We start from the raw sequence: 57,671 nt of genomic DNA on the forward strand, positions 1-57,671 counted from the left end.
TCCATCAGTCGACGCGTCCGTCACGGACGACGCACGATCTGTAAGGAGTCGCTCATGCGACACCCCCCGCGATTATCCGCACTGCTCATCTCGGCCGGGCTGGCCCTGGTGGGCACCGCGGTGGCACCCGTGGTCACGGCGTCCGGGGCCGAACCCGTCTGCACGGTCGAGTACGAGACCGTGGGGCAGTGGGACGGCGGCTTCCAGGGAGCCGTCACCCTCACCAACAACGGTCCGTCGGTGAGCAGTTGGGAGCTCACCTTCGACTTCGCCGACGGCCAGAAGGTCACCCAGGGCTGGAACGCCAAGTGGTCCCAGTCCGGCACGACCGCCACGGCGGCCAACGAGAGCTACAACGGCTCGCTCGGCACGGGCGCGAGCACGAGTGCCGGCTTCCTCGCCTCCTTGTCGGGGGGCAACACCGCGCCCACCACGTTCAAGCTGAACGGCACCACCTGCAATGTGGACTCCGAGCCCGATCCCACGGATCCACCGACCGATCCACCGACAGATCCACCGACAGATCCCCCGACCGATCCGCCGGACCCTGAGGACGGGCCGCCCGCCCTCAAGGTCTCCGGCAACAAGCTCGTGGACGCGAACGGGGCGACCCGCCGCATGCTCGGCGTCAACCGCTCCGGCGGCGAGTTCATGTGCGTCCAGGGATACGGCATCTGGGACGGCCCGGTCGACGACGCCTCCGTCAAGGCGATCGCCGACTGGAACGTGAACACCGTCCGCATCCCGCTCAACGAGGAGTGCTGGCTGGGCCTGGACAACATCAAGCCCGAGTACGCCGGCGCCAACTACATCAACGCCGTGAAGGAGTTGGTGGAGCGAGTCAAGGCGCACGGCATGACGCCGGTCGTGGAACTGCACTGGTCGTGGGGCCAGTACACCGGCAACTCGGCCGGCTGCTCCGACGTGCACGCCAGCTGCCAGAAGCCGATGCCCAGCATGCAGTACACCCCGTCCTTCTGGGCCTCGGTCGCGAACACCTTCAAGGACGACAAGGCCGTCGTCTTCGACCTGTTCAACGAGCCGTACGCGGACCGTGCCACCTCCACCGCCGAGCAGGCCTGGACCTGCTGGCGCGACGGCGGCACGTGCCCCGGCATCGGCTACGAGGTCGCGGGCATGCAGGACCTGGTCGACGCCGTCCGGGACACGGGCGCCACCAACCTGATCCTGGCGGGCGGCCTCGCCTACTCCAACGACCTCAGCCAGTGGCTGACGTACAAGCCGACCGACCCGGCGGGCAATCTCGCCGCCGCCTGGCACGTGTACAACTTCAACACCTGCGCCAACGAGAGCTGCTGGAACTCCACGCTCGCTCCGGTCGCCGCCGAAGTCCCGCTCGTCGCGGGCGAGATCGGCGAGAACACCTGCGCGCACTCGTTCATCGACCGCGTCATGCAGTGGTTCGACGACCGGGGCCAGTCCTACCTGGGCTGGACCTGGAACACCTGGAACTGCAACTCGGGCCCCGCCCTGATCAGCAACTACGACGGTACTCCGACGTCGTTCGGCATCGGGCTGCGCGATCACCTGCGCGCCCTCGAGGGATAAAGGAAACCCGCACATGAGTCGCAAGAGAACAGCACTACTGGCCTCGCTCGCCCTGGTCGCAGGGGCTACGGGCAGCGCCCTGACGCTGGCGGACGTCGCCACGGCCGCCGTCCCCTGCACCGTCGACTACAAGGTGCAGAACCAGTGGGACACCGGCTTCACCACCGCCGTCACGATCACCAATCACGGCGCCGCCAAGTCGTCGTGGTCCCTGGGGTGGACGTTCGCCGGCAACCAGAAGGTCACCAACGGCTGGAACGCCCAGCTCAGCCAGAGCGGTGCCGCCGTCACGGCGAAGAACGAGAGCTACAACGGGTCGCTGGCCACCGGTGGTTCGATCAGCTTCGGCTTCAACGGCACCTACACCGGCACCAACGCCCTGCCCACCACCTTCACGCTCGACGGTGTCACTTGTAACGTCGACGACGGCGGCAGTGAGCCCACGGACCCGCCCACGGATCCGCCGACGGAGCCCGGTGAGCGCGTGGACAACCCGTACTCCGGGGCCAAGGTGTACGTGAACCCCGAGTGGTCCGCGAAGGCCGCCGCCGAGCCGGGCGGCGACCGGATCGCCAACCAGCCCACCGGTGTGTGGCTCGACCGGACCGCCGCCATCAACGGCGTCAACGGTGGCATGGGCCTGCGCGACCACCTCGACGCGGCGCTGGAGCAGAAGGGCTCCGACGAGATGGTCGTCCAGCTCGTCATCTACAACCTGCCCGGCCGCGACTGCGCGGCGCTCGCCTCCAACGGCGAGCTCAAGCCCGACGAGATCGACAAGTACAAGACGCAGTACATCGACCCGATCGCCGCGATCCTCGCCGACGAGAAGTACGCGGACCTTCGCATCGTCACGACGGTGGAGATCGACTCGCTGCCGAACCTCGTCACGAACACCGGCAGCCGGGAGACGGCCACGCCGCAGTGCGACACGATGCTGGCGAACGGCAACTACATCAAGGGCGTCGGCTACGCCCTGAACAAGCTCGGTGACGTCCCCAACGTCTACAACTACGTCGACGCCGGGCACCACGGCTGGATCGGCTGGGACAGCAACTTCACCCCGTCCGCGGAGATGTTCAAGAAGGCCGCCACCGCCGAGGGTGCCACGGTCGACGACGTCCACGGCTTCATCGCCAACACCGCCAACTACAGCGCCCTGAAGGAGGAGAACTTCAAGATCACCGACACGGTGGCGGGCAAGTCGGTCCGCGAGTCCAACTGGGTCGACTGGAACCAGTACACGGACGAGCTGTCCTTCTCCCAGGCCCTGCGTGAAGAGCTCGTCTCGGTCGGCTTCAACTCCGGCATCGGCATGCTGATCGACACCTCGCGCAACGGCTGGGGCGGCGCGGACCGGCCCACCGGACCGGGCGCGACCACCGACGTCGACACCTACGTCGACGGCGGCCGCTACGACCGCCGCCTCAACCCCGGCAACTGGTGCAACCAGTCCGGCGCCGGCCTCGGCGAACGCCCGCAGGCCTCGCCCGAGCCCGGTATCGACGCCTACGTGTGGATGAAGCCCCCGGGCGAGTCCGACGGCGCGAGCAAGCAGATCGACAACGAGGAGGGCAAGGGCTTCGACCGGATGTGCGACCCGACGTACGAGGGGAACGCCCGTAACGGATACAACATGTCCGGTGCCCTCGGGGACGCGCCCCTGTCCGGGCACTGGTTCTCCGCCCAGTTCCAGGAGCTCATGAAGAACGCGTACCCGGCGCTGTGACGCCAGGTCCGCCGGTGCCGGCCCCACGGCCGGCCCCGGCGGACCACCTCCAGGGCACGGCGCGACAACACTTCCGGGGCCCGGCGGACCACCTCCCACCGCCGGGCCCCCGAGGCATGCTCCAGCCCAGGCTCCCCAGGGAAGCGTGAACCCGACAGGACCAGCGGCGCCGGATGCCGGGACCGCCGTCCGGCTGAATTCACGCGACCGAGCAGTCGATCCCCGGGCCGCGCTGTCGCACCCACCGCCCGGTGGGCCCTGATGCTCGGCCTCGCATCCGATCCGTTTCCGGTGTGAGGAGTCGAGTCTCATGAAAATCCGTACGGCTGCGGCGGTGATCGCGACGCTGGGGGCCCTGAGCGCTCCGGCGACCATCCCATCGGCCTCGGCAGCCACGGCGAAGTCTGATCTGTTCGGCGACCTGACCGTGAGCACCTGCAATGTCAGCGGGGCCGGTACCGACGACGCGGTGTCCGTCCGGCTCCACAGCTTCAACGGCATGACCACGGACTGGCAGGTGCTGGACGGCGCCTTCGAGCCGGGCAGCCGCGAGGTTTTCGACCTCGCCGAACTGCCCGCCGGCTGGGATCTGACCTCCGCTGTCGAGTTCAGCAAGGTGGGCCCGGACGACTGGTGTCTGAGGTCGGCCAGGCTCGGCCTCAACGGCGGCGGCTGGCGACCGGGACCGCTGAAGGCCCGTTCCTTCCCCTTCTGGGGGTCGCCGTACAGGTGGATCGGGGACAACCTGCCCCCCGGAGCCCACACGCAGCCCGATGGCAGGGTGTACATCTACTCCTACCCGACCCTGACCGTGAGCTGGCCCCGTCTGCGCTGATCCACCGGACCAGCGGACGTGACAAGGGTGTGGCCGCCCGGGAGCCGGGCGGCCACACCCCTGTCCGCGGGCTCAGGAGTAGTCGAACGTCGCCGGGTCCGGGCCCAGCCGGCGCTCCTCGTTCAGGGCGCTGATCGCGGCGAGGTCCTCGACGTCCAGCTCGAAGTCGTAGACCTCGATGTTCTCCTTGATCCGGGACGGCGTCACAGACTTGGGGATCACGACGTTGCCGAGCTGGATGTGCCAGCGCAGCACGATCTGCGCGGGCGTACGGCCGTGCTTCTGGGCGATCGCGATGATCGCCGGGACCTCGAGGAGGCCCTTGCCCTGACCCAGCGGCGACCAGGCCTCCGTGGCGATGCCCTGCTCCGCGTGGTACTCACGGGCCGCCCGCTGCTGCAGGTGCGGGTGCAGCTCGATCTGGTTGACGGCCGGGATCACGGACGTCGCGTCGATCAGCCGCTCCAGGTGCTCCGGCAGGAAGTTGGACGTGCCGATGGACTTGACGCGGCCGTCGGCGAGGAGCTTCTCGAAGGCCTTGTACGTGTCGATGTACTGGTCCCGGGCGGGCAGCGGCCAGTGGATCAGATACAGGTCGACATAGTCGAGACCGAGCTTCTCGAGGGAGACGTCGAAGGCGCGCAGCGTCGAGTCGTAGCCCTGGTCGCTGTTCCAGAGCTTGGTGGTGATGAAGAGGTCCTTGCGGGGGATGCCGGACGCGGCGATCGCCTTGCCCGTGCCCTCCTCGTTGCCGTAGATCGCGGCGGTGTCGATGCTGCGGTACCCGGTCTCCAGCGCCGTGGCGACGGCCTGCTCGGCCTCGTCGTCCGGCACCTGCCAGACGCCGTAACCCAGCTGCGGCATCTCGATGCCGTTGTTGAGGATGATCGGGGGGACCTTGCTGCTCACGAGCTCTCGATCCTTTGTCGTCGGGTGGTACTTCCATCGTCAACGATCACGGGTGGCGGTGCATTCCTGGATCAGGGTCCGGTCGTGCGGTTGTTCCAGTGGGCCCCGTGGCCGTTGGGGGAGCCGCGAGAATTCGGCGGAAACGGCTTCGATTCTATCGGCCCGGGCCGGGCGATTGATCGGGTCCTGACATATGGCCAGGTCACAGGGTCCCGTGCCCGGTCACCGGTGTCAGGGCAGCGCCGCAGTGCCGGCTCCCCGGTGCCCCGTCACCGTGGCAGTGCCGGCTCGCCAGTGTCCAGTCACCGCCGCAGTGCCGCCTCGCCGGTGTCGGTCACTGGGCCGACGCGCCGAGATAGGCGTCGCGTACGGCGGGATCCGCCCTGACGTCCGCGGCGGGGCCCTCCGCCAGCACGGAACCCAGGTCGAGGACGACGACGCGGGCGCACAGCTCCATCACGAAGGCGACATTGTGCTCGACGAGAAGGACCGCGCAGCCTTCGTCGTCCGCGAGACGCCTGATCACCGAGGCCAGATGACGCCGCTCGTCCGCCGCCATCCCCGACGCGGGCTCGTCGAGCAGCAGCACCCTCGGCGGATCGGCCACGGCACGGGCCAGCTCGACCATCCGCGCCTGGCCGACGGGCAGGCCGCCCGCGTACGACTCGGTCAGATCGTCGAGCCCGCAGACGGCCAGCACGTCGGCCGCACGTTGCCTCCGTGCCGCCTCCCGCGTACGCCGGGTAGGCGCCCCCGCCAGATCGGCGACGAGCCCGCCACCGCCACCCCGCCACTCCTGCGCGACCAGCAGATTGTCGGCGACCGTCAGCTGCCCGAAGAGCTGCTGCCGCTGGAATGTGCGCCGCATGCCGTGCCGCGCGCGCCACACCGGGGAGCGGCGCGTGATGTCCGTTCCGTCGAGCAGGATCCGGCCCTCGTCCGGACGGCGGATGCCGGACAGGACGTCGAAGAGGGTCGTCTTACCGGCCCCGTTCGGGCCGATGAGTCCGCACACCTCGCCGGCCCGCAGCGTTACGCCCACCCCGGCCAGGGCCCGGACACCACCGAACCGGACGCCGATACCGGAGGCCTCGAGGACGTGGTCGCTCATGGCTGCACCACTCCTCGTGTAGGCGATGCCTGGGGCCCCGGCGCCGGTCCCTGAGGTTCGGGCGCCTGTGCCGGGAAGTGCGTCCCGGGCGCCGCTATACCGAGGTACGCCTCGGTCAGCCGGTCCGTCTGTACCTGGTCGCGCGGGCCGCACCAGGACACCCGGCCCTGGGCGAGATACGCCACGGTGTCGGCGATGCCGAGGACCTCCGCCGCCTTCTCCTCGACGAGCAGCAGCGCCGTTCCCGCCTCCCGCAACTCCGCGAGCAGCCGGAACACCTCCTCGACCACACGTGGCGCCAGCCCCAGGGACGGCTCGTCCGCGATCAGCACCTTCGGCGGGCGCAGAAGCAGCGGCGCGAGGGCCAGCATCTGCTGCTCCCCGCCCGACAGCGAGCCTGCCACGAGGCGCCGCCGCGCCGCGAGACCCGCGAACCGCTCGTACACGGCGTCCCGTTCGTCCTTACCGGTCAGCCGGAGGGCGAGGTTCTCCTCGATGGTGAGATTCGGGAAGATGCCGCGCCCCTCGGGCGCCAGCACGACCCCGCCCCGCGAACGCCGTACGGCGCCCTCACGTGTGGCGTCGCGCCCGCCGACGTACACCGCACCCGCACTCGGCGCGAGCAGCCCGGCGGCGACCTTGCAGGTGGTGGACTTGCCGGCCCCGTTCGGGCCGAGCACCGCGAGGATCTCACCGGGCCGTACGGCGAGATCGACGCCGTGGAGCACCGGGGCACCGTCGTAACCGGCGCGAACGCTGCGCAGTTCGAGAGCTATTTCAGCTCGTCTGGGGGCACCTCCCGGACGAAGTCTGGGGGAGTTCGAGGACGAGCCCGAAGGGCGATCCGGGGTCTGGGGCGGAGCCCCGGTCACAGGATGGGGCGGGCTGGTGGAGGCGGCCGCCCGCCTGCGGTGCAACCGCACCGGCAGCGCCGCGCAGTACCCGTCCGGGTCGTTCGCCAGGGCCAGGCCCGCCAGGCCGAAGAGGATCACCGGGAGGTGCACGGACTCGGTGACGTAGTCCGACACCAGATGGGGGACGAGTGCGAAGACGAGGCCCGCGACCACCGCGAACTGTGGCCTGCGCACGCCCGCCGCGACCACTACGGCGAGCCAGATCAATCCGGTCATCGCCGTGAAGTCGGTCGCGGTGATCCGGGTGTTGTACGACGCGTACATCACGCCGCCGAAGCCCGCGAGCCCCGCCGACAGCGTGAAGAGCAGCAGCTTCGTACGGACCACGGAGACGCCGGACGCCATGGCGGCCGCGGGCGCCGAGCGCACCGCGAGCATCGCGCGGCCTGACGGCGAGCTGCGAAGCGCGCTCAGGCTCGCCACCACAGCCGTGACGAGCACGAGCATCGCCACGCCCATGGCCCGGTCGTCGTTGAGGTCCACCGGACCGAACACCGGCCGCGGGATCTCCCAGCCGGTGTCGCCGTTCCTCAACCAGCCCATCTGGAACAGCACCTGGTCGGCCAGGAAGGCAAGCGCCAGCGTGGCCAGGGCGAGGGAGCGGCCGCCGAGCCGGAGCGCCGGCAGCGCCACCAGCGCGCCGAGCAGCGCGGCAGCGCAGGTGCCGGCCAGTGCGGCTGCGGCGAAGGGCCATCCGTGGCTCATCAGCAGCCCCGCCACCAGCGCCGCGCCCGTCACGAACGTCGCCTGCGCCAGCGACACCATCGCGCCGAGGCCCGTCACCACCGTGAACGAGATGAAGACCAGCGAGATCGCGAGGCCTTGGGCGAGGATGCCGCTCCAGAAAGGAGTCGTGACGGTGTAGAAGGCGAGCGCGAGCAGCACGGCGGCCACCGCCCACGGCCCCCAGCGCCTCGCCCATGACCGGCCCGCGAGATAGTCGATCGGCGGCGCGTCGGAGGCCGCCGTGCCCGCCGTACGCTGCCGTCGCGTCAGGAACAGCAGCCCGGCGAAGAGGATCAGGAACGGCACCGCGGTACGAAATCCGGTGATGCCGTCGGCGAAGGACGCGTACCCCGCGACGAGGTTCTGCAGCACACCGAGACCCAGGCCGCCCGCGAAGGCGAGCGGGATCGACGCGAACCGGCCGAGCACCGCCGCCGTCGCGGAGACGAACAGGAACAGCGTGAAGTCGTGCGCCGACAGGCCAAGCAGGGGAGTGGCGAGCACTCCGGCGAGGCCCGCGAGCGCCGACGACAGCATCCACGCCACCGACGACAGCCGGTCCGCGCTCATCCCCCGCAGCTCCACGAGCGTCCGGTTGTCGACCGCGGCCCGCAGCTTCAGCCCCAGCGGTGTGTGGCGCATCAGCACCCACAGCCCGACCGCCACCACCGCCGTGCACACCCAGGTGATCAGCTGGTCGGAGTCGACCCCGACCCCGTCCACGAGCTGCCACGACGTGGCCGGGCTCGGTCCCACGCCCGGCAGCCCGAACTGGTTCTCGGCGGGTTTCACCGGCGCGCCCGCGTCCTCCAGCAGCTCCACCACCCACAGGCCAAGAGCGGGCAGCGCGACGAGTAGACCGATCGTCGCCACGATCTGCGCGGTCTCGCCGACCCGCGCCAGCTTGCGGAACATCAACCGGTCAAGCCCCCAGCCCAGCGCGGGTGCCACGACGCACACCAGCAGCAACGCCGTCGGCACGGCGGGCCAGCCGAAGCCGGAGTGCAGCTCGTAGAAGGCGAGCGCGCAGAGGTAGGCGGTGGCGCCGTGGGCGAAGTTGAACAGGCCCGACGCCGAGTACGACAGGACCAGGCCCGTGGCGAGCAGCGCGTACAGCGCGCCCGAGACCAGTCCGCTCAGTACGAACCCCAGCAGATCCGACATAGCCTATCCCTCAAGTCCCTGATGTCGACGGCTACTTGAAGGGGATCGGCTCGTAGCACTCGAACGGCGACGACACCTCGTACCTGCCGTCCTTGAGCTGCACCAGCGCCCCGCACCCGAAGGACTCCGTCCGTCCCTTGGGCTCGGCACGGTCGCCGACGAGCGTGCCGGTGTCGGAGAACCCGTTCGCCGCCTTCTGGAAGGACGCGACGGTCAGGTCCTCGCCCGCCTTCTCAGCGATAGCCAGGAAGAGGTCGGCCGACATATAGCCGGTGACCATATGCATATTCAGGGGCACATCCTTACCGGCCGCCTTCCTGATGTCCTCCTTGAACTGCCGCATCTCCGCGGTGTCCTGCTCGAACGGCTGGAAGGACAGCAGCACGTGCACTCCGTCCAGCGCCTTCCTCGTCGCGCTCTTCGCCAGCAACCCCGGGTCGTAGTCGGTCGGATCGGTGATCACGCCCTTGTACCCGGTGCGCTTGATCGCCGTGAAAAGCCCGATGTTGTACGGCGTCTGCATCACGGAGACCACGGCATCAGGCGCCTTGCCGGCGTCGCTGCGCAGGATCTCCTTCGTGTACGCGGACCAGTCGCTGGGCACCGAGGTCGCGGGCACCGCCGCCTTGGCGTACGTCACCTCGTAACCCGCCGACGTGAAGCTCTGGCTGTAGGTGCGGATGGCGAAGTTGCCCGCGTCGTTGTCGGTGGCGAGGATCGCCACGCTCTTGCCCTTGGAGCCGCCCATCACGTCCTTCAGCCCCTCCGGCCACGTCTGGGAGATCGTGCCGCCGGGCGAGGGCACCATGCAGCCGCCGAAACCGTAGATGTACGTGGGCCCGCAGAACGACGGGAGCGTGCCCCAGCCGAACGTGGGAACCTTCTGTTTCTGCAGGAAGTCCGCGCCCGAGAAGGTGACCGAGCTCATCGGGACGACGGCGAACACCTTGTCCTGCTGGACGAGTTTGCGTGCCGCCGCCAGGTTCTTGGCGGGGTCCTGTCCGTCGTCCTCAGCGCCCAGGTACTCGATCTTCCGGCCGCCCACACCGCCCTCCGCGTTGGCGCGGTCGAAGCGGGCCTTCGCGCCCAGGTCGGTGTCCTTCTTGCTGTAGCCGCTGGCGGTCGTCATGGAGACGATCCCGCCGACCTTGATGGAGTCGTCGGTCACTCCGCGTATGGAACCGGTCTTGCCGTCCCCGGATCCGGAACCGCTGGTGGCGGCCGAGTTGCAGGCGGTGGCGAGCAGCAGCGCGGCGGCCGCTGCGGCGAGGGTGCGGATGGGTCGCAACACGTCGGTCCCCTCCTCGTCAGGGTGACCGAAATTGTGTGTGCGACCTGACGAGGCGTCAATAACTGACGCATCGGTAATTGATGAACCGTCAGAACTTACGAGAGCCCGTCGGCCGGGGATCACGCGTGGTACAGCGCCTCGACCTCCGTCGCGTACGCCTGCTCGATCGCCTTCCGCTTCAGCTTCAGCGAGGGGGTGAGCAGACCGTGCTCCTCGGTGAACTGGTGGGCCAGTATCCGGAAGGTCCGGATGGACTCCGCCTGCGAGACCAGCGTGTTGGCGGCCACGACCGCACGCCGCACCTCGGTCTCCAGGTCGGTGTCGTGCACCAGATCGGCCGGCTTCGGCGTCGGCTTGCCGCGCATCTGCAGCCAGTGCTCCACGGCTTCCGCATCGAGAGTGACAAGGGCGGCGATGTACGGGCGGTCGTTGCCGACGAGGATGCACTGCGCGACCAGCGGATGGTCGCGGACCCGCTCCTCCAGGACGGCCGGGGACACGCTCTTGCCGCTGGAGGTCACCAGGATCTCCTTCTTGCGGCCGCTGATCGTGAGGTAGCCGTCCTCGTCGAGCGAGCCCAGGTCGCCGGTGGCCAGCCAACCGTCGTGCAGGGTCGCGTCGGTGGCCTTGGGGTCGTTGAGGTATCCCTGGAAGATCTGCCCGCCGTGCAGCCACACCTCGCCGTCGTCCGCGATGTGTACGGTCGTCCCCGGAATCGGCAGACCGACCGTGCCGTAGCGGGTGCGCTCGGGCGGGTTGGCGGTCGCGGCCGCGGTCGACTCCGTCAGCCCGTACCCCTCGTAGATGAGGACGCCCGCGCCCGCGAAGAACAGTCCGAGCCTCCGGTCCATCGCCGAGCCGCCGGACATGGCGTGCCGCACCCGGCCGCCCATCGCGTTGCGCACCTTGGAGTAGACGAGCTTGTCGAAGAGCTGGTGCTGCATGCGCAGGGCGGCGGACGGGCCCGGCCCTGTGCCGAAGGCCTTGGCCTCGACGGCGTCCGCGTACCGCACGGCGACGTCGACCGCCTTGTCGAACGCCCCTGCCTTGCCGTCCTTCTCGGCCTTGCGCCGGGCAGCGTTGAACACCTTCTCGAAGATGTACGGCACGGCCAGGATGAACGTCGGCCTGAAGGCGGCCAGGTCGGGCAGCAGGGCGGCCGCGTTGAGCTGCGGCTGGTGTCCGAGTTTGACCCGGCCGCGGATCGCCGCGACCTCCACCATGCGGCCGAAGACGTGCGCGAGCGGCAGGAACAGCAGAGTGACCGCCTCGTCGCCGCGCTTGGAGTGGAACACCGGCTCCCAGCGCTCGATCACCGTGTCGGCCTCGAACATGAAGTTCCCGTGGGTGATCACACACCCCTTGGGGCGGCCGGTGGTGCCCGAGGTGTAGATGACGGTCGCGACGGACTCCGGGGTGACTGCGCGGCGGTGCCGGTGCACCACGTCGTCGTCGATGTGCGCCCCGGCTTCGTACAACTCCTGCACCGCGTCCTCGTCGAGCTGCCACAGGCGGTGCAGCTGGGGCAGCCGGTCTATGACCGAGCCGATCGTCATGGCGTGGTCCTCGTGCTCGACCATGGCGGCGGTCACCTGGGCGTCGTGCATCATCCAGAAGACCTGCTCGGCGGAGGACGTGGGGTAGACGGGCACCACCTGGGCACCGATCGTCCACAGCGCGAAGTCGAAGAGCGTCCACTCGTAGCGCGTACGGGACATGATGGCGACGCGGTCCCCGAACCGTACGCCCTGTGCCAGCAGCCCCTTGGCGAGCGCGAGCACCTCGTCGCGGAACTCGCCGGAGGTCACGTCATGCCACTGTCCGTCGTCTCCCTTGCGGCCGAGAGCGATGCGCAGCGGGTCCTCGACGGCATGGTCGAACACGGCGTCGGCCAGGCCGCCCACCGGCGGCGGCAGCGCCAACGGAGGGGTGGTGAACTCGCGCAATGATGCTCCTTGTGACGCTTCGCACAGCGCGGGTGACGGTACCTCACGACGGGAGGCGGCGGGAGGGGTGACGTTTCGCCGGACCGGGCGGCATATGCACAGGTCAGGCTTATAAATGGGGCTACATGGGGGGAGGCCGGGACAGAATCATGACTGCTCGGCGATCTTCGCCGTCGTAATCTCCACGGAATCTGTACGACGCGGTCACGCGAGAGGGCGGCGGGGAATTCCCGAGACCGGCCGGTCACCGTCAGCGCCCGGAACCCTCCACGGCCGCCGCCACATCGGCGAGGTCTTTCGTGACGGCCCTGGCCACCGCCCTGGCGCCGAGTCCGCCGAAGAGCTTGGCGAGCAGGCCGGGGAAACCTCCGGGGGAGGTCGCGGTGAACGTCATCCGCACCGTCGTGGAACCCGGTCCGCTGTCGGACAAGGCGAACTCCGAGACGTAGTGGGTGCCCTGCGATTCGGCCTCGACCACGTAGCGGGACGGCGGCTCGCACGCCGTCACACGCATCTCCTCGGTCGCCTGCTTGCCGAACATCCGTCGCGTCTCGCGCCACCGGGTACCCACGGTGAACGGGCCCTCGGTGAGAACCTCGACCCGGTCCACGCCACTGAGTACCGACGGCATGCCGTCCAGATCCGTGAGCGCCTCCCACACGCGCCCGGCGGATGCGGCGATCCGCCTCTCGACCACCACTCTGGTATCAGTCACGGCAACCTCCTGCTCTCCATGAGAGCAGGAGCCCGCGCCTCCCGCGTCCTCTGGAATCGTTGATCGGCACACCTGACGAACCACTACCGGTCGCCTCCCCGGTGCAGCCGGTCGCCGCCCGCCAGGATCGCCGCCGCCAGCGCGTCCGCCGCGGCCTGTGCGGAGGCCCGCCGCCGGCCGTGGACCAGTACGAAGTCGACCTCGCCCAGCTCCGGCAGGCCCGCCCGGTCCGGGACGCGGACCAGTCCTGGCGGGATCAGGCCACGGGAGTGGGCCATCACGCCGAGCCCGGCGCGGGCCGCCGCGATCAGGCCGTTGAGGCTGCCGCTCGTGCAGACGATGCGCCAGGCGCGGCCCTGCCGCTCAAGCGCTTCGAGAGCGAGGGCGCGGGTGATGCCGGGCGGCGGATACACGATGAGCGGCAGGGGCCGGTCGGGATCGAGGCGCAGCCGCTCCGACCCGATCCACACCAGCTTGTCGTGCCGGACGGTCTCGCCCCGCGGGTCCTCCGGGCGCCGCTTGGCGAGTACGAGATCGAGCTTTCCGGCGGCGAGCTGTTCGTGCAGCGTGCCGGACAGCTCGACCGTCAGCTCCAGATCGACGTCCGGATGGTCGTGGCGGAAGGACTCCAGGATCTCCGTGAGCCGGGTGAGGACGAAGTCCTCGGAGGCGCCGAAGCGCAGCCGGCCGCGCAGCCGCGTACCGGTGAAGAACGCCGACGCCTGCTCGTGGACCTCGAGGATGCGGCGCGCGAAGCCGAGCATCGCCTCGCCGTCCTCCGTCAGCTCCACGGAGTGGGTGTCGCGGCTGAACAGCTGCCGGCCCGTGGCGTCCTCAAGGCGACGCACATGCTGGCTCACCGTGGACTGACGCAGCCCGAGCCTGCGGGCGGCCTGCGTGAAGCTCAGCGTCTGCGCCACCGCCAGGAACGTACGCAGCTGGGACGGGTCGTACACGAGGGCCAGCCTAGCGCTGCTCATCGCAGTACGTGATGACAGTCAGAGCGGTATAGCGGATTCCCGATCACGGTGATCAAGAGCAAGATGGAGAGGGCACGACCCGCCCCCACTGCCTGCACGGCGTAGGGGACCCGCACCGAGCACCGAGAGCATGGAGCACCGTGAAACGCCTGCAGTGGCCGAGCCGGCTGCCGATCGATCCGTACATCCTGGCGTTGCTCGCGACGGTGGCCGTCGCCGCTCTCCTCCCCGCCCGGGGCACCGCCGCCGATGTCGCATCGGGCGCTTCCACGGCCGCCGTGGCGCTGCTGTTCTTCCTCTACGGCGTGCGGCTGTCGACCCGCGAGGCGCTCGACGGACTGCGGCACTGGCGCCTCCACGTCACGATTCTCGCCTCTACGTTCGTCGTCTTTCCGCTGCTGGGGCTCGCGGCCGAGGGACTCGTCCCGTACGTGCTGACACCCGCCCTCTACAGCGGCTTTTTGTTCCTCACGCTCGTCCCGTCGACCGTCCAGTCGTCCATCGCCTTCACGTCGGTCGCGCGCGGCAACGTGCCCGCCGCGATCTGCGCCGGGTCCTTCTCCTCGCTCGCCGGAATCGTCCTGACGCCGCTGCTCGCGGCGGCCCTCCTCGGCGGAACCGGCGGCGGGTTCTCGGCGGACTCGCTGGTGAAGATCGCGCTGCAGCTGCTGGTGCCGTTCCTGGCAGGGCAGTTCCTGCGCCGCTGGATCGGGGCGTTCGTCGCGCGGCACAGGAAGGTCCTCGGGCAGGTGGACCGTGTGTCGATCCTGCTCGTCGTCTACACGGCCTTCAGCGAGGGCATGGTGCAGGGCATCTGGCACCAGGTGACCCCGCTGCGGCTCGCCGCGCTGCTCGGTGTGGAAGCGGTGCTGCTCGCGGTGATGCTCGCGCTCACCTGGTACGGCAGCAAGCGGCTGGGCTTCGATCGGGCCGACCGGATCGCGATCCAGTTCGCCGGCTCCAAGAAGTCCCTGGCCTCCGGGCTTCCCATGGCGAGTGTGCTGTTCGGTGCGCAGGCCTCGCTGGCCGTGCTGCCGCTGATGCTCTTCCATCAGATGCAGCTCATGGTCTGCGCGGTGATCGCGGGGCGCCGGGCTCGCGACGCGGAGGCGGCCGACCCCGTCACGGTTCGGCCGGCGCCCACGGCTGAACGAACCGCGGCCGGTACGGCGACACGTTCCGGCTGATGTGCGGAGGCCGGATACCGCGTCGGCTGATGTGTCGTCGCGGACTGGCCCGGTGTCTGTGTGCGGGATGTGCCGTCTCCGATTTGCCTGTGATTAACCCGGAATTCTCTTCGACCCAATGAGGTGTCCCCGACGGGGGAACGGCTGAGGCGAGAGTGGGCCAGGGGCCGAAAAATCACGATCAGGGAAGGTGGCACCACCGTGCAGGACCCCCGTTGGGATGCCGTACGCAAGGGGTTGCGGCGCAGAGGAAGACTTCTGGGCGAGGCGCTCAAGCCGCCGGCTCCCAAGCCCTCGGCAGCGGCTCAGGCGCGGCCTCTCGACGGGGTTCCCGCCCAACGTGCGCCCCGACCCGAGGGACCGGCGGTGGAACCCGCCCGCCGCCTCGTCGAGTCCCCGGTGTTCCTGCTCTCCCCCGTACGGTCCGGCTCCACGCTGCTTCGGGTGCTGCTCAACAGCCACTCGCGGATCCGCGCCCCGCACGAGATGCACCTGCGCACCCTCCATGTCCGCGAGGACCGCGACTTCACCGTCACCGCCATGCGCGCACTGGGTCTGAACCGCGAGGAGCTCGAGCACATGCTCTGGGACCGCGTGCTGAGCCACGAGCTCGAGCGCAGCGGCAAGGACCTCATCGTCGACAAGACCCCGGCCAACACCCTGATGTGGCCCCGCCTCCGCCGTGCCTGGCCGGAGGCCCGCTACATCTTCCTGATCCGCCACCCGGCAGCCGTCGTGGAGTCGCTCACCGCCCGCCGCCAGGACCCCGACCTGCACGAGATCCACGCCGAGGTCCAGCGGTACGCCGAGCGCCTGGAGCAGGCGCAGGAGGCGCTGGACGGCGTCACGGTCGCGTACGAGGACCTCACCGCCGACCCCGAGCGTGAGACCCGCCGCATATGTACCTACCTGGGGATCGAGTGGGAAGAGGCGATGCTCGACTACGGCTCCCAGGACCACGGCAAGTTCCGGCCTCACATCGGCGACTGGAGCGAGAAGATCCGCTCCGGCCGCATCCAGCCCGCCCGTACCGCCACGGACTGCTCCGGGCTGCCGGAGCGCCTCGTGGAGATCGCCGAAGGGTGGGGGTACGGAGTGTCCGGGGCACAGGGCGTCGAACCCGGGATGCCGCCTGCGTAAGGGGTGTGCTTCGCCCACCGGGCCGCGGCAGCACACGCCGCGAACCAAGTGCCGAGCGGGCCGGATCGGAGGCAGGAGCCAGCCCGCCGCGCACTCCGAGCGACGGGGCGACGGTGGGTCGGAGCGACGGTGCGCTGGTGCGGAGGGCGGCCCTCGGGGCGGCGGTCATGGACCAACCGCCCCGTTCACGCCTGCTGCGCGGGTGCAGTCGTCGCCTGATGCCCGCTGACCGGCCGCCTCAGGCGAACTGGGCGCCTCAGCTGACGGGAGCGTCCGCCGGGCAGGCGGCCCGGAACCCCGTCACCGGGCGTCGTCGTCCGCGGCGCGCAGCCTTCCCGAGCGGGCCACGTCGGCGTACCACCTGGCGCTCGCCTTGGGAATGCGCCTGCCGGTCGGGTAGTCGACGTAGACGGCGCCGAACCGCTTGCTGTAGCCGTAGCCCCACTCGAAATTGTCCAGCAGGGACCACAGGAAGTAGCCGCGGACGTCGACACCCGCCTCGATCGCCCGGTGCACGGCCGTGAGGTGGCCCCGCAGATACGCGATACGGTCCGGGTCGACGACCCGGCCCGCCGGGTCGACGTAGTCGTCGAAGGCCGCGCCGTTCTCGGTGACCATCAGCGGGAGCGCGGGGAAGTCGGCCTTCAGCCGCAGCAACAGGTCGTACAGGCCGCTGGGGTCCACCGCCCAGCCCATAGCCGTCGTGTCGCCCGGCGGGAGGTGGAAGGCCACGTCGTCGGCGCCGGGCCAGGGGCTGTGGTCGCTGCGGCCGTGGCCGTCGGCACCGTGGCTGCCCTCGCCGGTGGCGGCCGACACGAGGGTGGGTGTGTAGTAGTTGACTCCCAGGAAGTCCAGCGGCTGGCGGATCTGGGCGGTGTCTCCGTCGTGCACGAAGGACCAGTCGGTGAGGCGGGCGGTGTCCTTCAGGAGGTCCTCCGGGTAACGGCCTTCCAACTGCGGGCCGGTGAAGATCCGGTTGCCCAGCGCGTCGATGCGGCGGGCCGCCTCCTTGTCCTCCGCGCCGTCGGTGAGGGAGCGGACGTGGTGGAGGTTGAGGGTGATCGACGTCTGTGCGGTGGCGGGGAGTTCCGCACGCAGCGCCTGAACCGCCTTGCCGTGCGCGAGGTTGAGATGGTGCGCCGCACGCAGAGCCGCCACCGGATCGGTGCGTCCGGGCGCGTGCACCCCCGACGCGTATCCGAGAAAGGCGCTGCACCAGGGCTCGTTGAGGGTCGTCCAGGTCCTGACCCGGTCCCCGAGCGCCCGCGCGGCCAGGGTGGCGTACTCGGCGAACCGGTCGGCGGTGACCCGCTCCGGCCAGCCGCCTGCGTCCTCCAGGTCCTGCGGAAGGTCCCAGTGGTAGAGGGTGACGACCGGTTGGATGCCCTTCTCGAGCAGGGCGTCGGTCAGCCGACGGTAGAAGTCGAGCCCCTTTTGGACCGCGGGGCCGCGGCCGGTCGGCTGCACGCGCGACCAGGACAGCGAGAAGCGGTAGGCGCTCACACCGAGGTCGGCCATGATCCGGACGTCCTCGCGCCAGCGGTGGTAGTGGTTGCAGGCCACGTCGCCGGTGTCTCCGTTGCGCACTTTGCCGGGGGTGTGGGAGTAGGTGTCCCAGATGGACGGAGTGCGGCCGTCCTCGGTGGCGGCGCCCTCGATCTGGTATGCGGCAGTCGCGGTGCCCCAGGTGAATCCCAGGGGAAACGTACGGGCGGTGGCGGTCCCCGGGGCGGGCGCGGAACGTCGGGCTGCGGTGGTCACGGAGGTCCTTCCGGATGAGGTGGGGTGGAGCAGGGGAGTCGACGCCCGGGCTGGAGGGCGTCCGTCACGGGGGATCCGGGCGCGCTCAGCCCTTGACCGCGCCCTGCATGATCCCGCCGACGATCTGGCGTCCGAAGACGACGAACATGGCGAGGAGGGGCAAGGTGCCGAGCAGGGCACCGGCCATGATCAGCGACTGGTCGCGTACGTAGCCCGCGCTGAGCTGCGTGAGGGCGACGGGGACCGTCGGGTTGCTCATGTCCAGCACGATGAACGGCCAGAAGAAGTCGTTCCACGCATGCACGAACGTGATCATGAACAGCACGGCCATGGCCGGCCGCGCGACGGGCAGCACGATGCTCCAGAAGATGCGCAGCGAGTGCGCGCCGTCCACGCGCCCCGCCTCGACCAGTTCGTCGGGCAGGGCTTCGGAGAGGTACTGCCGCATGAAGAACACGCCGACTGCGCTGACGAGCGTGGGGAAGATGACGGCGGGCAGCTTCTGCCCCCACCCCAGCTCCGCCATCATCATGAACAGCGGAACGACACCGAGCTGTGGCGGAATCATCATCGTCCCGATCACCAGCATCAGCAGGATGTTGCGGCCCCTGAAGCGCAGCTTGGCGAAGGCGAACCCGGCCAGCGTGGCGAACAGCACGGTGGACAGGGCGATGACCCCGGCCACGATGAGGCTGTTGACCATGGCCTTGCCGAGCGCGGCGTCCTGCCACGCCTTGCCCAGGTTCTCGAACAGATGGGGGCCGGGCAGGAAGGGCGGGGGCGTCTGCGTCACGCGCGTGTTGTCGCTCGACGCCGCCACCATCGTGAAGTAGAGCGGGAAGAGGGAGAACAGTGCGGCCAGGCCGAGCAGCACATAGGCGACGGGCCCCGCGTGGTGCTGGCGGCCGGCCCGCTGGCGCAGCGACAGACGTGGGCGGCGGCCGGACGGCGTGCCGTCGGACGCGGTACGGGTGCGTGCGTCCGCCGTCCGGACCGGGAGGCTGTCAGTAGTCATGGAGGTCTCCTGGTCAGGACCTGCGCGACAGGGCGCGCTTGAGGACTCGCTGGACGACGAAGACGAGGATGAGCAGCAGGAACATGGCCCAGGCGACGGTGGCGGCCCGTCCCATCTGGTAGTTCTTCCAGCCCTCCTCGTACAGCAGCAGGCCAAGCGTCTGGTACTGGTTGTCCGCACCGCCGGTGATGCCGTTGGGGCCCTGGCCGAAGATCAGCGGCTCACCGAAGAGCTGGGTTGCGCCGATCGTGGACAGCACGATGGTGAAGACGATGGTGGAACGGATGCCCGGCACGGTGACCTTGAGGAACTGCTGCCAGCGGGATGCACCGTCGATGGCGGCCGCCTCGTAGCGGTCCTGCGGGATGGCCTGCATGGCCGCGAGGTATAGCAGGGCGTTGTAGCCGGTCCAGCGCCAGATCACGATGGTGGAGATCGCCGTCTGCGCCGCCCACTTGTTGTTCTCCCAGTCGATGTTGTCCACACCGAACGGGCTCAGCATCCAGTTGATCATGCCGAAGTCGCGCTCGAAGAGCATCGTGAACACGAGGGCCGCGGCCCCGACGGAGGTTGCGTACGGAGTCAGGGCCGCGACGCGGAAGAACGTCGAACCGCGCAGCTTGTAGTTGAGTAGATGGGCCAGGCCCAGGGCCATCATCAGCTGCGGCACGGTGGAGATCACACCGATGGTGAAGGTGTTGGCCAGCGCGTTCCAGAAGCGGTCGTCGTGCCACAGCGCCGTGTAGTTGTCGAACGCGACCCACTCCATCAGGTTCAGCGACGACATTTCGACGCGATGGAGTGAGATCCAGGACGTGTAGAGCAGCGGGTAGAAGCTGAAGGCCGCGAAGACCACGAAGAACGGGGCGACGAACGCGTACGGCGCGCCACGCAGGTCGAGGCGGTGCAGCAGGTTCCGCCGACCCTGGCGGTCCCCGCTCGCGCGGTTCCCGGCCGGGGGAGCGGTGCCGGGGGCGCCGCCCTGGGGCGTCGAGGTGGAGATGGCCACCGGAAGGCATCCTTCCTTGGAAGCGGAGGTGGGGCCGAGGCACCCGGCGGCCACGCGGGGTGCGCGGGGGCGCCGGGCGCCTGCGGGAAGGGCGGGACCGCTCAGCCGGCGGCCTTCTCGATGCGTTCGTCAGTGGTCTTCCAGGCCTCTTCCGGGCTCTTGTTCTGCGCCTCGATCAGCGTCAGGCCCTGCGAGAAGATGTCCTTGATGGTGCCGTCCTTGCGGCCGAGCACCTGCTCGTCGGGGATCTCCTGGGCCGCCTCGCCGAAGATCTTGCCGATGGGCGCGCCGCTGAAGTAGTCGGACTTCCCGTCGGCCACTTCGGGCATCTTCAACGCGGCCTCGGACGACGGGAAGTTGCCGAGCTTCTCGAAGATGTAGGCCTGCTGCTCGGGAGCCGTGAGCCAGGCGACGAGTTCCTTCGCCTCCTTCTTGACCGGGCTCTGCTCCATGACGCCGAGGAACGCTCCGCCCCAGTTGGCGCCCTGTGGTGCCTTGGCCACGTCCCACTTGCCCTTGTTCTTCGGCCCGGCCTTCTCGCTGATGTGGGCGAGCATCCAGGCGGGGCACACCGTGCTGGCGAACGTGCTGTTGGCGAGGCCGGGGTCCCAACCGGGCTGGAACTGCCGGAGCTTGGCAGTCAGCCCGGACGTGGCCGCATCGGACGCCAGGCCCCAGGCGTCCTTCACCACCGGGTTCTTCGCGTAGATGAGCTCGCCGCTCTTGTCGTAGAACTGCTGTGAACTGCCGTAGATCATGGCGTTGAAGAGGCCGCTGGAGCTGTCCATGAAGGCGACCTTGCTCTTCGTGTTCTTCTTGAAGCGCTTGCCTGCCTCGACGTACTGCGACCAGCTGCTTTCCCAGAGCTTCGAGACCTCGTCGCGGTCGGTGGGCAGACCGGCCTCCTCGAAGAAGTCCTTGCGGTAGCAGACCGCCATCGGTCCGATGTCCGTGCCGAGCCCGATCACCTTCTTGTCCGGTGCGGTGACCTGGCTGAGCTTCCAGGGCAGGAAGTGGTCGGTTCCGGAGACGTCCGAGAGGTCGACGAACTTGTCCTTCTGCGTGTCGACCAGTTCCTTGGCGCGGCCGATCTCTATGCCCTGGATGTCCTTCAGACCGCTGCCGGCGGCCAGGTGCGTCTGCAGGGCGGTGTAGTAGGTCTGCTCGTCACCGGCGACATCCGCCTTGATGACGACGTCCGGGTGCAGCTTCATGTACTTCTCGAGGAGACCGGTCTCCTTGAAGCCCATGACGCCGAAGAGCCCCATGGTGATGGTGACCTTGCCGTCCTTCCGGCCCCCGCCGGTCCCCGTGTCGCTGCCTCCACTGCAGCCCACGACCATGCCCAGGGCCGTCACAGCCGAGACTGCCCCCACGACTTTTGTACGCAACTGCCTGCGGACCCTGCTCATTCCGTCCTCCTAGCGGCGGCGTCGACGCGCCGGAAATGCAGCCGTACGGCCCGCTCAGCGGCCCGATTTGTCTACTGGGTACGTTCCCAAACGCGGGTGGGAACGTGCCCACCAAGTGGTTCGAAGCGTCGCCGCCACTCAACGCCCCTGTCAAGAAGTTGAACTGACCTGTTTTCAGGAAATGGAGCGGGAGGCCCGCAGCAAGGTGACGGATCGCGGCCACCCGTCTGGCACAATGCCCAGGTGAACGCCGTCCCCACGGCACGGCGGCGAGGGAGGAGCCATGGGGGGAAGGCAGCGGCCGACCATCAAGACGGTGGCCGCGCGAGCGGGGGTCGGGCGGACCACGGTTTCACGGGTCATCAACGGCTCCGAACTCGTCAGCGAGAAGGCCAGGGCCGCCGTACTGGCCGCCATCGCCGAGCTCCAGTACGTTCCGAACTCCGTGGCCCGAGGCCTCGTGACGAGTAAGACCAACTCGGTGGCCCTCGTCATACCCGAGTCGGAGAGCCGCCTCGGTTCGGAGCCGTACTTCTCGGCGGTCATCCGCGGTGTCAGCGCCGCGCTGGCCGAGACCAGGACGCAGCTGCAGCTCGTGCTCGTCCGTGACCAGGGGGAACGCGACCAGCTCACCGAGTCGGTCGCGGAGCGCCGGGTGGACGGTGTGCTCCTGGTATCCGTGCACGAGCACGATCCCCTGCCGGGGCTCCTTGAGGACCTGGGTCTGCCGACCGTGCTGGCCGGCCGCCGCGGCCCCGGCGAGTCGCTGGCCCACGTCCACTCGGACAACACGGGCGGGGCCGCGGCGGCCGTGCGGCACCTGCTGTCACGCGGGCGCTCGAAAGTGGCCACGATCACCGGACCCCTGGACATGGACGTGGCTCGCAGCAGGCTTCAGGGCTGGCGGGAGGCCCTCACGGAGGCAGCCCGTCCGGCCGGGGAGGAACTCGTGGCCGCGGGCGACTTCACCGAGGAGGGAGGCGGGATCGCCATGCGTTCACTTCTCGAACAGGTCCCGGACCTGGACGCCGTGTTCGTGGCATCCGACGTCATGGCCGCCGGCGCCATGGTGGAGCTGCGCCGGGCCGGGCGCCGCATCCCGGACGACGTGGCCGTGGTCGGCTTCGACGACTCCATCATCGCCCGCCACAGCAGTCCGCCCCTCACCAGCGTGCGCCAGCCCGTCGAAGAGATCGGCAGCACCATCGCCCACCTCCTCCTGGAGGAGATCAGCGATTCCGAAGCGCCGCGTCGGCACGTTGTTCTGCCCACGCAGCTTGTGGTGCGCGAGTCGTCGTGAGCCGGGTGGCCCGTCCGGGTGGGGGTACCCCCAGAGTGAGCTCGGGCAGCTGACTGGGGGGAGGAACATCTGCCCGCACCAGGGCGGCGGCGCGTGTTGCTCGCAACGGCCACCGGTTGCGGCGGAGCCCAGCCGGCGCAGGGGGCGCTCCCCGTCGGCCCGGGCCCCGCCGCCGTGCAGCGGGGAGCCGGTCAGCCCTGGGCGGCCGCGGCCCGCAGGGCGATGCGGTGCTCACCCGCGTACACGTTCATGGAGGCGCCCCGCAGGAAGCCGACCAGCGTCAGGCCGGTCTCGGCGGCGAGGTCCACGGCGAGCGAGGAGGGGGCGGAGACCGCGGCCAGGACCGGGATGCCCGCCATCACGGCCTTCTGCGCGAGCTCGAAGGACGCCCTGCCGGAGACCAGGAGGATCGTGCGGGACAGGGGCAGACCGCCGTTCTGCAGGGCGCGCCCCACCAGCTTGTCGACCGCGTTGTGGCGGCCCACGTCCTCGCGTATGTCAAGGAGGTCCCCATCCTCCGTGAACAGTGCCGCCGCGTGCAGGCCCCCGGTCCGGTCGAACACCCGCTGAGCGGCGCGCAGCCGGTCGGGGAGGCTCGCGAGCAGCTCGGGTTCGAGCCGGACCGGGGGAGCGCTGCCGTCGCCTGTGTCGTCGATGGGCCACCGGGCGGTGGTCCGCACCGCGTCCAGGCTCGCCTTGCCGCACAGGCCGCAGGAGGAGGTCGTGTAGACGTTGCGTTCGAGGGTGATGTCGGGGACGGGAACACCGGGAGCCAGCTTCACGTCGACCACGTTGTACGTGTTCGAGCCGTCCTCGGTGGCCCCGGCGCAGTACACGATGTTCTGCAGCTCGGCCGCCGAGCCCAGCACCCCCTCGCTCACGAGGAAGCCCGCCGCGAGCGCGAAGTCGTCGCCCGGGGTGCGCATCGTGATGGCCAGGGGCTTGCCGTTCAGCCGGATCTCGAGGGGTTCCTCGGCGACGAGTGTGTCCGGGCGGGTGCTGACGGCCCCGTCCCGGATCCGGATCACCCGCCGTCGTTCGGTGACGCGTCCCATGTGTCAATCAGTCCCGAATCAGTCGCGGTTCTGCACGTGCTGGTAGCCGAAGCGGCCCTTGATGCAGAGGTTGCCGTGGGTCACCGGGTTGTCGTGCGGCGAGGTGACCTTCACGATCTCATTGTCCTGTACGTGCAGCGTGAGGTTGCAGCCCACTCCGCAGTACGCGCACACGGTGGTCGTCTCGGTCTGGGCGGACTCGTCCCAGGTGCCCGCGGCCCGCATGTCGAACTCCGTCTTGAAGGACAGGGCTCCCGTCGGGCACACCTCGATGCAGTTGCCGCAGTACACGCACGCCGAGTCGGTCAGCGGCGCGTCGTGCTCCACGGCGATACGGGCGTCGAAGCCGCGGCCCGCGACTGAGATCGCGAACGTGTTCTGCCACTGGTCGCCGCAGGCGTCCACGCATTTGTAGCAGAGGATGCACTTGTCGTAGTCGCGCACGTACAGGTCGTTGTCGACCTTGGGTTCCTCGTTGAGGCGTGCCGCGTCCGGGCCGAAGCGGTCCGGTTTCGCCTCGTACTCCTTGATCCACCCGGCGACCTTGGGTGTCGTCGACAAGTCGACTGAGGAGGCGAGGAGTTCGAGGACGATCTTGCGGCTGTGGCGGGCGCGTTCGGTGTCGGTGCGGACCTCCATGCCCGGCTCGGTCTTGCGGGAGCAGGCCGGGGCGAGCGTGCGGGCGCCCTCGACCTCGACCACGCACACGCGGCAGGCGTTCTTCGGGGTGAGCGTGTCGCCCTGGCACAGGGTCGGGATGTCCTTGCCCGCCGCCCGGCATGCGTCGAGGATCGTGGAGCCCTCGGGGACCCTGGCCTCCTGCCCGTCCAGGGTGAACTCGACGAGGCGGCGGGGTGGCCCCAGCGGTATGGCGGTCATGAGCAGGCCCCCAGGTGATCGATGACGGATTCCACGGCGGTCGTGCGCACCTCAAGCCGGTCGAGTGCGGTCATTCGTATGCCCCCAGGCGGTCGATGGCCGACTCCACGGCGTTCCAGGCGGTCTGGCCCAGTCCGCAGATCGAGGCGTCCCGCATGGCGCGGCCCACCTCGCGCAGCAGCGCGATGTCGCCGGCCGCGGCGGCACCCGTGCGCTCCGCGATCCGGTGCAGCGCCTCCTCCTGGCGGACGGTGCCGACGCGGCACGGCACGCACTGGCCGCACGACTCGTCGCGGAAGAATTCGGCGATGCGGAGCAGGATGCGCGGGAGCGGGACGGTGTCGTCCAGTGCCAGGACGACACCGGATCCGAGTGTCGTACCGGCCTCGCGGGTGCCCTCGAAGGTGAGCGGGATGTCCAGCTCGTCGGGGCGTACGAAGCCGCCCGCGGCGCCGCCCAGCAGTACCGCCCTGAGGTTGTCGGGCTTGCCGGCGAGGTCGAGGAGGTCGCCGAGCGTGGCGCCGAACGGCAGCTCGTAGATGCCGGGGCGCTCGACGGTGCCCGACACGCAGAACAGCTTGGGGCCCGTGGACTTCTCCGTGCCGATCGCTGCGTACGCCTGCGCGCCCATCGTGAGGATCGGCAGGACGTTCACGAGCGTCTCGACGTTGTTGGCGGCTGTCGGCTTGCCGAACAGGCCCTTCTCCACCGGGAACGGGGGCTTGGAGCGGGGTTCGCCCCTGTACCCCTCGATGGAGTTGAAGAGGGCCGTTTCCTCACCGCAGATGTACGCGCCCGCGCCGCGGCGGATCTCGATGTCGAAGGCGTAACCCTGGCCGAGGACGTCGTCGCCGAGCAGGCCACGCGCGCGTGCCTGCTCGATGGCGTGGGTCAGCCTGTGCAGGGCGCGCGGGTACTCGCCGCGGAGGTACAGGTATCCCTTGTGCGCGCCCACCGCGTACCCCGCGATCGTCATCGACTCGATGAGCGCGTACGGGTCGCCCTCCATGATCACCCGGTCCTTGAAGGTGCCGGGTTCGGATTCGTCGGCGTTGCAGACGAGGTAGTGGGGGTGGTCGGGCTGGGAGGCCGTCGCCTGCCACTTGCGGCCGGTGGGGAAGGCGGCGCCGCCGCGGCCGACGAGGCCTGCGTCGGTCACTTCGCGGATCACGCCTGCGGGGCCGATTGCGAAGGCCCGGCGTAGGGCCTCGTATCCGCCGTGGGCGCGGTAGTCGTCCAGGGAGGTGGGGTCCATAACGCCTATGCGGCGGAGCAGCACCAGGCTGTCTTGGCCGGCCTGAGGGACCGCCACGGCGGCGGGGGGCTCGGCGGGCGCGGCGTCCGGGGCGGTGGCGGCGGCCACGGTGGTGTCTACGGTGGCGGGGGCGACGACGGCGGTTGCGTAGGAGGATTCCCCCACCCCGCCCCTTCCCGCTGCATCCGATGTGCGGCTACCGCCGCGTGGCAGGGGGTCAGCCCCCTGGACCCCCGCTGGGGGCTCCGCCCCCAGGCTCGCGGATCGCCCTTCGGGCCCGTCCTCAAACGCCGGACGGGCTGGAACATCAGCCACCCCCGCCCGCACCACCAACGCCGCCGGCGCCCGCTCGCACAACCCCAGGCATGGGCTCCGCTCCACCGAAACCCCGCTCCCCGGCCCCAGCCGCGCCTCCACCCCGGCGCACACCTCCGCCGCCCCGGCGGCCGCGCACGCGATATCCGTGCACACGTGCAGCACAGTCGCAGGCCGCGGCCGCACCGAGAACATCGAATAGAACGTGGCGACCCCGTACGCCTCCGCCGGCGGCACCGTGAGCCGGCGGCACAGGTAGTCGAGGGCGCCCTCGCTGATCCACCCCACGCGGTCGTTGACCGCGTGCAGCCCCGGCAACAGCAGGTCGCGCCGCTCCCGTGCCTCGCGGCCCCCGCGCGCCCACCTCAGGTCGGCGTCGGTGCGGTCGTCGGCGCCCTCCCACGCCGACTCGGGCGGGCCGAGCAGCGCGTCGACCGCGGCCCGCTCCTCGTCCGTCGGCTTGCTGTCACCGAAGTGCAGATCCATGCCTGTCTCAGCTCCTCACGGCCGTGACGGGTGACGTCTCAAGTGACTTCTCGGCCAGCTTCTCGACGCGGATCGCCGAGGCCTTGAACTCCGCTGTGCCCGCGATCGGGCAGTTGGCCTCGATCGTCAGCTGGTTGGTGTCCACCTCGTCGGGAAAGTGCATGGTCATGAAGGCGAGGCCGGGACGCAGACCCGGGTCGACCCACACCGGCGCCACCACCGAACCCCGCCGCGACGACACCCGGACCTCCTCGCCCACCACGACCCCGTAGCGCTCCGCGTCCTCAGGGCACAGCTCGACGTACTCGCCGCGCCGCAGCGGAGAGGCGAAACCGCCGCTCTGCACACCGGTGTTGTACGAGTCGAGGCGCCGCCCGGTCGTCAGCCGGATCGGGAACTCCTCGTCGGTGAGGTCCACCGGCGGGTCGTGCTGGACCAGCCCGAAGGGCGCGAGCCGGCCGCGCCGCGCCGGGTCCGGGTCCCACAACCGGCCGTGTAGGTAGGTCGGTTCGAGCTTCTCCGTGTCGGGGCACGGCCACTGGATGCCCTGGTGCTCCTCCAGCCGCTCGTACGTCATGCCGTAGTGGTCCGGCGAAACCGACCGCAGCTCGTTCCAGACCGACTCGGCGTCCGCGTACTTCCATTCGTGGCCCAGCCGGGCGGCCAGGTCGCAGATGATGTCGATGTCCTCGCGCGCCTCGCCGGGCGGGCTGACCGCCTTGCGTACGCGCTGCACGCGCCGCTCGCTGTTCGTCGTCGTGCCGTCGGTCTCGGCCCAGCCCGCGGTGGCAGGCAGCACGACGTCCGCCAACTCGGCTGTCTTCGTGAGGAAGATGTCCTGCACCACCAGGAAGTCCAGGGCTTTCAGCCGGCGGATCGCCTGCTCGCTGTCCGCCTCCGACTGCGCCGGGTTCTCACCGATGCAGTAGACGGCCTTGAGCGAGCCCTCCTCCATGGCCTCGAACATCTCCGTCAGGTTCAGCCCGTAGTGGGGCTGGATCACGGTGTCCCACGCCGACTCGAACTTCAGCCGGGTGTCCGGGTCGAGGATGTCCTGGAAGCCGGGCAGGCGATTGGGGATCGCGCCCATGTCGCCGCCGCCCTGCACGTTGTTCTGCCCGCGCAGCGGCTGCAATCCCGAGCCGTATCGCCCCACGTGCCCGGTCAGCAGCGACAGGTTGATGAGCGCCCGTACGTTGTCCGTGCCGTTGTGGTGCTCGGTGATGCCCAGCGTCCAGCAGAGCTGGGCCCGCTCAGCCCGGGCGTACGCGTGCGCCAGCTCCCGTATCGCGGCGGCCGGTACGCCCGTCACCTTCTCGGCGAGCGACAGCGTCCACGGCTCCACCAGCTGCGCGTACTCCTCGAAACCGGTCGTCGCCCGCTCGATGAAGGCGTGGTTGGCGAGGCCCGCGTGGATGATCTCCCTCCCGATCGCGTGCGCCATCGGGATGTCCGTGCCGACGTTCAGCCCGAGCCAGCTCTCCGCCCACTCGGCGGTGCTCGTACGCCGCGGATCGACCGCGTACATCCGGGCGCCGTTCCTGATGCCCTTCAACACGTGCTGGAAGAAGATCGGGTGTGCGAAGCGGGCGTTGGAGCCCCACATCACGATCAGGTCGGTGTGCTCGATCTCCTCGTACGAGGAGGTGCCGCCGCCCGACCCGAACGCCGCCGAGAGGCCGGCGACGCTCGGCGCGTGACAGGTGCGGTTGCAGGAGTCCACGTTGTTCGTGCCCATCACGACCCGCGTGAACTTCTGTGCCACATAGTTCATCTCGTTGGTCGCCCGGGCGCACGAGAACATCCCGAAGGCCCCCCGCGCCGCACGGAGTCCGTCGGCGGCGCGGGTCAGCGCCTCGTCCCAGGTGGCGCGGCGGAACGGCTCGTCCCGGGAGTCGCGGACGAGGGGGTGGGTCAGCCGGTTGTACGTCTTGGGCGTGCGGTCCCTCTTGCGTGCCCTGTTGCTCATGCCGCGCTCCTCATGCGGTCGGCCAGCAGGTCCGAGATGGCGTGGACGGTACGGAGCGTCGGCACCGGCACATCGGTGATCCCCGCCAGCTCCACGACGGCCGCGAGCAGCACGTCGAGTTCGAGCGGTTTGCCGCGCTCCAGGTCCTGGAGAGTGGAGGTGCGGTGGTCGCCGACGCGTTCGGCGCCCGCAAGGCGTCGCTCGATGGAGACGCCCGGCTTGCAGCCCAGGGCCTCGGCGACCGCCAGCGTCTCGGCCATCATGATCTCGATGACCCGGCGCGTGCCGCCGTGCAGGCACATCTGACGCATCGTGGCGCGGGCGAGCGCGCTGATCGGGTTGAAGGAGATGTTGCCGAGCAGCTTGACCCAGATGTCGCCCCGCAGGTCCGGCTCGACCGGGCACTTCAGGCCGCCGGCCTGCATCGCCTCGCTGAAGGCCAGGCAGCGCTCGGACACCGAGCGGTCGGGCTCGCCGATGGAGAACCTGGTGCCCTCCAAGTGGCGTACCACTCCTGGGCCTTCGAGCTCCGTCGCCGCGTAGACGACGCATCCGATCGCCCGCTCGGGCGCGAGCACCGCACTGACCGCGCCGTCGGGGTCCACGCTCTCGATGCGCTGCCCGTCGTGCGGGCCGCCGTGCCGGTGGAAGTACCACCAGGGGATGCCGTTCTGGGCCGCGATGACGGCCGTGTCCTGGTGCAGCAGCGGCTCGATGAGCGGCCCGCACGCCGCGTACGAGTTGGCCTTGAGCCCCAGGAAGACGAAGTCGACCGGGCCGATGTCGGCCGGGTCGTCGGTGGCGTGGGCGCGCGCGGTGAAGTCGCCGCGCGGGCTGAGAACCTGCACTCCATGCTGCCTCATGGCCGCGAGATGCGGTCCACGGGCGACGAGATGCACGTCGGCGCCTGCGCGGTGCAGCGCGGCCCCGACGTAGGCGCCGATCGCACCGGCGCCGAGAACTGCGACTTTCACTGTGGGGCGCTCCGTTCGGTCGAGGGAAACCGGAGGGAAAGCAAGGGAACAGCAACTGTCGTCGGAATATTGTCTACAGTATGGAAGTTGGCCCAGCAAGGGTTCGCGCAGTAGCTGCCACGGCTCTGTGACGTCGACCGTCAGTCGGCCATCCCGTTCGATAGTTGGCCGGCGCCCCGTTCACTCGGGCTGACTCAGGGCTCGAGTCAGCCAGTGCGCGCTCAACTGGGCCGGTCTGTGCCCTGTTCCGGGAGAGCGGGGCCTCCCGTGCGTGTACATCCGAGGCCTTCGGGACCCGATGCAACGTCGAGCCGCCGCTGTCCGAGTCATCCAGGGCGTCGATCACATATCGGCTGGGTAGCACTGTGCCGGGGAAGGGTGTATTGCCCACGCGTCGGCCGGCCCGGCCGTCCCCGGAATCCGTCCACAGCTCCCAACCGACAGGAGTAAGGGATGCCAAATTCCCAGCCCGATTTAGCCATTGTGACCGGCGCCGCCAGCGGTATCGGCAGAGCAGCGGCCCTGCGGCTGGCCGACAGCGGTTGGACTGTCGCAGCTGTCGACATCAGCGACACTGGGCTCGATTCGCTGGCCGAACGCAGCCCAAACATCCGGCCGTTCGTCTGCGACATCACCGACCCGCCGGCAGTAGCCGAAGTGGTCAAGCGGATCAGCGACGAGATCGGTTCACCGCGGCGGCTCGTTCACAGCGCTGGGATCGCCAAAGTGGGACAGCTGCTCGACCAGGACCCCGCCGACACACTCCGCTTGATGAACGTCATCTACGGCGGCACGCTCCATTTGATCCACGCCGTCGTCCCCGCCATGGTGTCCCGCAGCGGCGGGCAGATCATCCTGCTCGGATCCATCGCCGGCTGGGTCCCCGTACCCCAGGGAGGGGGGTATGGCGCGGCAAAAGCCGCAGTCCACATCCTCGCCGAGACCCTGTCGGTTGAGTGCCGCGAACAAGGCATCCAGGTCCTGTGTGTCTGCCCGCCTGCCGTGGAGACCCCCATGCTGGATCGCATGCGCCGTGACGCGCCTGCCATGTTCGGGCCACGCCCCGGCCTGACCACCGATGCGGTGCTGGACTCGATGGACCGCGCCTTGGCGCGAGGCCGGTTATGGGCCTTCCCGGGGCGGGGCACCCACGCCATGTGGACGGCACGGCGCATGGCGCCACGCCTCGTGAGCCGGATCATCGCCCGGACCATCGTTCGGCAGTGACCTTCGCTCATCGGCCCCGCCGTGCCTAGACCGAACTGCTTTGCCTTCAATGGCCGACGCACCTGAGTTCGCCCGCTGCCGGCCGTACCACGAGCGGGAATGGGTGGCGGGGAGACGGGGCGGGACACGGCGGGGCTGTGCGCTGCTCAAGCACGTCGACGGGTTCGTGTCCCCGAACGTCTTCCCAAGTCCCGTACAGGTTCCTATCGTTCGGGATCATGAGCCCACCCGTCGCCCCAACCGGCTGGAGCCGCTGGCTCGTTCCGCCGGCAGCCCTCTCGGTCCACCTCTCCATCGGCCAGGCCTACGCCTGGAGCGTCTTCAAACCCCCACTGGAGTCCGCGCTCGGCCTCAGCGGCACCCAGAGCGCCCTGCCCTTCCAGCTCGGCATCGTCATGCTGGGCCTGTCCGCCGCGTTCGGCGGCACGCTCGTGGAACGCAACGGGCCGCGCTGGGCGATGACAGTCGCGCTGTGCTGCTTCTCCTCCGGCTTCCTGCTCGCCGCGCTCGGCGCCGCCACCGAGCAGTACTGGCTGATCGTGCTCGGCTACGGCTTCGTCGGCGGGATCGGACTCGGCATCGGATACATCTCGCCCGTATCAACGCTGATCAAGTGGTTCCCGGACAGGCCCGGCATGGCCACCGGCATCGCCATCATGGGCTTCGGGGGTGGCGCCCTCATCGCCTCGCCGTGGTCGGCTCAGATGCTCGAGTCCTTCGGCGCGGATCCGTCCGGCATCGCACTCGCGTTCCTCGTGCACGGCCTGACGTACGCCGTCTTCATGTCGCTGGGCGTCCTGCTCGTACGCGTGCCGCGCCCGGACTCGCGTCCCACCCCCTCCGGACCGTCCCCGATCGAGGGCGTACAGGTCTCGGCGCGCAGTGCCGTACGCACCCCGCAGTTCTGGTGCCTGTGGGTCGTGCTGTGCATGAACGTGACGGCGGGCATCGGCATCCTGGAGAAGGCCGCGCCCATGATCACCGACTTCTTCGCGGACACGGAAACGCCGGTGTCGGTCTCCGCGGCCGCAGGATTCGTCGCGCTGCTCTCCGCGGCCAACATGGCCGGACGCATCGGCTGGTCCTCGACCTCGGACCTCATCGGCCGCAAGAACATCTACCGGCTGTACCTGGGCGTGGGTGCCCTGATGTACCTGCTGATCACGCAGTTCGGTGACTCCTCGAAGCCCCTGTTCATCGTCTGCGCGCTGGTCATCCTCTCCTTCTACGGCGGCGGCTTCGCCACGATCCCCGCCTATCTGAAGGACCTCTTCGGCACCTACCAGGTCGGCGCCATCCACGGCCGGCTGCTCACCGCCTGGTCCACCGCCGGCGTCCTCGGCCCGCTGATCGTCAACTGGGTCGCCGACAGTCAGGAGGAGGCCGGCAAGCACGGCTCCGGCCTCTACGGTCTGTCGCTCACCATCATGATCGGCCTGCTTGTCGTCGGCTTCGTCGCCAACGAGCTCGTACGCCCCGTCCACCCCCGCCACCACATCCCCGCCCCGAGGGAGGCCGCCGATGACGACACCGTCCGGCACGAGCAGTCCGCCTAGCCCAAGGCGCCGCGGACTGATCCTCTTCGCCTGGCTGTGGGTGGGCGTGCCGCTCGCCTACGGGGTCTACGAACTGGTGCAGAAGGCGACGCAGCTCTTCACCGGCTGAGGTTCCGGCTGCCGGGCGGGCGCCCCGCGCTGTACGGCAAGGCCGCGCGGCACGGCTGTACGGCATGAGGGAAACCGACAAGCGGGGCGCCCCAATCCTGTCGCTTTACGTCACCTCGTACCCGTGAGTCGCTTACCAGACTGGTGAGTCCCGTATCTCCGCCACGAGGGGGCTCGCCCATGAACGGCTCACGCATCGCCGCAGTCGGCCATTACCAGCCCGCCCAGGTCCTCACCAACGAGGACCTGGCGGGCATGGTCGACACGAGCGACGAGTGGATCAGGTCCCGGGTGGGCATCCGCACCCGCCATATCGCCGGCCCCGACGAGCCCGTCGACGAACTGGCCGCGAACGCCGGCGCCAAGGCCCTGGCCGCCGCGGGCCTGACGCCCGGCGACATCGATCTGGTGCTCGTCGCCACATCCACGGCCGAGGACCGCTCCCCGAACATGGCCGCCCGGGTCGCCGCCCGCCTCGGCATCCCGTCCCCTGCCGCCATGGACGTCAACGTCGTCTGCGCGGGCTTCACACACGCACTGGCCACGGCCGACCACGCTGTACGGGCCGGGGCCTCGGCTCGGGCGCTCGTCGTCGGCGCCGACAAGATGTCCGCCGTGACGGACTGGAGCGACCGCACCACCTGCGTCCTCGTCGGCGACGGGGCGGGGGCCGCCGTCGTCGAGGCGAGCGCTCCGGACGCCGAGCCCGGCATCGGGCCGGTGCTGTGGGGCTCCGTGCCTGACATGGGTCACGCGGTACGCATCGAGGGAACACCGCCGCGCTTCGCGCAGGAGGGGCAGAGCGTCTACCGGTGGGCCACCACCCGGCTCCCGTCCATCGCCCGGCAGGCATGCGAGCGTGCGGGCCTCGTGCCGGAGGACCTGGCCGGGGTCGTGCTGCACCAGGCGAACCTGAGGATCATCGAGCCGCTCGCCGAGAAGATCGGCGCCGTGAACGCGGTCGTCGCCCGCGATGTCGTCGACTCCGGCAACACGTCGGCGGCGAGCATTCCGCTCGCCCTGTCCAAGCTGGTCGAGCGCGGCGAGATCGGCACCGGGGATCCCGTGCTGCTCTTCGGGTTCGGCGGCAACCTGTCGTATGCGGGGCAGGTCGTTCGCTGTCCGTGAGGGGGAAGCGCTGTCGGTGAGGCGGAGGCGTTGTCCCTGAGGTGGAGACGCTGTTCCTTGTGCCGGGAGGCGCTGTCTGTGAGGCGGTGAGTGGCCGGCCGGTGGGGCGGCCATGGCGCGGTGTGACGTGCCCGACTCTCTCTGGTGCTGGCCATTGTGCTCAGTAGACTGTAGACGAAAGCCAATTGACGTCATGCTGGCTTGTCCGCTGCCCAGGAGGGGGACCGCGATGTTGTCCACAGGACTGCCGCAGGGAGCGGTGCCCAGGCTTGAACGACCCGGTCCCCTGCGTGACCGGGTCTACGAGGCGCTGCTCGAACTCATCACGACCCGCGCCCTCCAGCCGGGCCAGCACCTCGTCGAGAGCGAACTGGCCGGGCATCTCGGTGTCTCGCGGCAGCCCGTGCGCGAGGCCCTGCAGCGCCTCAACACCGAGGGCTGGGTCGACCTGCGCCCGGCCCAGGGCGCGTTCGTGCACGAGCCGACCGAGGACGAGGCGGACCAGCTTCTGACGGTGCGTACGCTGCTGGAGGCCGAGGCCGCACGGCTGGCCGCCGCCAACGCGGGCACCGCGGGGATCACCGCGCTGGAAGAGCTCTGCGCGACGGGCGAGCAGGCGGTCGAGGACGGTGACGTGGACCTGGTGGTGGCGACCAACGCCGCGTTCCACGCCAAGGTCATGGAGCTGGCGGGCAACATCGTCCTGGCCGAGCTCGCCGGGCAGGTCGACCGGCGCGTCCGCTGGTACTACACGCCGGTCGCCCGGCAGCGCGGCAAGCAGTCCTGGATCGAGCACCGGTCCCTGATCGCGGCGATCTCGGCCCGCGACGAGCAGCGCGCCACGGAGATCATGCGCGCTCACACGGAGCACACACGCAAGACGTATCACGCGCGCGACAAGTCCTGAGGGCGGCACCACGGCCTGTGAGACCAGTGGGGCAATCGCTGGGCCGCCTGCCCTTTGTCCTGTCGCAGGAAAAAGTCATGGTCGATTCATGCGCAACTTCTTCCCACTCCCGGCGGGCACTGCTACGTTCCCCTCGAAAGCCCGATGGAGACAGGCCGATCAGGCGGGGAGGGGCACGTGAGACGTATGACGGCTCGGCCCGCGAACGCACATCAGGCGCGACTGCTGCGGCTGTTGCGTGACGGTGGCCCCAACTCGCGGGCACAGCTGGGCGACCAGATCGATCTGTCCCGCTCCAAGCTCGCCGTCGAGGTGGACCGGCTGCTGGAGACCGGGCTCGTCGTCGCAGACGGTCTCGCCGCCTCGCGAGGCGGCCGCCGCTCCCACAACATCCGCCTCGCCCCCGCCCTGCGCTTCCTCGGCGTCGACATCGGGGCCACGTCGATCGACGTCGCCGTGACCAACGCGGAGCTGGAGGTGCTCGGGCACATCAACCAGCCCATGGACGTACGCGAGGGCCCGGTCGCCGTCTTCGAGCAAGTGCTCTCCATGGCGGCGAAGTTGAAGGCCTCCGGGCTCGCCGAAGGCTTCGACGGGGCGGGCATCGGCGTCCCCGGACCGGTCCGCTTCCCCGAGGGCGTCCCGGTCGCGCCGCCGATCATGCCCGGCTGGGACGGCTTCCCCGTACGAGAAGCCCTCAGCCAGGAACTCGGCTGCCCCGTCCTCGTCGACAACGACGTGAACCTCATGGCGATGGGGGAGCAGCACGCGGGCGTCGCCCGCTCCGTCGGCGACTTCCTCTGCGTCAAGATCGGTACGGGCATCGGCTGCGGCATCGTCGTCGGCGGCGAGGTCTACCGCGGTACGACGGGCAGCGCCGGGGACATCGGCCACATCCAGGTAGAACCGGACGGACGGCCCTGCGCCTGCGGCAACCGGGGCTGCCTGGAAGCCCACTTCAGCGGCGCGGCCCTCGCCCGTGATGCCGAGGACGCCGCCCAGCAGGGACGCTCAGCCGAGCTCGCGACCCGCTTCGAGGCGGCCGGGCGGCTCACCGCCGCGGATGTCGCCGCCGCGGCCGCCGCCGGCGACGCCACGGCGCTCGACCTCATCCGCGAAGGCGGCAACCGCACCGGCCAGGTCATCGCCTCACTCGTCAGCTTCTTCAACCCCGGCCTGGTGGTGATCGGCGGCGGTGTGACAGGCCTCGGCCACACGCTGCTCGCCGCAATCCGTACCCAGGTCTACCGCCAGTCGTTGCCCCTCGCGACCGGCAACCTCCCCATCGTCCTCGGCGAGTTGGGACCCGCGGCCGGAGTCACCGGCGCGGCCCGGCTCATCAGCGACCACTTGTTCTCACCGGCCTGATCGCCGGTACGTACCCGCGCCACTGCACCATCTGTACGGCTGCACCACCTTCACGAGCCGCACGAGCTGCACCACCGCACGAGCCGCACGACCTGCACCACCTTCACGAGCCGCAACACCCAGTACGCCATCCACGTACAGCTGCATGCCCTGCACCACCCGACATATCAGTACACGCCCTGAATCGCACCCGCTCACCGGCCGCACCGCCGAGGGGAACCGTCATGGCACCAGAACCACCCCTGCTCACCATGTCCGGCATCACAAAGTCGTTCCCGGGCGTCCGCGCCCTCGACGGCGTGGACCTCGAAGTCCAGGCCGGTGAGGTCCACTGTCTGCTCGGCCAGAACGGCGCCGGGAAGTCGACCCTCATCAAGGTGCTCGCCGGCGCCCACCAACCCGACGACGGCGCGATCACCTGGCGCTCCGAACGCGTCGTCCTCCGCTCGCCCATCGCCGCCATGCGCCTCGGCATCGCCACGATCTACCAGGAACTCGACCTGGTGGAGGGCCTGTCGGTGGCCGAGAACGTCTTCCTCGGCCATGAGCCGACCGCGGCCGGCTTTGTCGTACGAGGACGGGAGGCACGCGACCGGGCTGCGGCCCTGCTCAAGCGGCTCGGTCATCCGGAGATCGACCCGGCCCGGCTCGTCGGCGATCTCTCCGCCGCCCAGCAACAGATCGTGTCGATGGCGCGGGCGCTCTCCCACGACGTACGGCTCATCGTGATGGACGAGCCGTCCGCCGCCCTCGACCCGGACGAGGTCGACAACCTCTTCCGTATCGTGCGCGATCTGACCGCAGATGGTGTCGCCGTCGTCTACATCTCCCACCGCCTCGAGGAGATCCGCACGATCGGCGACCGCGTCACCGTCCTCAAGGACGGCCGGGCCGTCGCGGTCGGGCTCCCCGCCAAGACCACCCCGACGCGGGAGGTCGTCGCCCTGATGACCGGCCGCAACGTCGAGTACGTCTTCCCGGACCGGCCCTCCGGCGCGGGGGCGGCTCGTCCCGCACCCGTACTGACCACCGAAGGCCTCGCCCGCGACGGCGAGTTCGCGCCCCTCGACCTCGAACTGCACCCCGGCGAGATCGTCGGCCTCGCGGGGCTCGTCGGCTCCGGGCGCTCGGAGATCCTGGAGACGGTCTACGGGGCGCGCAAGCCGAGTGCGGGCCGGGTGCTGGTCGACGGGAAGCCACTGAAGCCCGGCAGCGTCCGTGCCGCCGTCCGCGCGGGGCTCGGGCTCGCCCCCGAGGAGCGCAAGGCGCAGGCGCTGCTGATGCTCGAGTCCGTCACCCGCAATGTGTCGGTCTCCTCCATGTCCCGCTTCTCGCGGGGCGGTTGGCTGGACCGGTCCGCCGAACGTGACGCGGCTCGGAACGCCACGCGGGAGCTGTCGCTGCGCCCCGACAACCCGTCAGTTCCCGTACGCACCCTCTCCGGCGGCAACCAGCAGAAGGCCGTACTCGCCCGCTGGCTGCTGCGCGGCTGCCGGGTCCTCCTGCTCGACGAGCCCACCCGGGGTGTCGACGTGGGCGCCCGCGCCGAGTTGTACGCCGTCATCCGGCGGCTCGCCGACGACGGCCTCGCCGTCCTCCTCGTCTCCAGCGAAGTACCCGAGGTCCTCGGGCTCGCCGACCGTGTGCTGGTGCTCCGCGAGGGCCACGTCGTGCACACGGCGCCCGCCCGGGAGCTCGACGAACACCGCGTACTCGACCTCGTGATGGAAGGAAGCTCCGTGACCAGCAGGACCACCGGGGCCCCCGTGACCACGGAAGGGAGTCCGACGTCATGACGCAGCCCGCCTCTCCGGCGCAGCAGGGCCAGACGGACGCCGGGACTCGGCCCGCATCCACCGGCCCCCGCAAGTCAGACCCCGCGGACGTTGGGAGTCCGCTCCGTACCCTGTGGGCACGGGCCGACATCCGGACCCTGTCACTGCTCGGCGTGCTCGCCGCGCTGATCGTCGTCGGCGGCATCACCAAGCCCGACGAGTTCCTGGACACCAGGAACCTCCAGCTCGTCCTCACCCAGTCGTCCGTCATCGGTGTCGTCACGGTCGGCATGACCTTCGTCATCACCTCCGGCGGCATCGACCTGTCCGTGGGCGCCATCGTCGCGCTCGCCTCGGTGTGGGCCACGACCGTCGCCACCCAGGAGTACGGCTTCGGGGGCATCCTCTTCACCTCGGTGCTCGTCGGCGTCGGCTGCGGACTGGTCAACGGGCTGCTCATCGCGTACGGCGGCATGGTGCCGTTCATCGCGACGCTCGCCATGCTCGCCTCCGCACGCGGCCTCGCCCTGCAGATCACCGACGGCAGGACGCAGGTCGTCACCGTCGACGGGATTCTCGACCTGGGGGAGCGCGACGCGTACATCCTCGGTGTTCCGCCGCTGGTCCTCGTCTTCGCGGCCGTCACGATCGTCGGCTGGCTGGTGCTCAACCGCACCACCTTCGGGCGGCGCACCGTCGCCGTCGGCGGAAACGCGGAGGCGGCACGGCTGGCCGGCATCGACGTACGCCGCCAGCGCCTCTACCTCTATCTGCTGTCCGGGATGTGCTGCGGCATCGCCGCGTTCCTGCTGATCATCCTGTCCGGCTCGGGCCAGAACACCAACGGCAACCTCTACGAACTCGACGCCATCGCCGCCGCGATCATCGGCGGGACCCTGCTCAGCGGCGGCCGGGGCACCATCACCGGCTCGGTCCTCGGCGTCCTGATCTTCACCACGATCACCAACATCTTCGCCCTCAACAACCTGCAGAGCGACGTCCAGCAGATCGCCAAGGGCGCGATCATCGTCGCCGCCGTGCTGGTCCAGCGCCGTACCGCAAGCACGACTTGAGGAAAGGGTTTAACCACCATGCCAGAGCTCACCAGTCGCAGAGGACTGCTGTTCGGCACCGCCGCCGTATCCGCCGGTGCCCTCCTCACCGCCTGCACCAGCAACGAACCCAAGAAGGAGGAGGCCGCCGCGAACGACCAGCCGGTCGCGGACGACAAGCCCGGCAAGGAGGTCACCATCGGCTTCGCGGGGCCGCAGGCCGACCACGGCTGGCTGAACGCGATCAACGACAACGCCAAGAAGCGGGCCGAGAAGTACCAGGACGTGACGCTCGAGATCACCGAGGGCTCCAACGACACCGCGGCCCAGATCGGCCAGATCGAGACGCTGATCAACAAGAAGGTCGACGTCCTGGTGGTCCTCCCGGCTGACGGCAAGGCGCTCACGCAGGTCGGCCTGAAGGCCATGCGCGCGGGCATCCCCGTCGTCAATCTCGACCGGATCTTCAACACACCGCAGGCGTACCGCTGCTGGATCGGTGGCGACAACTACGGCATGGGCCTCAACGCCGGTCACTACATCGGCGAGAAGCTCAAGGACAAGAAGGACGCGCGCGTCGTGGAGCTCGCCGGGCTCGACAACCTGGAGCTGACGAAGCAGCGCACCCAGGGCTTCGACGATGCGCTGAAGAACTACCCGAACATCAGGAAGGTGGCGCGCCAGGCCGCCGAGTTCACCGTCGAGTCGGGCCAGGCCAAGATGGCCCAGCTGCTGCAGGCCCAGTCGAAGTTCGACGCCCTGTGGAACCACGACGACGACCAGGGCGTCGGTGCCCTGCGCGCCATCGAGCAGGCGGGCCGCGACGACTTCCTGATGGTGGGCGGCGCGGGCGCGCTCTCCGCCTTCCAGGCGATCAAGGCCGACAACGGCGTGCTCAAGGCCACCGTGCTGTATCCGCCGACCATGGCCGCCTCGGCGATCGATCTGGCGCGTGCGCTCGGGCAGTCCAAGGGCGTGTCCGGTCTCGCGGAGTTCGAGATCCCGGCATCGCTCACCCTCTACTCGGCCGTCGTCGACAAGGACAACGTCGACCAGTACATGTCCACCGGCTTCAAGTGATGCGTACGCCCGCCCCCACAGAGCGTCGACCACGAGGAGGAATTCCGTATGGGACAGCCGGAGCAGCCCGAGAGCGGGGCGGTCGCCGGATCCGGGCCGGGAGGAAGCGCGGCCGGGGCAGGGCAAGTTGACACCGGTGGCGGTTCTGGTGCCGAGGCCGGTACTGGCTCGAGCAAGCGCCGGCTCGGCGTGGGCATGGTCGGATACGCGTTCATGGGCGCCGCCCACTCCCAGGGCTGGCGCACCGTCGGACGCGTCTTCGACCTGCCGTGCCGGCCGAAGCTGGCGGCCATCTGCGGGCGTGACGCGGACGCCGTACGGGCCGCGGCCGACCGGCTCGGCTGGGCGGCCGCGGAGACCGACTGGCGGGAACTGATCGCCCGTGACGACGTCGACCTGGTCGACATCTGCACACCAGGCGACAGCCATGCGGAGATCGCCCTCGCCGCGCTCGCGGCGGGCAAGCACGTGCTGTGCGAGAAACCGCTGGCCAACACCGTCGAGGAGGCCGAGGCCATGGCCGAGGCCGCCGAACAGGCCCGGGCCCGCGGGCAGGTCGCCATGGTCGGCTTCAACTACCGTCGCCTGCCGGCCACCGCGCTGGCCCGCAAGATGGTCGCCGACGGCCGGCTGGGCACCCTGCGGCACGTTCGCGTCACGTATCTGCAGGACTGGCTGGTCGATCCCGGTTTCCCGCTCACCTGGCGGCTGCAGCGGGACCGCGCGGGATCGGGGGCGCTCGGCGATCTGGGCGCGCACATCGTCGACCTCGCGCAGTATCTGGCGGACGAGCCGCTCGTCGGTGTGTCCGCGCTCACCGAGACCTTCGTACGGGAGCGGCCGCTGCTCGCCGGTGCTTCGGCAGGGCTCAGCGCTACGGGAGGCGGCGGGGGAATCGGCACCGTGACGGTCGACGACGCGGCGCTGTTCACGGGCCGCTTCGCCTCGGGCGCGCTCGCCTCCTTCGAGGCGACCCGGTTCGCCACCGGCCGCAAGAACGCGCTGCGTCTGGAGCTCAACGGCGAACGCGGTTCGCTCGCCTTCGATCTGGAGCGGCTCAACGAACTGTCGTTCCACGACCACACCGAGCCGGGTGTGAGCGCGGGCTTCCGCCGCATCCTCGTCACCGAGCCCGACCATCCGTATCTCGAGGCCTGGTGGCCGCCGGGCCACGGCCTCGGGTACGAGCACTCCTTCGTCCACCAGGCCCGCGACTTCGTGACCGCCATCGCGACGGGCGTCGTACCGGAACCTTCCTTCGCCGACGGGCTCGGTGTGCAGCGCGTACTGGCGGCGGTGGAGGAGAGCGCGGCGAAGAACTCGGTGTACACGCCCGTGCCGCCGGCCCCGGCCGCCGCAACGGCCACGGATTCCGGTTCCCATGCTTCATCGGCGTCATCTGCTTCATCGGTCTAGGAGGCCCCGTCCATGCCCCGTGACTTCACCCTCTTCACCGGCCAGTGGGCCGACCTGCCCCTCGAAGAGGTCTGCCGGCTCGCCCGCGACTTCGGTTACGACGGCCTCGAACTCGCCTGCTGGGGCGACCACTTCGAGGTGGACAAGGCGCTCGCCGACGACTCGTATCTGCCATCCCGGCGGCAGCTGCTCGACAAGTACGGCCTGAAATGCCGGGCGATCTCCAACCACCTCGTCGGCCAGGCCGTGTGCGACGCGATCATCGACGAGCGACATCAGGCGATCCTGCCCGCACGTATCTGGGGCCACGGCGAGCCCGAGGGCGTACGGCGGCGGGCGGCGGCCGAGATGGCCGACACGGCACGGGCCGCGGCCGCCTTCGGCGTCGACACCGTCATCGGCTTCACCGGCTCGTCCATCTGGCACCTCGTCGCCATGTTCCCGCCCGCCCCCGAGCGGATGATCGAGCGCGGGTACGAGGACTTCGCCGAGCGCTGGAACCCGATCCTGGACGTCTTCGACGCGGAGGGCGTGCGGTTCGCCCACGAGGTGCATCCCAGCGAGATCGCGTACGACTACTGGACCACGCAGCGCGCCCTCGAAGCCGTCGACCGGCGGCCGGCGTTCGGCCTCAACTTCGACCCGAGCCATTTCGTCTGGCAGGACCTGGACCCCGTCGGCTTCCTGTGGGACTTCCGCGACCGCATCTACCACGTCGACTGCAAGGAGGCCCGCAAGCGGCTGGACGGCCGCAACGGCCGCCTCGGCTCGCATCTGCCGTGGGGCGACCCGCGGCGCGGCTGGGACTTCGTGTCGGCCGGCCACGGCGACGTCCCCTGGGAGGACGTCTTCAGGATGCTGCGCTCCATCGGGTACGACGGGCCCATCTCCGTCGAGTGGGAGGACGCGGGCATGGACCGTCTGCAGGGTGCGCCTGAGGCCCTGCAGCGCCTGAAGGCGTACGACTTCGAGCCTCCGACGGCGTCCTTCGACGCGGCGTTCGGGAGTGCCGAGTAGCCCGGTAGGGCGATCCACCGGCAGTTCTGTCAGGTGCTTGCTTCCCGGCGCGGGTCCGCCCGCGCCGGGGCGGTCCGGCCTGCCCGGAACCCGGTTTGTCCTCATGCAGGAAAAAGTCCAACTTCCTTGCTGTCCAAGGGCTTTCGGTCACGGACAAACGTGGCTACCGTCCATTAGGCATACGCCTGAGATGTACGCGACACACGCATCGCTGCGCACGCGCACGGCGTACACGTTCGCGACACAGCTCGCTCCGGGGTGACGGCGCACCCCGGCATCCCGCACTCGCCACGTACGACTGGCACCCTCCCTGGAGGCACTTCGTGCTCAGGAAATCCGGAAACAGCACTGGAAACAGAGAGCGTCTGAGATTCCGCAAGGCACTCGCACTCCTCACCGGCACGCTCCTCGCCGGCGCCTCGCTCGCCCTCGCCGTACCGCCGGCGGGCGCCGCCGACCCGGAGACGAACGCGTCGAAGACGGCTTCGGCGGCCGCCGCAGAGGACTTCCAGCAGGTCACCCTCGCCAAGGGCGAGCCCGAGGTCGGCGAGCCCATGTCCCTCGCGGTGCTCCCGGACCGCTCGGTCCTGCACACCTCACGCGACGGCGAGCTCCGTATCACCGACGCCGCGGGCAACACCCGGCTCGCCGGCAAGCTCGACGTCTACTCGCACGACGAGGAAGGCTTGCAGGGCGTCGGCGTCGACCCCGGCTTCGCCGACAACCGCTTCATCTACCTCTACTACGCCCCGCCGCTGGACACCCCGGCGGGCGACGCCCCCGAGACCGGCACCGCGGCCGACTTCGCGAAGTTCGACGGCGTCAACCGGCTCTCCCGCTTCGTGCTGAAGACCGACGGGACGCTCGACACCGCCAGCGAGACGAAGATCCTCGACGTCCCTGCCTCACGCGGCATCTGCTGCCACGTCGGCGGCGACATCGACTTCGACGCGGCCGGCAACCTGTACCTGTCGACCGGCGACGACTCGAACCCCTTCCAGTCGGACGGCTACACGCCCATCGACGAGCGTGCCGACCGCAACCCGGCCTTCGACGCCCAGCGCACGTCCGGCAACACCAACGACCTGCGGGGCAAGATCCTCCGGATCAAGGTGAACGCCGACGGCTCGTACTCCGTCCCCGAGGGCAACCTCTTCGCGCCCGGCACGGACAAGACGCGTCCCGAGATCTACGCGATGGGCTTCCGCAACCCGTTCCGCTTCAGCGTCGACAAGGCCACCGGCATCCTGTACGTCGGCGAGTACGGCCCTGACGCGGGTGCCGCCGACCCGGAGCGCGGCCCCGCCGGCCAGGTCGAGTTCGCCCGCGTCACCAAGCCCGGCAACTTCGGCTGGCCCTACTGCACGGGCAACAACGACGCGTACGTGGATTACGACTTCGCCACCGGCACCTCCGGCGCGAGCTTCGACTGCAACGCCCCCAAGAACACCTCCCCGAACAACACAGGCCTCACCGACCTGCCCCCGGCCCAGCCCGCCTGGATCCCCTACAACGGCCCGTCCGTGCCCGAGTTCGGCGACGGCTCCGAGTCCCCGATGGGCGGACCGGTCTATCACTACGACGCAACGCTCGACTCGCCGGTCAAGTTCCCCGAGGCGTACGACGGTGACTTCTTCGCCGGGGAGTTCGGCCGCCGCTGGATCAAGCGCATATCGTCGGACGCCGACGGCACGGTGCAGTCCATCAACGACATCCCCTGGACCGGCACCCAGGTGATGGACATGGCCTTCGGGCCGGACGGTGCGCTCTACGTCCTGGACTACGGCGTCTCCTGGTTCGGCGGTGACGAGAACTCGGCCCTGTACCGCATCGAGAACGCCACCGACGGGCACTCGCCGACCCCGCAGGCCTCCGCCGACCGTACCTCGGGGCAGGCCCCGCTGAAGGTCCGCTTCTCGTCCAGCGGCACCACCGACGCGGACGGCGACACGCTCACGTACAGCTGGGACTTCGGCGACGGCTCCGCCGCCTCCACTGCCGCGAACCCCTCCCACACGTACAAGAAGAACGGGACGTACACGGCGACCCTGACCGCCAAGGACCCGAGCGGACGCACCGGCAGTGCGAGCGTGCAGATCGTGGTCGGCAACACCGCACCCAAGGTGACGCTTGAACTGCCCCGCGACGGACAGCTGTTCAGCTTCGGCGACGCCGTGCCGTTCAAGGTGAAGGTCACCGACCCGGAGGACGGCACCATCGACTGCGCCAAGGTCAAGGTCAACTTCATTCTCGGTCACGACAGCCACGGTCATCTGCTGACCTCGGCAAACGGCTGCACCGGCACCATCCAGACCGGCGCGGACGGCGGCCACGACGACGACGCCAACGTCTTCGGGGTCTTCGACGCCGAGTACACCGACGGCGGTGGCGGCGGTCAGGCCGCGCTGACCACCCACGACCGACACGTCGTCCAGCCCAGGCACCGCCAGGCCGAGCACTTCGGCACCTCCGAGGGCATCACCGTCCAGAGCCGGACGACGGCCCACGGCGCCAAGACCGTCGGCGACATCGGCAACGGCGACTGGATCGCCTTCCAGCCGTACGTCCTGTCCAACGCGACCAAGATCAGCGCACGGATCGCCTCCGCCGGCGCGGGCGGCACCCTGGAGATCCGCGCGGGCTCGGCGGGCGGCAGGCTCCTCGGCACGGCAACCGTCCCCGACACGGGCGGCTGGGAGAACTACCAGGACGTCACGGCCACCCTGAAGGGCGCGCCCTCCGGCACCACCACGCTCTACCTCGTCTTCAAGGGCGGCAGTGGCGATGCCCTGTACGAGGTGGACGACTTCACCTTCACGACGGAATGAGGGGAGGCCCGAGATGCGTGCAAGAACCCGACTGGTGACCGCCGCGGCGGGAGCCGCCCTGGTCATCGGGTGTGTGTCGGGGCCGGCCGCTTCGGAGGACGCCTCGAACGCCTCGAAGACCAACGCCCCGGAGAGGCGGGTGCTGGTGTTCTCCAAGACCGCCGGTTTCCGCCACGACTCCATCCCCGAAGGCATCGCAGCGGTCCGGGAACTGGGGGCGGCGCACGGCTTCGCGGTCGACGCCACCGAGGACGCCGGCGCGTTCACCCCGTCCAACCTCCGGCAGTACGACGCCGTTGTCTTCCTCTCGACCACGGGGGACGTACTGGACGAGGCCCAGCAGACCGCCTTCGAGGGCTACATCGGGCGCGGTGGCGGCTACGTCGGTATCCACGCCGCCGCCGACACCGAGTACGACTGGCCCTTCTACGCCGGCCTCGCGGGCGCGTACTTCCAGTCGCACCCCGCGATCCAGCCCGCGACGGTGGACGTCGAGGACCGGGCGCACCCCGCGACATCCCATCTGGCGGCGGCCTGGGACCGTACGGACGAGTGGTACAACTACCGCTCCAATCCCCGGGACCGGGCCCACGTCCTGGCATCGCTGGACGAGTCGTCGTACACCGGCGGCACCATGCACGGCGACCATCCGATCGCCTGGTGCCAGGACTACCAGGGTGGACGCGCCTTCTACACCGGAGGCGGCCACACCAAGGAGTCGTACGCCGAACCCGCCTTCCGGCAGCACCTGCTGGGCGGCATCCGCTGGGCCGTCGGCGACGCCCAGGCCGACTGCCGCCCGGAGAACGGCTACACGCCGATCTTCGACGGCACGCAGGCCTCACTCGACGGCTGGAAGCAGGCGGGACCCGGCTCCTTCGAGCTGAACGACTCCACGCTCACCTCCGCCGGAGGCATGGGCATGCTCTGGTACGCGGCCGAGGAACTCGGCTCGTACTCGCTCAAGCTCGACTGGAGGACGGCCGGGGACGACAACTCCGGGATCTTCGTGGGCTTCCCGGCCTCCGACGACCCGTGGTCGGCCGTGAACAACGGCTACGAGATCCAGATCGACGCCACCGACGTGCCCGAGAGGACCACGGGCTCGGTCTACGGCTTCCAGTCCGCCGACATCAGAAAACGTGACCGCGCCCTGAACCCGCCGGGGGAGTGGAACACGTACGAGATCCGTGTCGAGGGCGAGCGGCTGCGCGTCTGGCTCAACGGGGTGAAGATCAACGACTTCACCAACACCGATCCGGCGCGGAGCCTGGAGGACGGTCACATCGGCATCCAGAACCACGGCGCCGAGGACCAGGTGTCGTTCCGCAACATCCGGATCAAGGAGCTCGGCGCAGGCGAGGAGCTCCAGGGTGAGCAGGTCCGGAGTGAGCAGGTCCAAGGTGAGAAGCTCCGGGATGAGCAGCTTCGGGGTGAACAGCTCCGGGAACTGCCCGTGAAGGGCGACTAGACGGCGGCGGGCGGGGGACGCCGGACCTCCGCCCGCCGTCACCTTCCTCTCATCGTCTGTGCTCGGCCCTCTCTCCTCGCCTTTCGTCTTCTCTCTCCTTCCGTCCTTGTCGTCAAGGAGGTTGTTCATGTCCGCCGAACCCGCTCCCCCTCCGCGTACCGGCGTGTGGCTCGTCGGAGCGCGCGGTTCCGTGGCCACCACCGTGGTGGTGGGATGTGCCGCCGTGGCCGCGGGGCTGCACCCGCCCACCGGCATGGTGACCGAGACGGCACCGTTTGCCGACTGCGGTCTGCCGACGTTGTCGTCCCTCGTCTTCGGCGGTCACGACACGGTGGACTGCCCCTTGCCCAAGCGCGCGGAGGCACTGGTCGCAGGGGGAGTCCTGCCGCACGGTCTGCCGTCGGCGGTGCAGGGAGAACTGGCCGCCGCCGACCGGGAGATCCGCACCGGCGGACCCCTGCCCGGCGACACCCGCTCCGACGAGGAGCTCATCGAGTCCATGGCCGCCGACATACGGGACTTCGTACGCCGGGGCGGGCTGACCCGCACCGTCGTGGTGAACGTCGCGTCGACGGAGCCTGTGGCGACGGGGCCGGCGGAGTCGGGGGCGGCTGGGGCGTCGGCCACGGGGGCGGCGGAGTCGGGGGCCGCTGCGACGCGTTCCGAGGCCGCTCTCCCGGCACGACTCCCTGCCAGCTCTCTGTACGCGGCGGCTGCGCTGCGGGCCGGTTGCCCGTACGTCAACTTCACCCCGTCGACGGGCCTGCACCACCCCTCACTGCGCGCGGTGGCCTCGGGCTCCGGCCTGCCGTACGCGGGACGCGACGGCAAGACCGGGCAGACGCTGCTGCGGTCGGTGCTGGGACCGATGTTCGCGCAGCGTGCCCTGGCCGTGCGCGCCTGGTCGGGGACCAACCTGCTGGGCGGAGGCGACGGCGCGGCGCTGGCCGACCCTGGTGCGGCCGCCGCGAAGAACGCAGGCAAGGAACGCGTCCTCACCGACACCCTCGGCTCGGCCCCCGAAGGCGAGGTGCACATCGACGACGTACCGGCCCTCGGCGACTGGAAGACCGCCTGGGACCACATCGCCTTCGACGGCTTCCTCGGCTCCCGGATGGTGCTCCAGACCACCTGGCAGGGCTGCGACTCCGCCCTCGCGGCGCCCCTCGTACTCGACCTGGCCCGCCTGACCGCCCGCGCCCACGAGGCCGGCCTCTCGGGACCCCTGCCGGAACTCGGCTTCTACTTCAAGGACCCGGACCCCGGCTCGCCCTCGGCACTCGCAGAGCAGTACGGGGAGTTGGTGGGATTCGCCGGGCGGCTGCGGGCGGCACGATGAGCAGCGAGATCCGGCCGAGTGCACATGCCTGGGCGGAACTGCTCCGGCTGCCGGCACTGTTCACGGTGCCGGGTGACGCCCTCGCGGGCGCCGCCGCGGCGGGCACCCGGCCCAACCGCCGCACCTTTCTGGCCATCGGTTCCTCCCTGTGCCTGTACGAAGCGGGCATGGCGCTCAACGACTGGGCCGACCGCGCCGAGGACGCAGTGGAACGCCCGCACCGCCCACTGCCCTCCCGCCGCGTCAGCCCCGGCGCGGCGCTGGCTGCGGCCGGTGGCCTCACCTGCGCCGGCCTTGCGCTGGCCGCGCGCGCCGGGCGGCCGGCGCTGGCGGTCGCCGGGACGCTCGCCACCACGGTCTGGGCCTACGATCTGGGCCTGAAGCGAACGGCCGCCGGTCCCGCGGCCATGGCGGCGGCCCGGGGACTGGACCTGGTGCTGGGCGCGGCGGCAACGGTCCCGGGCGGCCGGTGGCGCACGGCCCTGCCCTCGGCCACGGTCCTCGGCGCGCACACACTGGCGGTGACGGCCGTGTCTCGCCGGGAGACCCAGGGCGGCTCCTCCCTGGCACCACTCGCGGCGCTGTCGGCGACGGTCCTGCTGGCGTGGACAGCTGGTCGCACCACTGGTCGGGCCACAGGTCGCACCACCCCCGAACTCCCGGCGGGCCGACGGACGGCTTCCGCCCTCCGCCTGCCGGGCTCCAGCTCCTCCGCGCCGATGGGCGCTGCGGCGCCGAGCCGCAGAGCTGCGACGGCGAGGACTGCGACGGCGAGGACTGCGATCGCAGGAACCGCGATCGCAGGAACTGCGACCGCCGGAACTGCGGCGAACAGAACTGCCACCGTCCTCCAGGGCGTTCTCGGCGCCGCCTACGCCGCAACTGCCGCCCGCCCCCTGTTCCACGCCGTCCTCAACCCTTCTCCGCCGCTCACACAACGGGCCGTCGGGGGCGGTATTCGATCCATGATCCCGCTCCAGGCAGCACTCGCCGCCCGCGGTGGCGGACTCCGCAGCGCACTGCTGACTGCCGCCCTGGCCCCGGCCGCCCGGGCGTTCGCACGGAAGGTGAGCGTGACATGAGCCCAGACACCCTCCGCTTCGGATACGGCACCAACGGCCTCACCGACCTGCGCCTCACCGACGCCCTGGGTCTGCTCGCCGACCTCGGGTACGACGGGGTCGGGCTGACCCTCGACCACATGCACCTGGACCCGCTCGCCCCGGACCTGGCCGCGCGCACGCGCGAGGTGGCCCGCCGACTCGGCCGGCACGGACTGGGCGTGACGATCGAAACCGGCGCCCGGTATGTGCTCGACCCGCGCCGCAAGCACGGTCCCTCTCTCCTCGACCCGGACCCGGCCGGCCGTGCCGCACGCACGAGACTGCTGATCCTCGCCGTGCGGATCGCCGTCGACCTGGGTGCGCACGCGGTGCACTGTTTCAGCGGCGTCACACCCGAGGGCACGTCGGACGACGTGGCGTGGCAACGGCTCACAGAGGCCTTGGCACCCGTACTGGATGCCGCCACCGCCGCAGGAATCCCGCTCGCCGTCGAACCCGAACCGGGCCACCTCGTCGCCACGCTCGCCGACTTCCACCACCTGCGAGATGCACTCGGCAGCCCCGAAGCCCTCGGTCTCACCCTCGACATCGGCCACTGCCAGTGCCTGGAACCGGAGCCGCCTGCCGACTGCGTCCGGGCCGCGGCACCCTGGCTGCGGCATGTCCAGATCGAGGACATGCGCCGCGGTGTTCATGAACACCTCCCGTTCGGGGACGGGGAGATCGACTTCCCGCCCGTACTCGAAGCCCTTGTCGCCACCGGCTACCAGGGACTGACCGTCGTCGAACTGCCCCGCCACTCCCACGCCGGCCCACGCCTCGCCGAGGAGTCGCTGGACTTCCTGCGCCGCGCCTGCCCCGGCGCAGGGCGGGCTGCCCGGAGCCGGGCAACCGAGGCCGCACTGGAAGGGAGCACGCCATGACGCACCACCCCACGGTGCAACCCTCCACCGCCTCTCTCTACGCCCACCTCGACGCCGCACTCGACGGCGCCGCCCGCGCCTGGCTGGACCAGGCACTCGCCGAGGCCGCCAGCCACCGGCACCGGCACCACGAGCGGGACCGCAGGCTGGCCCAGGCCCAGGACCGGGACCAGGGCCAGGGCCAGGGGCAGGACCAAGACCAAGGGCAGGGCCAAGGCCAAGGCCAGGGCCAAGGCCAGGGGCAGGACCAAGACCAAGGGCAGGGCCAAGGCCGGGGCCAGGGGCAGGACACCCAAAGCCCCCTGCATTCCTGGGAGGTACGCTTCGCCGAAGCCGGGCGCCGCTGCGGCCCCGAGTACGCCGACGCCGCCCGCCTGCTCCTCCTGCACGCCGCAGGCGCCGACCCGGCGACCCTCACCCGTATCTACGCCCAGGGCAACGCCGCCGAACGCCGCGCTGTCCTGCACGCACTGCCCCACCTCGTCCCCGGCCCCCAAGCCCTGCAGCTGGTCGAGGACGCCCTGCGCACCAACGACACACGCCTGGTCGCCGCCGCCGTCGGCCCGTATGCCGCCGAGCATCTGGACCCCCACAACTGGCGGCACGCCGTCCTCAAGTGCCTCTTCACCGGTGTCTCCGTGGACGCGGTAGCCGGCCTGGCGGAGCGCGCACGAGCCGACGCCGAACTGGCCCGCATGCTCGTCGACTACGCGAACGAACGCACCGCCGCAGGCCGCCACATCCCCGAGGACCTGCACCGCGTCCTTGCCCTGACCACCCCCTGCGCCTTGCCAACCGGTCCCTCGGCGTCCTCGGCCATCCCTTCGCCCCCCTCCGCTCCTTCGACCGGCGAGGAGTCCTGATGCGCATCTTCGACCCCCACATCCATATGACGTCACGGACCACCGACGACTACGAGGCCATGTACGCGGCGGGCGTACGCGCCGTCGTCGAGCCCGCCTTCTGGCTGGGTCAGCCCCGTACCTCGCCGGCCTCCTTCGTCGACTACTTCGACTCCCTCCTCGGCTGGGAACCCTTCCGCGCCGCCCAGTACGGCATCGCCCACCACTGCACGCTCGCCCTCAACCCCAAAGAGGCGAACGACCCCCGTTGCACCCCCGTCCTGGACGTGCTGCCCCGGTATCTCGTCAAGGACAACGTCGTCGCCGTGGGCGAGGTCGGCTATGACTCCATGACGCCCGCCGAGGACACCGCACTCGCCGCCCAGCTCCAGCTCGCCGCCGACCATGAGCTGCCGGCTCTGGTGCACACCCCGCATCGCGACAAGCTCGCCGGGCTGCGCCGCACTCTCGATGTCGTCCGCGAGTCCGCTCTGCCGCCCGAGCGGGTACTCATCGACCACCTCAACGAGACCACCGTCAAGGAAGCCAAGGACGCCGGCTGCTGGCTCGGCTTCTCCGTCTATCCCGACACCAAGATGGACGAGGAGCGGATGGTCGCCGTGCTGGAGCAGTACGGGCCGGAGAAGGTCCTGGTCAACTCCGCCGCGGACTGGGGCAGGAGCGACCCGCTGAAGACCCGCAAGGTGGGCGACGCCCTCCTCAAGGCCGGGTTCAGCGAGGACGACGTCGACCGGGTGCTGTGGCGCAATCCCGTCGCCTTCTACGGGCTGAGCGGCCGGCTCACCCTCGACGCCCCACGGCCCGACGCCACCCACGAGGGCAACTCCATCCTGCGCGGCACCCCGAAGACGGAGGCGTGAACCATGCGCTTCCGGCACCCCGACGGCTCCACCGTCCACCTTGCGTACTGCACCAACGTCCACCCCGCCGAAACACTCGAGGGCGTCCTCGCCCAACTGCGCGACCACTGCGAACCGGTCCGCAAACGGCTCGGCCGAGACCGCCTGGGCATCGGCCTGTGGCTCGCCAAGGACGCCGCCCGGGCTCTGATCAGGGACCCGTCGGCGGTGCGCGGCCTGCGCACCGAACTCGACCGGCGCGGCCTGGAAGTGGTCACCCTCAACGGTTTCCCGTATGAAGGATTCGGTGCCACAGAGGTCAAGTACCGCGTCTACAAGCCGGACTGGGCCGACCCCGAACGCCTCACCCACACCACCGACCTGGCCCGCCTGCTCGCCCAGCTGCTCCCCGACGACGTCACCGAAGGCAGCATTTCCACCCTGCCGATCGCCTGGCGCACCTCGTATGACGCGGACCGTGCCGCGACCGCGCACGCCGCACTGCGCACCCTCGCCGAACGCCTCGACGCCCTGGAGGAGCTGACCGGGCGCTCCATCCACATCGGCCTCGAGCCCGAGCCCGGCTGCATCGTCGAGACCACGCGCGACGCCATCGCGCCTCTCACCGCGGTCGGACACGACCGCATCGGCATCTGCGTCGACACCTGCCACCTCGCCACCTCCTTCGAAGACCCGCACACCGCACTGGACGAGCTCACCGCCGCCCGCATCCCCATCGTCAAGAGCCAGCTCTCCGCGGCACTCCACGCCGAACACCCCTATCTCCCCGACGTACGCGAAGCCCTCGCCGCTTTCGACGAACCCCGCTTCCTTCACCAGACGCGCGCCCGCACTCCCGCCGCACTACACGGCACCGACGACCTCGGCGAGGCCCTCGCCGACGACACGCTGCCTCAGGCCACCCCGTGGCGCGCCCACTTCCACGTCCCCCTGCACACGGCCCCCGCCGCGCCACTCACCTCCACTCTTTCCGTGCTTCAGGAAACGCTGGCCCGGCTGGTCGGCGGCCCGCACCCGCTGACCAGCCATCTCGAGGTCGAGACGTACACCTGGCAGGCCCTTCCGCCCGAGCTGCGCCCACACACCCGAGCCCAGCTCGCCGACGGCATCACCGCCGAACTCACCCTGGCCCGCGGCCTCCTGACGGACCTCGGCCTGAAGGAGCTCCCATGACGACTGGCGTGACAACTCCCGTGACGCAACGACCGGATCGCCCCGGCCCGACTCCTCTCCTCGTCCTCGACGTCGTGGGCCTCACCCCGCGACTCGTCGACCACATGCCCCGCCTCAAGGCGCTCGGCCAGGCAGGTTCCCAGGCCGCGCTCGACACCGTCCTGCCCGCCGTCACCTGCACTGCCCAGTCGACGTTCCTCACCGGCACCACACCCGCCGAGCACGGCATCGTCGGCAACGGCTGGTACTTCCGCGAACTCGGCGACGTACTGCTGTGGCGCCAGCACAACGGTCTCGTCGCCGGAGACAAACTGTGGGACGCCGCCCGCCGCGCCGACCCCGGCTACACGGTCGCCAATATCTGCTGGTGGTACGCCATGGGCGCAGACACCGACATCACCGTCACCCCCCGTCCTGTCTATTACGCCGACGGCCGCAAGGAACCCGACTGCTACACCCGGCCACCGGCACTGCACGACGAACTCACCGAGAAATTCGGCACCTTCCCGCTCTTCCACTTCTGGGGCCCGGGCGCCGACCTCGTCTCCAGCCAGTGGATCATCGACGCCACCCGGCACATCATGGCCGGCCGCAATCCCGACCTGACCCTGTGCTACCTCCCCCACCTCGACTACGACCTGCAGCGTTACGGCCCCGACGATCCCCGCTCACACCAGGCCGCGACCGATCTCGACCAGGCCCTCGCTCCCCTCCTCGACGACGCGCGCACCCAGGGCCGCACCGTCGTCGCTCTCTCCGAGTACGGCATCACCCGCGTCAGCCGCCCCGTCGACATCAACCGCGCCCTGCGCCGGGCCGGCCTGCTGGAAGTGCACACCCAGGACGGCATGGAATACCTCGACCCCATGGCCTCGCGGGCCTTCGCCGTCGCCGACCACCAGCTCGCCCACATCTACGTCCGCCGGCCAGAGGACCTCGACGCCACCCGAGCAGCACTCCAGGACCTGCCCGGCATCGAACAACTCCTCGACGACGAGGGCAAGAAGGCACACCATCTCGACCATCCCCGCGCCGGCGAGCTGGTCGCCGTAGCGGAGCCGGACGCCTGGTTCACGTACTACTACTGGCTCGACGACGACCGCGCCCCCGACTTCGCGCAGCTCGTCGAGATCCACCGCAAACCCGGCTACGACCCCGCCGAGCTCTTCATGGACCCCCTCGACCCCTACGTCAGGGTGAAGGCCGCCGGAGCGCTGGCCCGCAAGAAACTCGGCATGCGCTACCGCATGGCGGTCGTGCCCCTGGACCCCTCACCTATTCGAGGCAGCCACGGCCGCCTCCCGGCGAGCGACGACGATGGTCCGCTCATCATGTGCTCCACCCCCCATGCTGTCGGCGACCGAGTTGCGGCCACCGATGTGAAATCCCTGTTGCTCGACCTGGCCGGCCTCGCATGACAAGCAACTGAGCAACTGCAGAAAGTGAAACACGCACCACTGACAACGCGTCCGGCACGCGGAGGAGCAGCAGACCGTTCGGTACCCGTTCGACCCGAGCACCGCCCCGAACACCGACTCGAAAGAGAGACACCGTGACCGCATTCAACGACGAATCCGGAACCGGCGACGCCCTGCGTCGCGCTCTCGGCGTCAGCCGCCGCCGCTTCCTGAGCACGTGCACCGCCGCCGCGACCGCGGCCATCGCCGCACCCGTCTTCGGCGCCTCACCAGCCCTGGCTCAGGACGCTCAGGACCAGGGAAGAGGTGACGGCCGGGGCGGAGACGTCCTCGTCCCCGCCGCCAGGCGCGGAATCATCCTCTACACCGTCCGCGATGCGGTGGGCCGTGATCCCCTCTCCACCGACCTGCCCTCCGGCTTCCGCGAGGTCTTCAAGGAACTCGCGCGGTACGGCTACCGGCAGGTGGAGTTCGCCGGATACGGCCAGCACGCCAACGCACCGGGCGGCGCGAGCCTGGAGTCCGTCGAGGGCGCCAAGCTGCTGCGCTCCTGGCTCGACGAGTACGGCCTCAGGGCGCAGGGCAACCACGGCTTCATCCCGCCCTCCTGGCCGCTCACCACACCCGATCTGGACACCTTCAAGAAGCACCTGGAGATCGCCAACATCCTCGGCTTGGGGCACATGGGCACCGGCGGCGACCCCACCGGCAGCGCCTACCGGGCCGACTGGGACGTGGCGGCTGACAAGTGGAACGCGCTCGGGGAGATCGCCCGTCGCGAGGGCATCAAGCTGTACACCCACAACCACGACGCGGCCTACGGCTTCCTGATCGACGGAGGCCCGCTGGATGCGGAGGGCCGCCCGACCCGTAGCTCTGGAATCCGCAAGCTGGAGTACTTCCTCGAGATCACCGATCCGAAGGTCGTCTGGCTGGAGATGGACATCTTCTGGGCGCACGTCGCCCAGTACAAGTTCCACACCTACACGGCCCACGACGGCTCGACGCAGGAGAACATCTTCGATCCGGCGGGGCTCGTGGCCCGCAACAACGAGCGCTACCCGCTCTTCCACGCCAAGGACGGCACCGTCAACACCACGAACGGGATGGGCTACGACATGGTCCCGTTCGGCACCGGCGTCATCGACTACACCACGTTCTTCTCGCGCGTCGGCGACCGGAACTACCACAACCCGATGGTCGAGCAGGACAACGCCCCGAGCTCCACCGACCTCGGGCAGTCGCTGAAGCACGCGAAGATCGGTTACGACAACCTCGCGGCCCTGCGCGAAAGGCGCTGACGCTGTACGAGAAGAGCTGATCGGGCGTCACGCCTGAACGAAACGGCCCCAGCGCACACAGCGGCCTCCCCGCGGCACGAAGCCACGGGGAGGCCGCTGCGGTTCCGGGACCGCTACGGAAGGTGCGCCGCTATCGGCCGTACCGGTCCCGTATGAGCCGGGCAGCCCCACCCACCTTGTGGCTGCCCGGCTGTCCGGTGTTCGGTTGTCCGGATGCCCGTCAGGTCGTCTCCTCGCCGAGAGGACGCGGGTTCGGAACGATGCGCTTGGACTTGGGCCTGCCCGGCGGGTTCAGGAACAGTGCGACAACCGCGGCGAACAGCGAGATCGAGCCGGCCAGTGTGAATGCCCCGCTGTGGCCCCAGTTGGCCACCACGACGGCTCCCATGCCGGATCCAAGCAGGCCGGACACCAGCTTGGAGCTGTAGACCAGACCGTAGTTGGATGCGTTGTTGTTCTCGCCGAAGTAGTCCGCGGTCATTGCCGCGAACATCGGGAAGATGGCGCCTCCGCCGAACCCGGAGATGCTGGAGAAGAGCAGGAACAGCGGGAGGTTCTTGATGTCGGCGGACCACAGGATGCCGTACTGCGAAAGGCCGAGGACGATGCAGACGAAGATCAGGCACTGCTTGCGTCCGTAGCGGTCCGACAGCCAGCCGATCACACCACGCCCGGTGCCGTTGACGATGGCCTTCAGTGACATGGCCGTTGCGACGATTCCGCCGGCGAAGCCGGCCTCCTTGCCTATTTCAACCTGGAATGCGATGCCGAAGATGTTCACGCCCGAGGTGCACAGCAGACAGAACCACATGAGGGCCACACGGCCGGTCTGCCATGCCTCCTTGGGGGTGTACTGGTGCACGGCCGGGGGGTTCTTCTCCAGCGCGCGCCGGGCACGTGGGTCGTCCGGCTTCTTCAGCGGGTCGACATCGGCCGGCCACCAGTTCTTCGGCGGGTCGCGGAAGAAGTAACCCGCCACCGCCACGACGGCTGCCAGGAACAAGCCCACCGAGACCAGCACCCAGCGGAAGTTGGTGAGGTCCATGTAGCCGGTGAAGAGGAAGACGAACGGCACCGAGCCGTAGGCGAAACCGCCGTTCACGAAGCCCGTCTTGCCGCCCTTGCGCTCCGGATACCACTTGGCGACCATGTTCACGCAGGTCGCGTAGACCATGCCCGCGCCCATGCCGCTGAACATGCCGAAGCCGATGTACGCGACGATCACATGCGGCGCGTACGCGAGGGACAGATAGCCCAGTAGCGTGCCGATCGCGCCGAGCATCATCGCCCAACGGGCCGGCAGCTTGCCGCTCTCCCGCAGCTTTCCCGCGGGGAAGGCCACCGCGGCCTGGAAGAAGACCCAGACGCCCAGCATCCAGAAGATGTGTGCGCTGCTCCAGCTGTGCGCCGTGTGCAGCGTGTCCTCGGCGGACGCGAAGGCGTACTCGGCCGAGCTGATGCCCATCATGCCGACCCAGGGCAGGATGACCATCCACTTGCGCTTGCGGCCCATGATGTCGATGTCGGTCTCACCGATGCGGTAGACGCGTCCGTTCGCGTCGGCCACTTCCCGGTATGGAACCGACGTGGGCAGATCGGTGGTTGTCATGTCGCGAAAGCACCCCTTGCGTCGAAAGATCTGGCCAGCGCCCCCTGTCCAATTCCTTTCGTGTGCGCACGGGTCCCGGGTCCGGCCGGCGCGCACCGCCGGCCGGACCCTCCCTCGGTCACCTCATCGACCGCCCCCCAACAGCCCCGCCGTCCGCGCCCACCGGGCTGTGATACGCCCAAGGGACGCTGTGCCCCATTGCCGCTCCGCGGCGGACCGGACCCCCGGCCGGTTCGTCGCTCCCCCGCGCATCACAGACGCCCCGCCGCCCGCGCCCACCGGTATTTCGCACCGAGTACGGCCACCGGCTTCTCCGTCGTGTACGGGTAGGCCACGACGCCTCGTTCGAAGAGATATGCGCAGGCCTCCTCGACCTCGACGTCGCCCGCGAGCGACGCCACGACCGGCTTCTCGATGCCGCGCTCTCGGAACTCGGCCACCACGCGCGCGGTGAGCTCCGCGAAGACCATCGGCGGGGTGACGATGGTGTGCCAGTAACCCAGGATCAGCGAGTGGATCCGCGGATCCTCCAGGCCCAGCCT

45 protein-coding genes (1 of these 45 cut by a window edge) are annotated in these 57,671 nt (G+C 69.9%); 27 read left to right on the forward strand and 18 right to left on the reverse strand.

What is annotated here, in order from left to right; all coding sequences use genetic code 11:
* Positions 1 to 54 precede the first annotated feature (54 nt).
* From ACSMXV_RS34405 to ACSMXV_RS34415, 3 genes are all read left to right on the forward strand, one after another.
* The gene (locus ACSMXV_RS34405; RefSeq protein ID WP_473175013.1) at positions 55 to 1,569 is read left to right on the forward strand and encodes a cellulase family glycosylhydrolase; all 1,515 of its coding nucleotides are present in this window, start codon (positions 55 to 57) and stop codon (positions 1,567 to 1,569) included.
* Between the two features lie 13 nt (positions 1,570 to 1,582).
* Entirely contained in the window at positions 1,583 to 3,298 is a 1,716-nt protein-coding gene (locus ACSMXV_RS34410; RefSeq protein ID WP_473175014.1) for a glycoside hydrolase family 6 protein, read from the forward strand.
* Between the two features lie 310 nt (positions 3,299 to 3,608).
* A complete protein-coding gene (locus tag ACSMXV_RS34415) occupies positions 3,609 to 4,133 on the forward strand; it encodes a hypothetical protein (protein WP_473175015.1) in 525 nt (174 codons plus the stop codon).
* 72 nt (positions 4,134 to 4,205) lie between these two features.
* On the opposite strand, the gene ACSMXV_RS34420 is transcribed toward ACSMXV_RS34415, so the two are convergent.
* The 7 genes from ACSMXV_RS34420 to ACSMXV_RS34450 form a co-directional block, all read right to left on the reverse strand.
* On the reverse strand, positions 4,206 to 5,042 hold the full coding sequence (locus ACSMXV_RS34420; RefSeq protein WP_473175016.1) for an aldo/keto reductase: 837 nt from the start codon (positions 5,040 to 5,042) through the stop codon (positions 4,206 to 4,208).
* Between the two features lie 334 nt (positions 5,043 to 5,376).
* Positions 5,377 to 6,153, reverse strand: coding sequence for an ABC transporter ATP-binding protein (locus ACSMXV_RS34425; protein ID WP_473175017.1), 777 nt, complete (start codon positions 6,151 to 6,153; stop codon positions 5,377 to 5,379).
* Complete coding sequence (locus ACSMXV_RS34430) at positions 6,150 to 8,957, reverse strand: ABC transporter permease subunit (RefSeq protein ID WP_473175018.1); 2,808 nt, start codon at positions 8,955 to 8,957, stop codon at positions 6,150 to 6,152. The genes ACSMXV_RS34425 and ACSMXV_RS34430 overlap by 4 nt, the downstream gene beginning before the upstream one ends.
* Before the next feature lie 31 nt (positions 8,958 to 8,988).
* Positions 8,989 to 10,248: an ABC transporter substrate-binding protein gene (locus ACSMXV_RS34435; RefSeq protein ID WP_473175019.1), complete on the reverse strand. Its 1,260-nt coding sequence runs from the start codon at positions 10,246 to 10,248 to the stop codon at positions 8,989 to 8,991.
* Positions 10,249 to 10,367: 119 nt separating this feature from the next.
* Entirely contained in the window at positions 10,368 to 12,194 is a 1,827-nt protein-coding gene (locus ACSMXV_RS34440) for an AMP-dependent synthetase/ligase (RefSeq protein WP_473175020.1), read from the reverse strand.
* A gap of 250 nt (positions 12,195 to 12,444) precedes the next feature.
* A complete protein-coding gene (locus ACSMXV_RS34445; RefSeq protein ID WP_473175021.1) occupies positions 12,445 to 12,909 on the reverse strand; it encodes an SRPBCC family protein in 465 nt (154 codons plus the stop codon).
* Positions 12,910 to 12,992: 83 nt separating this feature from the next.
* The gene (locus tag ACSMXV_RS34450) at positions 12,993 to 13,865 is read right to left on the reverse strand and encodes a LysR substrate-binding domain-containing protein (protein ID WP_473179158.1); all 873 of its coding nucleotides are present in this window, start codon (positions 13,863 to 13,865) and stop codon (positions 12,993 to 12,995) included.
* A 164-nt stretch (positions 13,866 to 14,029) separates the two neighbouring features.
* On the opposite strand from ACSMXV_RS34450, the gene ACSMXV_RS34455 reads away from it, so the two are divergent.
* Positions 14,030 to 15,076, forward strand: coding sequence for a bile acid:sodium symporter family protein (locus ACSMXV_RS34455; RefSeq protein ID WP_473175022.1), 1,047 nt, complete (start codon positions 14,030 to 14,032; stop codon positions 15,074 to 15,076).
* Positions 15,077 to 15,277: 201 nt separating this feature from the next.
* Positions 15,278 to 16,216 (forward strand): sulfotransferase family protein, encoded by a 939-nt coding sequence (locus ACSMXV_RS34460; RefSeq protein WP_473175023.1) that lies wholly within the window; start codon positions 15,278 to 15,280, stop codon positions 16,214 to 16,216.
* A 300-nt stretch (positions 16,217 to 16,516) separates the two neighbouring features.
* Here the strand turns inward: ACSMXV_RS34460 and ACSMXV_RS34465 are convergent, their stop codons facing one another.
* The 4 genes from ACSMXV_RS34465 to ACSMXV_RS34480 all read right to left on the reverse strand — a co-directional run bounded on the left by ACSMXV_RS34465 (position 16,517) and on the right by ACSMXV_RS34480 (position 21,413).
* A complete protein-coding gene (locus ACSMXV_RS34465; protein ID WP_473175024.1) occupies positions 16,517 to 17,977 on the reverse strand; it encodes a GH1 family beta-glucosidase in 1,461 nt (486 codons plus the stop codon).
* 85 nt (positions 17,978 to 18,062) lie between these two features.
* A complete protein-coding gene (locus tag ACSMXV_RS34470) occupies positions 18,063 to 18,992 on the reverse strand; it encodes a carbohydrate ABC transporter permease (protein WP_473175025.1) in 930 nt (309 codons plus the stop codon).
* 13 nt (positions 18,993 to 19,005) lie between these two features.
* Positions 19,006 to 20,001, reverse strand: coding sequence for a carbohydrate ABC transporter permease (locus ACSMXV_RS34475; protein ID WP_473175026.1), 996 nt, complete (start codon positions 19,999 to 20,001; stop codon positions 19,006 to 19,008).
* A gap of 101 nt (positions 20,002 to 20,102) precedes the next feature.
* A complete protein-coding gene (locus ACSMXV_RS34480) occupies positions 20,103 to 21,413 on the reverse strand; it encodes an ABC transporter substrate-binding protein (protein WP_473175027.1) in 1,311 nt (436 codons plus the stop codon).
* Between the two features lie 283 nt (positions 21,414 to 21,696).
* Between ACSMXV_RS34480 and ACSMXV_RS34485 the strand changes: the two genes are divergently transcribed.
* Positions 21,697 to 22,713 carry a LacI family DNA-binding transcriptional regulator gene (locus ACSMXV_RS34485; protein WP_473175028.1) on the forward strand — a complete coding sequence of 339 codons (1,017 nt, stop codon included), beginning with the start codon at positions 21,697 to 21,699 and terminating at the stop codon, positions 22,711 to 22,713.
* Between the two features lie 191 nt (positions 22,714 to 22,904).
* Here ACSMXV_RS34485 and fdhD read toward each other — a convergent pair whose 3' ends face one another.
* The 5 genes from fdhD to ACSMXV_RS34510 form a co-directional block, all read right to left on the reverse strand.
* Positions 22,905 to 23,768, reverse strand: coding sequence for a formate dehydrogenase accessory sulfurtransferase FdhD (gene fdhD, locus ACSMXV_RS34490; protein WP_473175029.1), 864 nt, complete (start codon positions 23,766 to 23,768; stop codon positions 22,905 to 22,907).
* Positions 23,769 to 23,786: 18 nt separating this feature from the next.
* Complete coding sequence (locus tag ACSMXV_RS34495) at positions 23,787 to 24,647, reverse strand: 2Fe-2S iron-sulfur cluster-binding protein (RefSeq protein WP_473175030.1); 861 nt, start codon at positions 24,645 to 24,647, stop codon at positions 23,787 to 23,789.
* A gap of 70 nt (positions 24,648 to 24,717) precedes the next feature.
* On the reverse strand, positions 24,718 to 26,703 hold the full coding sequence (locus tag ACSMXV_RS34500; protein WP_473175031.1) for an NAD(P)H-dependent oxidoreductase subunit E: 1,986 nt from the start codon (positions 26,701 to 26,703) through the stop codon (positions 24,718 to 24,720).
* Positions 26,704 to 26,710: 7 nt separating this feature from the next.
* A complete protein-coding gene (locus ACSMXV_RS34505; protein ID WP_473175032.1) occupies positions 26,711 to 28,672 on the reverse strand; it encodes a molybdopterin oxidoreductase family protein in 1,962 nt (653 codons plus the stop codon).
* On the reverse strand, positions 28,669 to 29,646 hold the full coding sequence (locus ACSMXV_RS34510; RefSeq protein WP_181657503.1) for a 2-dehydropantoate 2-reductase: 978 nt from the start codon (positions 29,644 to 29,646) through the stop codon (positions 28,669 to 28,671). Before ACSMXV_RS34510 ends, ACSMXV_RS34505 begins: the two co-directional genes overlap by 4 nt.
* 453 nt (positions 29,647 to 30,099) lie before the next feature.
* Between ACSMXV_RS34510 and ACSMXV_RS34515 the strand changes: the two genes are divergently transcribed.
* The 21 genes from ACSMXV_RS34515 to ACSMXV_RS34615 all read left to right on the forward strand — a co-directional run bounded on the left by ACSMXV_RS34515 (position 30,100) and on the right by ACSMXV_RS34615 (position 55,520).
* On the forward strand, positions 30,100 to 30,873 hold the full coding sequence (locus ACSMXV_RS34515; protein ID WP_473175033.1) for an SDR family NAD(P)-dependent oxidoreductase: 774 nt from the start codon (positions 30,100 to 30,102) through the stop codon (positions 30,871 to 30,873).
* 218 nt (positions 30,874 to 31,091) lie between these two features.
* A complete protein-coding gene (locus ACSMXV_RS34520; RefSeq protein ID WP_473175034.1) occupies positions 31,092 to 32,429 on the forward strand; it encodes an OFA family MFS transporter in 1,338 nt (445 codons plus the stop codon).
* Entirely contained in the window at positions 32,395 to 32,538 is a 144-nt protein-coding gene (locus ACSMXV_RS34525) for an MFS transporter small subunit (RefSeq protein WP_181657500.1), read from the forward strand. Before ACSMXV_RS34520 ends, ACSMXV_RS34525 begins: the two co-directional genes overlap by 35 nt.
* Before the next feature lie 179 nt (positions 32,539 to 32,717).
* On the forward strand, positions 32,718 to 33,665 hold the full coding sequence (locus ACSMXV_RS34530; RefSeq protein WP_473175035.1) for a beta-ketoacyl-ACP synthase III: 948 nt from the start codon (positions 32,718 to 32,720) through the stop codon (positions 33,663 to 33,665).
* A gap of 229 nt (positions 33,666 to 33,894) precedes the next feature.
* On the forward strand, positions 33,895 to 34,572 hold the full coding sequence (locus ACSMXV_RS34535; RefSeq protein WP_473175036.1) for a GntR family transcriptional regulator: 678 nt from the start codon (positions 33,895 to 33,897) through the stop codon (positions 34,570 to 34,572).
* Positions 34,573 to 34,758: 186 nt separating this feature from the next.
* Positions 34,759 to 35,940: an ROK family transcriptional regulator gene (locus tag ACSMXV_RS34540; protein ID WP_473179159.1), complete on the forward strand. Its 1,182-nt coding sequence runs from the start codon at positions 34,759 to 34,761 to the stop codon at positions 35,938 to 35,940.
* A 224-nt stretch (positions 35,941 to 36,164) separates the two neighbouring features.
* Entirely contained in the window at positions 36,165 to 37,736 is a 1,572-nt protein-coding gene (locus ACSMXV_RS34545; RefSeq protein WP_473175037.1) for a sugar ABC transporter ATP-binding protein, read from the forward strand.
* Entirely contained in the window at positions 37,733 to 38,788 is a 1,056-nt protein-coding gene (locus ACSMXV_RS34550; RefSeq protein ID WP_473175038.1) for an ABC transporter permease, read from the forward strand. Before ACSMXV_RS34545 ends, ACSMXV_RS34550 begins: the two co-directional genes overlap by 4 nt.
* Positions 38,789 to 38,806: 18 nt before the next feature.
* Positions 38,807 to 39,847, forward strand: a complete 1,041-nt coding sequence (locus ACSMXV_RS34555; RefSeq protein WP_473175039.1) for a substrate-binding domain-containing protein — start codon at positions 38,807 to 38,809, stop codon at positions 39,845 to 39,847.
* Positions 39,848 to 39,895: 48 nt separating this feature from the next.
* The gene (locus ACSMXV_RS34560; protein ID WP_473175040.1) at positions 39,896 to 41,263 is read left to right on the forward strand and encodes a Gfo/Idh/MocA family protein; all 1,368 of its coding nucleotides are present in this window, start codon (positions 39,896 to 39,898) and stop codon (positions 41,261 to 41,263) included.
* A gap of 12 nt (positions 41,264 to 41,275) precedes the next feature.
* The gene (locus tag ACSMXV_RS34565; RefSeq protein ID WP_473175041.1) at positions 41,276 to 42,280 is read left to right on the forward strand and encodes a sugar phosphate isomerase/epimerase family protein; all 1,005 of its coding nucleotides are present in this window, start codon (positions 41,276 to 41,278) and stop codon (positions 42,278 to 42,280) included.
* 323 nt (positions 42,281 to 42,603) lie between these two features.
* A complete protein-coding gene (locus ACSMXV_RS34570; RefSeq protein WP_473175042.1) occupies positions 42,604 to 45,108 on the forward strand; it encodes a PQQ-dependent sugar dehydrogenase in 2,505 nt (834 codons plus the stop codon).
* Positions 45,109 to 45,121: 13 nt separating this feature from the next.
* The gene (locus tag ACSMXV_RS34575) at positions 45,122 to 46,579 is read left to right on the forward strand and encodes a ThuA domain-containing protein (protein ID WP_473175043.1); all 1,458 of its coding nucleotides are present in this window, start codon (positions 45,122 to 45,124) and stop codon (positions 46,577 to 46,579) included.
* Positions 46,580 to 46,706: 127 nt separating this feature from the next.
* On the forward strand, positions 46,707 to 47,918 hold the full coding sequence (locus ACSMXV_RS34580; protein WP_473175044.1) for an inositol-3-phosphate synthase: 1,212 nt from the start codon (positions 46,707 to 46,709) through the stop codon (positions 47,916 to 47,918).
* Positions 47,915 to 49,000, forward strand: a complete 1,086-nt coding sequence (locus tag ACSMXV_RS34585; protein ID WP_473175045.1) for an SCO3242 family prenyltransferase — start codon at positions 47,915 to 47,917, stop codon at positions 48,998 to 49,000. The genes ACSMXV_RS34580 and ACSMXV_RS34585 overlap by 4 nt, the downstream gene beginning before the upstream one ends.
* Positions 48,997 to 49,905 (forward strand): sugar phosphate isomerase/epimerase family protein, encoded by a 909-nt coding sequence (locus ACSMXV_RS34590; protein ID WP_473175046.1) that lies wholly within the window; start codon positions 48,997 to 48,999, stop codon positions 49,903 to 49,905. Before ACSMXV_RS34585 ends, ACSMXV_RS34590 begins: the two co-directional genes overlap by 4 nt.
* Complete coding sequence (locus tag ACSMXV_RS34595; protein ID WP_473175047.1) at positions 49,902 to 50,768, forward strand: EboA domain-containing protein; 867 nt, start codon at positions 49,902 to 49,904, stop codon at positions 50,766 to 50,768. The genes ACSMXV_RS34590 and ACSMXV_RS34595 overlap by 4 nt, the downstream gene beginning before the upstream one ends.
* Complete coding sequence (locus tag ACSMXV_RS34600; RefSeq protein WP_473175048.1) at positions 50,768 to 51,628, forward strand: TatD family hydrolase; 861 nt, start codon at positions 50,768 to 50,770, stop codon at positions 51,626 to 51,628. Before ACSMXV_RS34595 ends, ACSMXV_RS34600 begins: the two co-directional genes overlap by 1 nt.
* A 3-nt stretch (positions 51,629 to 51,631) precedes the next feature.
* Positions 51,632 to 52,801 (forward strand): metabolite traffic protein EboE, encoded by a 1,170-nt coding sequence (gene eboE / locus ACSMXV_RS34605; protein ID WP_473175049.1) that lies wholly within the window; start codon positions 51,632 to 51,634, stop codon positions 52,799 to 52,801.
* Positions 52,798 to 54,219, forward strand: a complete 1,422-nt coding sequence (locus ACSMXV_RS34610; protein WP_473175050.1) for an alkaline phosphatase family protein — start codon at positions 52,798 to 52,800, stop codon at positions 54,217 to 54,219. Before eboE ends, ACSMXV_RS34610 begins: the two co-directional genes overlap by 4 nt.
* Positions 54,220 to 54,353: 134 nt before the next feature.
* Entirely contained in the window at positions 54,354 to 55,520 is a 1,167-nt protein-coding gene (locus ACSMXV_RS34615) for a sugar phosphate isomerase/epimerase family protein (protein ID WP_473175051.1), read from the forward strand.
* 220 nt (positions 55,521 to 55,740) lie between these two features.
* On the opposite strand, the gene ACSMXV_RS34620 is transcribed toward ACSMXV_RS34615, so the two are convergent.
* Together ACSMXV_RS34620 and ACSMXV_RS34625 are read right to left on the reverse strand one after the other, a co-directional pair.
* Positions 55,741 to 57,129, reverse strand: coding sequence for an OFA family MFS transporter (locus ACSMXV_RS34620; RefSeq protein WP_181657483.1), 1,389 nt, complete (start codon positions 57,127 to 57,129; stop codon positions 55,741 to 55,743).
* Positions 57,130 to 57,380: 251 nt separating this feature from the next.
* On the reverse strand, positions 57,381 to 57,671 hold the end of the coding sequence (locus tag ACSMXV_RS34625; RefSeq protein WP_473175052.1) for an acetate--CoA ligase family protein. It continues 1,842 nt past the right edge of the window; the window shows 291 of its 2,133 coding nt (coding positions 1,843-2,133); the start codon falls outside the window, past its right edge — the gene reads right to left on this strand; the stop codon is at positions 57,381 to 57,383.

This window comes from Streptomyces sp. DSM 42067 (genome assembly GCF_055792885.1).

Excerpts from the sequence above, each read along its gene's own strand:
- ACSMXV_RS34610 (WP_473175050.1), top strand. The coding sequence starts at position 52,798 with ATGACGACTGGCGTGACAACTCCCGTGACGCAACGACCGGATCGCCCC.
- ACSMXV_RS34600 (WP_473175048.1), top strand. The coding sequence starts at position 50,768 with ATGCGCATCTTCGACCCCCACATCCATATGACGTCACGGACCACCGAC.
- ACSMXV_RS34575 (WP_473175043.1), top strand. The coding sequence starts at position 45,122 with ATGCGTGCAAGAACCCGACTGGTGACCGCCGCGGCGGGAGCCGCCCTG.
- ACSMXV_RS34520 (WP_473175034.1), top strand. The coding sequence starts at position 31,092 with ATGAGCCCACCCGTCGCCCCAACCGGCTGGAGCCGCTGGCTCGTTCCG.
- ACSMXV_RS34415 (WP_473175015.1), top strand. The coding sequence starts at position 3,609 with ATGAAAATCCGTACGGCTGCGGCGGTGATCGCGACGCTGGGGGCCCTG.
- ACSMXV_RS34425 (WP_473175017.1), bottom strand. The coding sequence starts at position 6,153 with ATGAGCGACCACGTCCTCGAGGCCTCCGGTATCGGCGTCCGGTTCGGT.
- ACSMXV_RS34410 (WP_473175014.1), top strand. The coding sequence starts at position 1,583 with ATGAGTCGCAAGAGAACAGCACTACTGGCCTCGCTCGCCCTGGTCGCA.
- ACSMXV_RS34555 (WP_473175039.1), top strand. The coding sequence starts at position 38,807 with ATGCCAGAGCTCACCAGTCGCAGAGGACTGCTGTTCGGCACCGCCGCC.
- ACSMXV_RS34530 (WP_473175035.1), top strand. The coding sequence starts at position 32,718 with ATGAACGGCTCACGCATCGCCGCAGTCGGCCATTACCAGCCCGCCCAG.
- ACSMXV_RS34515 (WP_473175033.1), top strand. The coding sequence starts at position 30,100 with ATGCCAAATTCCCAGCCCGATTTAGCCATTGTGACCGGCGCCGCCAGC.
- ACSMXV_RS34565 (WP_473175041.1), top strand. The coding sequence starts at position 41,276 with ATGCCCCGTGACTTCACCCTCTTCACCGGCCAGTGGGCCGACCTGCCC.
- ACSMXV_RS34535 (WP_473175036.1), top strand. The coding sequence starts at position 33,895 with ATGTTGTCCACAGGACTGCCGCAGGGAGCGGTGCCCAGGCTTGAACGA.
- ACSMXV_RS34495 (WP_473175030.1), bottom strand. The coding sequence starts at position 24,647 with ATGACCGCCATACCGCTGGGGCCACCCCGCCGCCTCGTCGAGTTCACC.
- ACSMXV_RS34595 (WP_473175047.1), top strand. The coding sequence starts at position 49,902 with ATGACGCACCACCCCACGGTGCAACCCTCCACCGCCTCTCTCTACGCC.
- eboE (WP_473175049.1), top strand. The coding sequence starts at position 51,632 with ATGCGCTTCCGGCACCCCGACGGCTCCACCGTCCACCTTGCGTACTGC.
- ACSMXV_RS34485 (WP_473175028.1), top strand. The coding sequence starts at position 21,697 with ATGGGGGGAAGGCAGCGGCCGACCATCAAGACGGTGGCCGCGCGAGCG.
- fdhD (WP_473175029.1), bottom strand. The coding sequence starts at position 23,768 with ATGGGACGCGTCACCGAACGACGGCGGGTGATCCGGATCCGGGACGGG.
- ACSMXV_RS34540 (WP_473179159.1), top strand. The coding sequence starts at position 34,759 with ATGACGGCTCGGCCCGCGAACGCACATCAGGCGCGACTGCTGCGGCTG.
- ACSMXV_RS34430 (WP_473175018.1), bottom strand. The coding sequence starts at position 8,957 with ATGTCGGATCTGCTGGGGTTCGTACTGAGCGGACTGGTCTCGGGCGCG.
- ACSMXV_RS34545 (WP_473175037.1), top strand. The coding sequence starts at position 36,165 with ATGGCACCAGAACCACCCCTGCTCACCATGTCCGGCATCACAAAGTCG.
- ACSMXV_RS34525 (WP_181657500.1), top strand. The coding sequence starts at position 32,395 with ATGACGACACCGTCCGGCACGAGCAGTCCGCCTAGCCCAAGGCGCCGC.
- ACSMXV_RS34580 (WP_473175044.1), top strand. The coding sequence starts at position 46,707 with ATGTCCGCCGAACCCGCTCCCCCTCCGCGTACCGGCGTGTGGCTCGTC.
- ACSMXV_RS34585 (WP_473175045.1), top strand. The coding sequence starts at position 47,915 with ATGAGCAGCGAGATCCGGCCGAGTGCACATGCCTGGGCGGAACTGCTC.
- ACSMXV_RS34590 (WP_473175046.1), top strand. The coding sequence starts at position 48,997 with ATGAGCCCAGACACCCTCCGCTTCGGATACGGCACCAACGGCCTCACC.
- ACSMXV_RS34470 (WP_473175025.1), bottom strand. The coding sequence starts at position 18,992 with ATGACTACTGACAGCCTCCCGGTCCGGACGGCGGACGCACGCACCCGT.
- ACSMXV_RS34550 (WP_473175038.1), top strand. The coding sequence starts at position 37,733 with ATGACGCAGCCCGCCTCTCCGGCGCAGCAGGGCCAGACGGACGCCGGG.
- ACSMXV_RS34620 (WP_181657483.1), bottom strand. The coding sequence starts at position 57,129 with ATGACAACCACCGATCTGCCCACGTCGGTTCCATACCGGGAAGTGGCC.
- ACSMXV_RS34405 (WP_473175013.1), top strand. The coding sequence starts at position 55 with ATGCGACACCCCCCGCGATTATCCGCACTGCTCATCTCGGCCGGGCTG.
- ACSMXV_RS34560 (WP_473175040.1), top strand. The coding sequence starts at position 39,896 with ATGGGACAGCCGGAGCAGCCCGAGAGCGGGGCGGTCGCCGGATCCGGG.
- ACSMXV_RS34480 (WP_473175027.1), bottom strand. The coding sequence starts at position 21,413 with ATGAGCAGGGTCCGCAGGCAGTTGCGTACAAAAGTCGTGGGGGCAGTC.
- ACSMXV_RS34500 (WP_473175031.1), bottom strand. The coding sequence starts at position 26,703 with ATGGATCTGCACTTCGGTGACAGCAAGCCGACGGACGAGGAGCGGGCC.
- ACSMXV_RS34505 (WP_473175032.1), bottom strand. The coding sequence starts at position 28,672 with ATGAGCAACAGGGCACGCAAGAGGGACCGCACGCCCAAGACGTACAAC.